Origin of the sequence: Nostoc sp. ChiVER01 (genome assembly GCF_034531155.1) — a bacterium.
Classification (GTDB): Bacteria; Cyanobacteriota; Cyanobacteriia; order Cyanobacteriales; family Nostocaceae; genus Nostoc.
In genome coordinates this window covers 57,672-115,342 of sequence record NZ_JAVRBS010000010.1, presented here as the reverse complement: position 1 = coordinate 115,342, position 57,671 = coordinate 57,672, and the positions used below count along the sequence as shown (strand labels likewise).

Below are 57,671 nucleotides of genomic sequence, written 5' to 3'. Positions count from 1 at the left end.
GGGGAAATAAGAGGCTTCAGTTTCCCGTCGGGAGGCTGTTAACCCAAGGGCGAATTCTTGTGTGGGAGTTTGGACTATGGGCTGACGGAATGTCAATTCGTAGTAGCGAGATGCCGATTCGATATTTAAATCTTTGAAAGCAGGTTCAATGACATCACTTGATGTAGTGCCATAGTTGAAGCTAAGTGTCCCGTTGCGGGGATTAAGAGGCAATGTGTAACTACCGTCAAAGGAGTTGCTACCATCAGTATTGGTGTATCCTAAACTCAGACTATCTCCAAATCCGAGTAAGTTGGCTTCATTCAATCGTAATCCACGGCGGAAACTGCCAACACTAGGCGATCGCCCATTATCAAGAATTATTGGACTACTAAAGGTTTGTGCCTCGCTGATTTTGACCTCTAAAAGACTTGTACCAGTCCGCGATCCTGCGGTAAGTTCAGCAGAAACGTTTTTAATCAAAGGATTAAGTTGCAAAAGTTGCAGTGCCTCTAGTAGACGTTGCCGATTCAGAGGCGCTGATGTAGCTATTGCTAATCGGCTACGGACATAATTCGGATTCAACCGCCGAGTTCCAGTTACCTGGATATCTTCTAATTTGCCTTCGACTACCTGAATTTTTACAACACCAGATTGGATTGTTTGGGGCGGGATATAAGCACCAGAAGTAATATAACCATTTTTAACGTATAAATCAGTAATTTTAGAACGTGCTTGATATACTTCAGTTAGCGAGATCGGTCGTTTAGTAAATTCAGCAGTAGCGAGGGCTAACTCTTCGGGACTGAATACTGTGCTACCAACAACTTCAAAACGTTCAACAACAATAGTTTGAGGAAGGTTGTCAGGGAGTGGATTATCAGGTGTGGGAGTTGGAGTAGAAGGTGGAAATAGTTCTGCTGGCGGGGGGAGTGGCTGTGGTGGTTCAGGTGATGGAACTGGCGAAGGTAACGGTGGTTGGACATCCTGTGGCGGTGGAAGTTGTTGTGGGATAGAATTGCTAGGTGGTAATTGTGTAGTATTAACAGCTTGAGCTTTCACTGGACTAGAAATTATGCTGCCAAGTAATAGAAGCATACTCAGTGGTAAGCAGGACACTATAAGATTTTGAGGATATTTATCAATCATCGCACCAGGCTATTTTTTGTTAGAAACTATGGGATTATTCAAAGACTGTTTCAGATGTGAATCTTACTTCATCTCTTGTCACTAAAGTTGATATCTTGCGTAAATTTCAATTTAAAAGCTAAATAAACTACTTATTGCAGACTTAAAAGCATTGATGATGTTCGAGCTGCATAAGCAAGCAGATATATTAGAATTATCTGTTGCTGCGGGAGTACGGCGTAAATCTACCTACTATTTCAATTAACAAGACTTGAGGCAAAATCCCCTTGTTAAAAGTAGGCAAACTAGCGTTTTGTTATGCTTTAGGGTTACTGCATATCCTTTTGCTGAAACATTCCCATCAATTTACGTTTACGAGCGTGGGTTTGCATCAAGTTTTGACGATAGCTTAACCAGTCAGCTTTATTTCCAGATTCTAAGTAGGCGTTACGTGCCTTTTTCAACCATTCAATTGCGTAATAATAGTATTCGGCTTTACCTGCATCCATAATCTTTTCAGCACGGTAACGAGCATTAGCAATTACCCAACTAGGATTATGAGGGATAGCAGCATCCATGACTCGGTGAATCAACTCTGAATTATAAGAACTGAGTTCACTAGCGATCGCAATTGCATCATCAATTAGCCCTTCATGCAAGAATATATCCACCTTGGCTGATTCTGTTCCCCCACCACTAACAGTACGAATAATTCTCAGCAGGTCTATTTTGACACTTTCCCAATTTTCCCCGGCCAATTCTGCCATCTTCTGGTAATCAAAAAAGGAGGGCTTCACTTGAAAAGCCGCCTTAATTGCTAATAAAGCAGCTTCACTATCACCCAATTCAATAGCCAAATCACTTGTCCAAATCCCCAATTCATACTGACACTTACCCGGTAAATTTAATCCACTCTGGGCTATATTTAGTGCTTGCTGTAATGCCCCCTGTCCACTGAGTGTTTTCGCTAGGGCAAAAGCCTCTTCCATTGAGTTCATTTGGGTTTGAGCAGCATCAATTGCTTCTTCTACCCTGCCTAAACGCCCTAGCATTGTCAGATACTGTTGGGTTTGCCCTTCCGCTTCTGCTAAATATAAGTATTCTTGGTAACGTTCCTGACGTTCGAGGATTTTTAGGCGAATTAGTGCCAAATCATCCGCGTAATCTGGCACGTCTTCTTCCCACGCTCCCCTTTCGGTAATATTACCTTGAAGAACTTGCACCAGTGGTGGATAATCCCAACCTTGGCGTAAAGCTTCCATAATCATGCCAAAATCAGCATTCCACTCATCTTGCCAAGCTTCTAAATTTATTTGAATATCAACTTTTTCTTCTGGGGTGAGTTCAGCACTGAGAATTGCTTCACACCAGGCATTATTTAATTCCTCAATAAGTTCATCATTTTCGGCACCGTATTCTGCAACATCATCCCAATTTTCCACACAGGTAGAGGTAATCGCTTCTAAAATAGCGATCGCATTCTCACCCTCTCCCCGTTCGCTAAAATCTACCGCAGTTTGCACCACACTCAGCAATTCTTCACCAATTGGATCTTCTTCGCACCCTTCCTCAAAGTAGCGCACGGTATCCTTGAGAATCTGCCGCACTTGCCGCCTAAAAGGAGCCGGATCAATAGTAATGTAGAGCAAGAGTTTTGTGGTTGTTTGCTTGTCAGTAAGATTCGTCATCCAACTTACATGGCGGTCAATCACTTCAATTAGTGGTGGGTGTTCTGTTACTAACTCTTGCAGCAGCCTTTGAGTTTGGATATAATCTAGGCGATTAAGTAGTTGTTCTAGGGTGGGGCGCTGCTCAATGTTTTCTGGGTTACGCGCACAAACAAGCATCGTCGCTACAATGTGTTTGCACCACCCGTCAAAGTTGTAGGCACAGGTGCAGTTTGCTGAGGTTAACCCACTGCTATCGAAACTCAGGTTGACATGATAAGGTTTGGCTTCATTGCCTACAACATCTGCCTGAAGCAGATCGCCACGTTGGGTAACTGTATTGACAGCACCAGCCTCATAATATGCCTCGCCCCGTTGGAAAGATTTGGCGTTGGCATGACGGCGGATAGTAAATTCACTAATTTGGGGAATAGACATCGAGCGATCGCCTGCGTAAATCTTCTGGATGAATACCTAAATCCAGCTTAGTGTTAGGCTAACGCGCTGTAAAGAAATTCAAAGTTATGGATATAGGGCAAAACAGTGCTGAGTGCTGAGTTAGGAGTATCGATAACGCTTGTAGAGACGTTGCAATGTAATGTCTCTACACACCATAACCGTCTCGGTTTTCCCCCTTGCTCCCAGCAAGAACTGCCCCTTTTCCTCTTGTTGACTTCCCCGAACGCGAACAGCGTCTCCAAGAGTTGGGGCTAACAAAGCTATCCTCAATCCTTTTGTAGTATCAAAAAAATAAGTATATAGATTTGATTATAATTACTGAAAACATCCATATTTTCGTCAGAAGCGAGTGAATCATAATTTGAAGCAACACCCGAACCTGAAATTAGTAAACAGTCAGCAGTGAACAGTTCTGATGGTCTATGGTGAGGGATTTAGAGTCAAGCAATAAAACTGATAACTGTTAAAGGGGTTGCGCTGATTGTCGGTCAAGTTGAGAATAAATAGGCGAAGCACACGGGGAAACTAACGTGAGTCAAGGATTTGATTACGATTTAGTAATTATCGGCGCTGGTGTAGGCGGGCATGGCGCAGCCTTACACGCCGTAAGTTGCGGTCTGAAAACAGCGATTATTGAAGCTGCTGATATGGGAGGAACCTGTGTTAATCGGGGCTGTATTCCTTCTAAGGCGTTGCTGGCAGCATCTGGACGTGTGCGGGAGTTACGTAATGCCCACCACCTGAAGTCATTGGGAATTCAAATTGGTAGCGTGGAATTTGATCGCCAAGCGATCGCTAACCATGCTAATAGTCTCGTCTCGAAAATTCAAGGCGACTTAACCAACAGCCTCAAACGTCTAAAAGTCGATATCATTAACGGTTGGGGAAAAATCGCTGGGGCGCAAAAAGTCTCTATTATCGGAGACGGCGGTGAAAAAACCATCACAGCCAAAGACATCATCCTTTCCCCTGGTTCAATTCCTTTTGTGCCTCCAGGGATTGAAGTAGATGGCAAAACTGTCTTTACCAGCGATCAAGGCGTCAAGTTAGAGTCTCTACCAGACTGGGTGGCAATTATTGGCAGTGGTTACATCGGCTTAGAATTTTCTGATATTTACTCAGCTTTGGGTTGCGAAATCACCTTGATTGAAGCCCTAGATCAGTTAATGCCAGGATTTGACCGAGACATTGCCAAACTTGCCGAACGGATACTGATTACTCCCCGCGATATTGAAACCAAAGTAGGGATATACGCTAAAAAAGTCATCCCTGGTTCACCAGTGGTGATTGAGTTAGCAGATTTCAAAACCAAAGAAGATGTAGATGTCATCGAAGTAGATGCTTGCTTGGTAGCTACAGGACGCATCCCAGCGACCAAAAATCTTGGTTTAGAGTCTGTGGGTGTAGAACTAGATCGGCGGAATTTTATCCCAGTTGACGATCGCATGGCAGTACTATCAGCAGGTGAAGTAGTACCGCATCTGTGGGCAATTGGCGATGCTAATGGGAAGATGATGTTGGCACATGCGGCTTCTGCTCAAGGCATCATCGCCGTAGAAAATATAGTTGGGAGGGAAAGAATAGTAGACTATCGCAGCATCCCGGCGGCGGCGTTTACCCACCCAGAAGTTAGCTATGTAGGCTTAACAGAAACCGCAGCAAAGGAGTTAGGACAAACCGAAGGTTTTGAAATCGCCACAAGTCGGAGTTACTACAAAGGAAATTCCAAAGCGTTGGCAGAAAATGAAGCCGATGGGATTGCCAAGGTGATATATCGCAAAGACACCGGAGAAGTCTTAGGTGTCCACATTTTTGGACTACACGCCTCAGACTTAATTCATGAAGCCTCAGCTGCGATCGCAAACCGTCAATCTGTCCAAAGTCTTGCACATCTAGTTCACGCGCACCCGACACTTTCGGAAGTGCTGGACGAAGCTTATAAACGAGCCATTTAGTCATTTGTTCTCTGTCATTTGTCCTTTGTCAATAAACAAGGACAAATGACCAATGACCAATGACCAATGACCACTGACAAATGACAAATGACAAATTATGCAAATCCGTCGCCGTTCACCTAACCCAGCTATTGATGTATCGATATTGCGTTATCAGGCTGTCGTACCTGATGCTGCGCCAAACAACATCTTGGAGGAAATTGTCTGGCAGAAAGAAATAGAATATGACCAAATGCGGGAAAAAGTTCCTTTGCAAAAATTACGGAAGCAGGTACTGACTGCGCCGCCAACCCGTGATTTTGTTGCCGCCTTGCGTCAAGGTAAGACTAAGCCAGCATTGATTGCCGAAGTTAAAAAAGCTTCACCTAGCAAAGGTATTTTACGAGAAGATTTTGACCCAGTAGCGATCGCCCTGTCTTATAAGCAAGGTGGCGCTAGTTGTCTTTCTGTGTTAACGGATGTCAAGTTCTTTCAAGGCAGTTTTGAAAACTTAGCCAAGGTTCGGGCTGCCGTAGATTTGCCCGTACTGTGCAAAGAGTTTGTCGTTTATGCTTACCAGATATACTTGGCGCGGGTTCAGGGTGCAGATGCTATTTTGTTGATTGCGGCTATTTTAAGCGATCAAGATTTGAAATACTTCCTTAAAATTGCTAACAACCTAAAAATGGCAACTTTGGTTGAAGTCCATAGTTTGGCAGAACTTGACCGTGTATTAGCTTTAGATGGAGTTTCCTTAGTAGGAATCAATAATCGTAATTTGGAAGATTTCTCTGTTGACTTGCAAACTACTTGCCAACTTTTAGCTGCAAGGGGTAGCCAATTGCAGGAGAAAAACATCCTTGTTGTCAGCGAGTCAGGACTACACAACCCAGATGATCTGAGTCTGGTACTGACAGCAGGTGCATCGGCTGTACTCATTGGAGAATCTTTAGTAAAACAACCAGATCCCGGCGCTGCGATCGCTCATATATTGCCGAAAAATTTTTGAAATAAACACCTTCCCCACGCTCCTTAGCATAAAGCAACTAACTGCATACAATAGTTGGTCAATTGGGTACACTATACGTGGACACGCAGCACATTGCCATCAAATATCATCATATCTTTGCTAAATCTTCATTGCTAATCAAATCAAAGCCATAAGCAACTAGTTATTTCTTATGTAACAATTTATTGATAAAAGCTAAATGACTAATACAAAATCTCAAATATGAAATCAAAAATTAACTTCATGGAGCAAATTCCTTTACCTTCTCCTATTCACTACGAACTTATACTTCAACTTTTAGAAAGACAAACCATGTTAGCTGTAAATGATAATCCAGATTTACGGCATCAGGTAAATCAACTAATTATTACTTTGCGTAAAGCTGCCGTACAGCAAAAACGCCTAGAAGAAATTTGTGAGTTTTCCTCTATGACTGTTGATCACCGTTGGTCAATCAACCATCATCAGGATAACAAAGTTGTTGCCCCCGATTGAAGCTGATAATTTAATATCTCAACCTCAGATTTGGCATCTTTGTTAAGTTAGCTTACCACCTTCAGAAAGTGTCTCTGTGTATTGAAGGAGCCAGTATTCAAAACTTCCGCCGCACTTGCTTAACTCAAATGCACAGTTTGGGGTGTGATTTAAAATCATTCTGTAAGCAGAATCTCTGCTTTGTAAAAATATCTAGAAATACTATAGGAATCTTATTTAATTTTTGAAATTATTTACGTGAGCGGGGAGTATGGAGTAGGGAATAAGGAATAATAAATTAGGCTTTTCGCTCTGTACCGAGCTTTTTCAGAAATCAAACATTAGTCTTATAGATGAGAATTTTAAATAGGTAGTCAGTCTGAACGCTTAGATTATATTTGATAAAAAGATTACTTGACTTTAGCTAATTTTTTAAATTTATACATATTTTTTTCTAATTTTTAAATTGATTGCTTACAATTTATACAATAATTTTATTAATGCTATAGAAAAAATCTCATCTTTATAAAAATTTTAGATGGATAAAAGCTCATATTGATTTATAGAAAACTGTAGATCAGCTAAAATATTTATGAGATTATCTCTCGAATTTGGCGAAAGATGAAATATAACAGTATTGATGAACTCTTCAGAAATAATCAGGCTTGGGTTGCTGAGAAACTAGCAATAGATCCAACTTACTTTCAAGACTTATCTCAGGGACAAACACCACCTTTTCTATACATTGGATGTTCTGATAGTCGTCTGGCATTAACAAGTTTTACTCGTACAGAACCAGGAGAGTTATTTGTACACCGTAATATTGCCAATCAGATTTCTTTGACAGATATAAACTTTTTAGCGGTCTTAGAATACGCAATTTTACATCTTAAAGTAGAACACATTATCGTTTGTGGTCACTACGATTGCGGAGGAATTAAAGCAGCTTTAGAGGGGAGAACTATCGGAATTCTTGATAACTGGGTAAATCCGATTCGGGAACTGTATCTACAGAAACAAGAAGAAATTGATGCCTTGCCAACAAGAGAAGAACGTTTGAATCGTTTGGCAGAAATAAACGTTGTAGCGCAAGTAAAAAATCTTTACCAAACTTCTATCATGCGTCAGGTACTATATGAGCGAAAAGCGCCTATGGTTCATGGCTGGGTGCTAGATATAAGCACTGGGTTAATCAAAGATTTGAACGTCTCAACTGTGCAATGGCAATTGCACATTTGCCCCTTGCTTCTAGAGTTTAGGCTGTATGCTATGTTAAAAAATGAGAGCTAATTCGGTATTAATCGACACACAAAAACCCATATCTTTAGATTCCAAAGCTTTAGCCAAGGTAGTCATCTTGCAGGTAATTTATTTTTCTCGTTTTCATACTCTGCATAAAAATGTATTCATTGAGGCTCTAACTCAACTTATCACTGTATTCAGAGCCTCAAACCTACCCCTACAAAGAATTATTTCTTAGCAATTATCCATACTGCGTGAATAATCCCAGGAATGTAACCAAAAAGTGTCAAAACTATATTAATCCAAAAATCTATACCAAAGCCTACTTGCAAAAAAACTCCCAGAGGCGGCACGAAAATGGCACACAAAATCCGAACTAAATCCATTTAAACCTCCTATTCATCTCTCAAAAAACAGCTTGTTGGCAAAGTTATTCACCAATGCTCAAGCATATTTGTACCTTTCAAAGATAACATTTCCTCTCTTAATCTAGGTCACGGTTAAGATGCGGTAAACCGCACTCAAGATTAGCCACCGCTAATTTTAGCTTTGTAACCTAGTTTGCTCAAAATCTCGACAATTTTTTGCTTGTGTTCGCCCTGGATTTCAATTTCGTTGTCTTTAACTGTCCCACCTGTGCCGCATTGGGTTTTCAACTGCTTCACCAAATCAGCCAAGGTTTCTGGTTTGGCTTGAAAACCACTAATCACTGTAACGGTTTTGCCTTTGCGTCCTTTGCGAGAAGCTTGGACTTTGAGATTTTGTTGTTGTGCGGGGAGTTCTGGAATTGGTCTTTCTATGGCGGCGGAGTTATCGTTGCCAAATTCACGGTAGACAAAGCTTTTGTCAGAAGATTTGGGATTTGAAGAAGACATAAATCTTTATTAAGAAAAATTTCAAAGGCAGTGGAAACTTCTATGCAACCATTCTGCTAGGAGATCAATTTCTAGGCTAACATCACAAATCCATTGCTAAAGATTCAAAGTAATTGGGCATTTAGCATTGGGTATCGAGGAAAAATTTAGCTTCCAGTCTCCAGATATAACCTAGATATGTCCCAGACTTTCTATAATAATTAAGTCATTCCCGTTATCGAAAACAGCCCGTGACTACCACTCCCCTATCTCCAAATTCAACTGCTCAGGTTCCCGATACGCTAGGTCGCTTTGGACGCTTCGGCGGTAAGTATGTACCTGAAACGCTGATGCCTGCTCTCACTGAACTAGAAACAGCTTATCAGCAATACCGCAATGACCCTGGTTTTCAAGCAGAACTACAGCAGTTGTTACGGGACTATGTAGGACGTGCCACACCATTATATTTCGCTGAACGCCTGACTGCTCATTATGCGCGACCCGATCGCACGGGGCCACAAATTTACTTAAAACGTGAGGATTTAAATCATACTGGCGCTCATAAAATTAACAATGCCCTTGGTCAGGTATTGTTGGCAAAGCGCATGGGTAAGCAACGGATTATTGCCGAAACAGGTGCTGGACAACACGGAGTTGCCACAGCTACCGTTTGCGCTCGTTTTGGGCTGGAATGCATAATTTACATGGGCGTTCATGATATGGAACGTCAAGCTTTAAATGTGTTCAGAATGCGATTGATGGGAGCAGAAGTGCGTCCGGTGGAAGCGGGAACGGGAACCCTCAAAGATGCCACTTCTGAAGCAATCCGCGATTGGGTGACAAATGTAGAAACAACTCACTACATTCTCGGTTCGGTAGCAGGCCCCCATCCTTACCCGATGATGGTACGTGATTTCCATGCAGTAATCGGCCAAGAAACTCGCGCCCAAGCAATCCAAAAGTGGGGTGTATTGCCTGATATTCTCTTGGCTTGCGTAGGTGGTGGTTCCAATGCGATGGGACTATTTTATGAGTTTATCAATGAGCCTTCTATACGGTTCATTGGGATTGAGGCAGCAGGAGAAGGTGTCAATACTGAAAAACACGCAGCAACCTTGACGAAAGGACGAGTTGGTGTGTTGCACGGAGCAATGAGCTATCTTCTGCAAGATGAGGATGGGCAAATCATTGAGGCACACTCAATTAGTGCAGGTTTAGATTATCCCGGTGTGGGGCCAGAACATAGCTATTTGAAAGATACTGGTCGCGCTGAATACTATAGTGTGACTGATGCAGAGGCTTTAGAGGCATTCCAACGATTGTCAAAATTGGAAGGAATTATCCCAGCATTAGAAACAGCCCATGCGATCGCCTACCTCGAAACCCTGTGTCCCCAACTAACTGACAGTCCCCGGATTGTAATTAACTGCTCTGGACGTGGTGATAAGGATGTACATACAGTAGCCAAGTTCTTAAATGATGCGTAAGTATACGTAAAATCATTGAGAAAAAGCAATAAATAGGATCAACAATTCCAACACCTTATGCTACCGCAACCAACTCACGACGAGTTGGTAGCCCAAAGTTTTGTGCAAAGTTTGAGAATGCACATTTTTAGGAATATATCTCCCAATACGCTTAGTTTAGCGCCAAAAACCTTAACTGCGTAGGTTGGGCTGAGGAACGAAACCCACCAGTTTCGGTGGTTTGTTGCGTAACACTAAAGTTCAACCAACCTACGAGCATTCTTAATTAAGCCGTACTTATTAATACTTATAGTATTTATACTTAACAGTGTTAATACTTAATTATGTAATATGTTGATATTCAATCATAATTCATGATTGTGATATTTTCTTAAGTATTAATATTGAGTAGCATTATAAATATATAACTTTTTTTAACTACTATTAACTAAGTAAAAAAATATTTGTGTATTACAAAATGAAGTTTGAAAATCATACTAATGGTAGAGGAAAATTTCTTTAGAAACAGTACTTTTTTTCGTAATTTTATGCATTTTAAAGTTTACTGGTAGTTTTTGGACAAAAAACGCCATAAATAGAGGTATATAGACCTATAATCAAGTTGTCAGATTGATACTAGCTTGGTTAAGCTTTCTGGAGCTAGAGTTTCAGTTAGTTTCGGCAAATGATTAAAACAACAATCTACAGCGTTGCTTTAGGCACTATTCTTTTCAGTAGTGGGGCGATCGCTACTCCTGTAACAAATTCAACTTTTAAGCCAACATATGCAAATGTATCAAATAGCACTTTTATAATTGCAGCGTCTAGCGTTAACACTGCTGCTTTAGAAGAGGCGGTTTTCAAACAAATTAATGACTATAGAGTTTCCCAAGGATTAAAAAAGCTGACTCGTAATTCTGCTATTGATAATCAAGCCAGGATTCACAGTCAAGATATGGCTCAAGGTAAAGTTCCCTTTGGACATACGGGATTTTCAGAACGTGTTAAAGCAGTCGGTATTCCCTACAGTTCAGCTGGTGAAAATGTCGCTTCCAACTATGGATATAGTGACCCTGTGACGACAGCTGTTCAAGGCTGGCTCAAAAGTCCAGGACATCTAGCGAATATCAGAGGTAATTTTGAAAATACTGGGATTGGTGTTGTCGTTAGCAACAATGGTACAAACGAAATCTTCTTCACACAAATTTTCTTTACTCCTAAAACAACTTCTGCAACAACTCCTAAAACAACTCCTGTAACAACTCCTGTAACACCGATATCTTCAAACGTATCAAATAATACAACTCAAGTTGCAGGATCTAAGGTTGATATTGCTGCTTTAGAACAGGCGATTTTTAAACAAATTAATGACTACAGAGTTTCCCAAGGATTCAAAAAGCTGACTCGTAATTCTGCCATTGATAATCGAGCCAGGATTCACAGTCAGGATATGGCTCAAGGTAAAGTTCCCTTTGGACATACGGGATTTTCAGAACGTATTAAAGCAGTTGGTATTCCCTACAGTTCAGCTGGTGAAAATGTCGCTTACAACTATGGGTATAATGACCCTGTGACGACAGCTGTTCAAGGCTGGCTTAAAAGTCCAGGGCATCTTGCTAATATTAGAGGTAATTTTGAAAAGACTGGGATTGGTGTTGCTAGCAACAGTAGAGGCGAAATCTACTTCACACAAATCTTCTTTCGCTGATATATTTGGTAAAATTTAGGTTTTTTCTTAAATTTCCTAGACTTCAGCCTGCTAGCAAAGCTTTTGCTAGATATAGAATAATGTAGTTTCAATAACATTTGTCTATTGAATACTACATTATTTTTTTAGTAATTTATGAAAATCTTAAATTATCAGCAAAAATAACCGTAATTTTACGATGCTGATTTATTCAAGTATTGACAATTTAAAATAATTCTTTGTACTTCCTATACAAGGATGTAGCCAGATTGCCAAAATTCATCAATCCTTAATAGTATCGTGGTATATATCGTCGGAACAATAGGGTAGAGTATAAGTCTTATATCTCTACATATTACGCAATTTTCCATGTTCCGACAAACTGCTTTTGGCATCGCTTTAAGTGCGCTTGTCCTTGCTAGTGGGTTAACGACTGTTCCAATACCAAATAATCCTTCTACGAATACATCCACCCGTAATAAGCTGTTGTCGCTTTTTTCGAGTCAGGTTGCAATATCGACTCCTACTTTTAAAACTACGGAGCTAGAAAAATCCGTTTTTAACGAAATTAATCGGTATCGGGCTTCTAAAGGACTGCCAAAGTTGACCCTAAATGCAAATATCACTCGACAGGCAAGAATTCATAGTCAGAATATGGCTAAAGGTAAAATACCATTTAGCCATCAGGGATTTGAACGGCGAGTTAATGCTATCCCTATTCGCTACAGTAGTGCGGCGGAAAATGTTGCTTTCAATCAGGGATATAGTAACCCTGTGGATGAAGCTGTTACTGGTTGGATAAAGAGTCCCGGACATCTAAAGAACCTTAAAGGAAATTACAACCTGACTGGAATTGGCGTTGCTACTAATAATAAAGGCGAAGTCTATCTTACACAGCTTTTTTTTCGCACTAGATAGATTTAATTTCTGATTGTTTTGCACAATAATAATCTAGTGTCTGACAAAACTTATATTTGCTGGACACTGCTATTCTTTTTGAATAATTCATGACATTACAAGATTTTCAGGTGAGCGATCGCGATCTAGGCGACGCAGCTCTAGTAGAGTATTTAGAATCTACAGCGATCGCAGTTGATACAGAAACGATGGGATTACTGCCACAGCGCGATCGGTTGTGTCTTGTCCAGTTGTGCAACGAATCCGGGAAAGTGACTGCAATCCGCATAGCCAAGGGACAAGCTGATGCGCCAAACTTAAAAAAACTTTTGGAAACGGCGAATGTCGTAAAAGTGTTCCACTTTGCTCGCTTTGACCTTGCCACTTTGCGAGCTAATCTAAGGATTCAGGTTAGACCTGTTTTTTGTACCAAAATTGCTAGTAAATTAGCCCGTACTTACACAAATCGCCACGGACTTAAAGATGTGGTGCAAGAGTTAGAACAAGTAGAACTAGATAAAAGCTCTCAAAGTTCTGATTGGGGTAACGCCGCTAGTTTGTCTGAAGCTCAACTGAGTTATGCTGCCAATGATGTGCGCTACTTACTTAGTGTGCAGCACAAGCTAACAGAAATGCTCAAACGAGAAGAGCGTTGGGAAATTGCTCAAGAATGTTTTGAATTTCTGCCAACAATAGTTTCTTTAGATTTGTTGCAGTTTAAAGATTTGTTTGAACATTGAGCCAACAATAAACCTCTTGCAAAAGTTTTTGCTGTGGACTACAAGCATTACAAGAGGAAATGTTCTATCTTTTTATTTCTAGATTATGATTTCTCTAACCATGAGAAATCAAGATTAGACCTCTTGTAAAAATTCTTTAACACCCTACCCCTAACCTTTCACCACAAGCAAGGAGGGGATATTTTAATATAAGCCCAAGGTTGAGTGGGGTTTTCATTATTGATTTATGCAAGAGGTCTATTGCTAATTTTCTAAGTTATTTTTTGTCTAAGATCCAATATTGGAATCATTAGTGTTCTTTAGGACTATCAGATTCACTAATGGCTTCTTTGACGTTACTGGCTCCCTCTTGAATGCCTTCCTTAAGATTACTGGCTCCCTCTTGAATGCCTTCCTTAAGATTACTGGCTCCCTCTTGAATATTATCCTTGAGGTCACTAGCTCCTTTTTTAATGGCTTCTGTCGCGGTAGGGCCTCCCTTTGGCAGATTTTCTTGGTGATTTTTTAGGCGATCTACAACATTGTAGTCATCTGCACCTGGGGGAGTTTTTGATTCAACAATGCCTTCTGTTGGGCCACCGATAGCCTTCCATGCAGCAAGACCACCTTTGAGTTGGGAGACATGCTCAAATCCATTAGAACGCAGTTGTTGAGCGGCTTGGGCAGATTCTTCTTCGCTAGCACCATAAACGTAAATATCACGGCTTTTATCTAAAGAAGGTACTGCACGCTGTACCAATTCATCTATTGGCATTGGCATCGCTCCCATAATGTGACCTTCGTTGAAGGTGTTGCGATCGCGCACATCCAGTATCGTAAAAGCTGGTTCGCCCCATTCTAGACGAGACTTCAATGTGTGAACATCAGACTGTGATTCTATTGGTGGCTGTGGGGGAATAATGCCGCCGACTAAATTGTTAACCATAATTATCCCTGACTTGACGATATTGATAGAAATTTAACGGACTAAACATATTGAATTACTCTTTCTATGGGCTGAATTTCCTTAAAATCACTCTTGAGGTAGAGTACCTAATTCAAATATTTTATACCATTTAATACATTGCAAAATTAGTCATATTATACTATCAAAAATTGTTTTTATATTAATAGGACTTACGCAATAACTATCTGAAACTCTCATTTCTTTGTGTCCTTTGCGCCTTTGCGGTTCGTTTTTCCATTATTTTGCGTAAGTTCTGATTAAATATACTTAATATATTTAATATTATCTTTATGGTATTGAATTATTAAAATAGATTGTGAATAAGATTAAACTATTCAGCTATTAGTATAAGAATTACGTGCATTTTCAATATCTGCGATCGCTAACAATAAAGCTTTATAGCTTTTCCTAATTAAATAAGTTACATCAAAGCAAGCTCCTCGTTTGCTCTTAGGGATATTTTAAAAGTCCTCAAGCCATTCTTCTCTCTGTGTTGCACCAGTTGCTACCCTGCGGGAACGCTAAGAGCGTAGCTTGCTTCCCCGTAGGGGTACAAGTCGGGGAACCGCAAGGGCGCACTGGCTTCTCTGTGCCTCTGCGGTTAAATACAAGACTTTTTAACCGCAGAGGCACAGAGGACACAGGAGTAAAAAGAGATTTTACAAGCCACCTTGAAAGGGCTTTAAGTATTAAAGCTCATAACTATACAACAAAATTCAAAAATTATATAAACTTTATACAATCAATACTGATAAAATTTATTAGCATTACAATGGCTAAAGTTTTGATAAACTTCATGGAAGATTAATTGTAAATAGATACTACAGTAGCGATCGTACTCAGCAAAGACGCGCGTGAATACACTATTAACAAAAACACGTAAAGCAAAACTGGTGCAACGAATCGCCCAATCCACAATAGGCAGCATTATGGTTATGGTTCCCGCTACTACTCCCAAAATTCTGGTTGTCGATGACGACTTTGGTGTGCGAAATCTGGTCTATCGTTTTTTAAGTCGGAAATATCAGATAGAGTCCGCAGCAGATGGTAAGACTGCCTTATCGTTGTTTGAGCAATTCAACCCGGCCTTAGTGATTCTGGATTGGAATTTGCCGGATCTTAATGGTTATAACCTCTGCCAAGAAATGCAGAGCCGTACTAATGTTTTAGTGCTAATACTGACTAGTAGGACTGACGAAGCTGATAAAATTAAAATCTTAAGCGCAGGTGCTGATGATTTTATGACTAAACCATTTAGCCTTGCAGAAGTTGAAGTTAGAGTGGAAGCTCTTTTAAGACGGATACGCTACATCAACCCCTCCCCAACACAACGGATCATTTTTAAGCAGTTAGCAATTAACCCAGAGGGACGGGAGGTAACACTTAACGAGAAACCTCTTGCTTTAACAGCACTGGAATTTAATATCTTACATTTTTTGGCAAGTCATCCTAATCAGGCTTGGAGTCGCCCACAACTTATCCAAAAAATTTGGGGTTGCGACTACGTGGGAGATGGCCGAGTGGTTGATGTACATATTGGTCAGCTTCGCAAGAAGATGGAAGTCGATGCCAGCATACCGGAGTTTATTAAAACCGTGCGGGGCTATGGTTACAAGTTTGAAGTGCCCGACGAAAATACTCATTCCTGAGCTTGCTGATTTAAGCAGTTTTACTGAGAATTAACCGTATAGCTTGCACTAATTTAAAACTTGCTCCCAACTGATTTGGAGAAAGACTTTATCTAGTGCTAAAACCAAAAGTGCAACTACCGCCGATTCAAAATAGATGATTTTGTCTTGTCACCTGATACCAATTCACAATGGGCTAACCCCCCGCTCCGCTAACGCAATTAAAAAACTTAAATACAACAATGCTTTCAAGGTTTACATCTGTACCAAATTTTTCGTGAAATGGTATGAGTAGGTGAAGATTTTCCTTACTTTGAAATTTATAAATCCACCAAAAATTACTAAAGTGAATCTAACGGATTTAATCGATAGCCCACCCAATGTAAGGCAAACCATTGCGCCGTTTCTTCATCAACGATGGGTGTGCAGACAAGCTAATTGGGCCTTAGCTCAACCTTTTAGATTAACTTTACCCTCAAGCTTTGATCCATCTTGATGAGATAAAAATTTTTCACTACTATGATAGCTTCTTCGCCATTTTTCCAGATGCTCTATAGATATTGATTTAGATATGACGTTCACGCCATTTCCTCGCCAAGCAACTTCTGCATCTGTTGTGAAAACCCCGCATTCTAATTGATCTAGCCTTATATTCCAATATTCACTAAAGCGACCTTTCAAAGTAATGACTTGCTCAAATACTTTGTTTCTGTGTTTATTTCTTCTTTTTCTTTCAGTAGCTCCTGTTGCTTCTGTATCAATAAACTTTGTTTCAATTAAAAACAGGCTTCCTTTAAAGGTCTGATAGACAAAATCACACTTTCCTAAATCTGTGTAATCTGAAATTGGAGATTTTTCAAATAACAGTAATTCAGCGCACGAGGGAAATAAGTCTTTAATATTCAGAAATAAATAAGCTTGCAATAGAAGTTCCTTATCATAAGGAAATAAGATAACTCCTTCAAAAAATTTTTTAATGTCCTCCTGAGTTTGGGGTTGAATAATTTTACAGTATGAAACAAATTTATGTAGCTCGTTCACGATCATCAAGTTATAACTCCTTCCCCCAGTCGCAGCCTTAAGGGTCTTAGCATCAAAATATACCATCGCCTCAAGGAATTCATCATCCGCATAAGTAACTAAAAAAACTACTGCAAGCCTGGATGCTTAGGGCAATTTACAGTTGACAGTTTAGTAAAACTATTATTAAGCTGCTTTTTAGTTTTGGTGGACTCTTCGCTTCTGGCTTCAGATACCAGTCAGCGATTTGATATGAGCAGGAAAACTGGCATTTTGCAAAGCTTGAACGGTTATTCTAGAATCTTGTACGCAAAATTGCCAACCTAAGCGAACAAGTTTCCGAGAATTTTCAGTTTGTATAATTCCGATCACTGGCATTTTTGCCTTTTCTTTGTCTACTGCCTGTTCTTGCAGAATTATTTTCAAACGATGTAGTTCATCGATATTACCTGCTTGCTGGGGATTTAATTCCACCATTACCATTTGTACTGTTTCCACTGGCTCTGCATCTTCAAGAATAAATTGAGTTTGCTCGTCACGTCGATCTACTTTTCCCCAAATAATCAATCTAGTATCAACTTGGAGTAAGGAACTAATCCGTTCATAGGTTTTGGGAAAGACTACAGCTTCTGATTGTGTAGTGAGGTCTTCTATTTGCAAAATTGCCATTTGATCGCCTTTTTTAGTAACCACTTTTTTGACGTTATTCAACATGACAACTGCACAAAGTCTTGTTTCTTCTCTTTGCTCTCCTAGTTGCGAAAGGTTAATTGGAGTCAAAAGTGGTGTTATTTGCCGTAAGGATTTCAATGGATGATCTGATACATAAAAGCCTAATAATTCTTTCTCCATTTGCAACTTTTTCTGTGGTGGCAAGTCCATCACAGGTTTCGATTTTGGAGCAGTTTCAAAGGCATTATTTGCTCTATTGGTGGGAGTAGAAGAAAATCCGTCACCTAATAAATCTAAAAGATTTCCTTGACCACTAGCTCTGTCTTTAGCGCGAGATTGTGCCCAATCATACACTAATTCTAAGTCGTTAATTAGCTGTTGACGGTTGGGTTCAATTTTGTCAAAGGCTCCACAGTAAATCAACGATTCCATAGTGCGGCGGTTAACAGCTCGTAAATCCACGCGATCGCAAAAATCAGCCAGGGATTTAAATCCTGTCTCATTTCTTGCTTCCAAAATACAAGCGATCGCACTCTGTCCCACGTTACGCACCGCCGAAAATCCAAACAAAATCTTTCCTGCTGTTGGCGTAAAATCAACACCAGAACGATTAATATCTGGCGGATCTATGGAAATGCCCATATTTGTACAGTTAGTAATATATCTCTGTACCTTATCGGTATCACCACTGTTAGCTGTTAACAGCGCCGCCATATATTCTAATGGGTAATTAGCTTTTAAATATGCTGTTTGATAAGTTACATAACCATAAGCAGTCGAATGGGATTTATTGAAACAATTGGAAGCTATTAACCCATTTTTGATTGCAAAATTATGGTCATGCTCAACTCCTATATCATAGACACTTTGTTTTCCTAAATATTTGCGCGTGATTATTTTAATCATCCTACCCTACCCCCCCCAAAAAAATTTTGCCAAATTGATAAAATGATGACAATTGTAATTTATGTAATACTATAATCAAAAATTATATCACTATAAAACACTGCTATGCTATTACACAAAAATAGCCTAAATATATTAAACTTTTGGCAAACCATTAGATAGACAGTTAACAGCTATACAATTGCTGTTTTAAAGCTTATTAAACCGTTCCAATACATATTAATCCGCTTAATCAGATGCCTGGAGAGTGCTAAAAAGCAGGGGATCTGTTCGCTGGAAAGAAAAGAATTACTGAATAATAACTTTCTTTCTTCAAGTGCTTCCCCTGCTTATCCGAACGCTATTGCTTAGTACATCCCGTTTCTATACCTCTATCCAATGCCCAATGCGTCAGTTACTATCGTTGAAAAGCAACTGAGTATAAGAGGGTGTAAGTAGGTGAAAGTCGCGTTAATTGTATTTTTGGTGGTGGTTGTGGGATTGTTTGTAGTAGTCGAGATCGGACTGCGATCGCTTTTTGGCTTTGGTAATCCTCTGATTTACATTGGCGATGAGCAGATTGGTTATTTATTGGCTCCTAACCAGCGTACCCGTCGTTTTGGTAATCGCATTGAAATTAATGAGTATTCTATGCGGGGTAATCCGCTCAAGAAGACACCTACACCTTCTAGTTTGCGAATTTTATTGTTAGGGGATTCTATTGCTAATGGTGGCTGGTGGACAGATCAGACTAATACAATATCCACGATGATGATGCGTTCTCTGGCATCATCCACTAATAGTAGTTATCAGGAAGTAGAAGTGCTGAATGCTTCAGCTAACTCTTGGGGGCCAAGGAACGAGTTAGCTTATTTGCAGAAGTTTAGCAACTTTAACGCTCAAGCAGTAGTGTTGTTAATTAATACCGATGATCTCTTTGCTACTGCTCCTACATCTTTACCGATAGGACGCGATCGCAACTATCCCGATAGTAAACCGCCCCTAGCATTGATGGAAGTGTGGCAACGTTATATCGTTAAGCAACAGCCAATTCCTGAAATGGAAGCAGTGCAAAATGAAGCAGGCGATCGCGTGGGGATTAATTTGGAGGCGATCGGCAAAATTCAAGCCCTGACTCGCCAAAGTAACAGCCAATTTCTTCTAGCTATGACTCCCTTAGTGCGAGAAATTGGTGAACCAGGCCCCCGCGATTATGAAATTATTGCACGCCAGCGCTTGAACGATTTTGCTAAAGTACAACAAATTAACTATATAGACTTTTTACCGATATTCAATTCAATTACCAACCCGCAAGCTTTGTATCACGACCACATTCACCTCAACTTAGAAGGTAATAAAGTTGTCAGTGAAGCTATGGAGCGATCGCTTTTGGCAATTCTAAGGGAGATACCACTTCCTCAAAGTTACTAAAGTCATTAATGCTATCCAAAAAAAGATTTGTAGTGAGAGATTTATCGCTTCACTTAGACAATATTCTTTAACTAAAATAGTATAGCAATTCAGGTAATACTCAACCTTAAATATCCACAAAATATCTTGAATTTTGTAGAGTTATTTTTTAGACTATAAAATTAAACAATATGTTGAAATATTATTTTTAGTAAATCCCCTTGTGTAAAAGGCTTAGTTAAATAACCTGATGCTCTTACTATCTTAGCTTTAGCTCTATCTAGAAATCCTAATTTTTCTGACACCATAATCACAGGTGTATTTTTAAAATTTGAGTGTTTACGCAGCAAAGAGCAAAGTTCATACCCATCCAAATTAGGCATTGAAATATCCAACAAAATGATATCGGGTTTGGTGTGAACAATCTGCATTAAAGCCTTTAAAGAATCGGTAACTCCCACAACAGAAAATATTTGCTCATCTAAATAACTTTTAATAGTATTCAATATTGTAGGGCTGTCATCAATACAAAAGATTGTGTAGATTTTTTTATCCGCAGGTGGTTTGGTGATTTGCTGATTCCTATGTTCATTGGTATTAATAGAATAGATTGGCGGCTTATAGCCGTTTGTTGTAGACCAGTTTGGTGTCCTTTTGCTTTTAGGTTTTAGCTCATTTATTTTGAACAATTCTGAAGGGTTTGATTGAGAAGTCGGCGATGTCTGACGATAAGCCGCTTCTCTTTGGGGTGTTTGACATCGTTCAACTAGTAAACGGAGATTCAGATGACAAAATTTTGGCATGTCATCCAGAAAGCTTTCAGGAATGAATTCATAACTCCCCTGGTCTAAGTTCAGAAATGACTCCAGAACTTCTAACGCCAATTGCTCTATTAGTATCGCCGCTTGAGAGGGACTGATATATTTCTGATTGACTAACCAACAAATAGCCAAATAATCTGGATTCGGTATTGCCTGATTTTCAATACCAGTTTCAAATATCGCCCGCAACTGTTCGTGAATTTCACGAGGGAGAGTAGAAATTTGTTGACTCAAACGTTGCAAATTTCTGTAGAGTGGCTCAAACATTTTCTCTGAATAGCAGGCATAAATTAGTTTACCCTCGTCTACATATATTGACCAAGAGCCTGATGTGCTAAATACCTGCAAACAACCAGTAACCGACTTACCAGTGATTTTTTTCAACAAAGATAAAGGCTGGAGCTTTTGGAAAAATCTGTATCTACTAATCGGAAGTGTCTTCATTAGGATGGTTTGGGAATAAAATTAAGATTTGTTTGCACGTAAAATTAGTGAATTACCTTTTCAGAATTCACTGCGACTTTGTTGGAAGCACTATCAGATAAATATAGCGGTCACATTTGAGTTAGTACAGAGATTCCACACCCCCCAACTCTTAATTCACCAATCTCTGTTAAGCTATAAAGCACGAGTCACAAATAAACCAATCCATGTTATTGCCCAATGGCAAAATGGCCTGACTGGTTGCCAGGATATAGTATTTCAAAAATTAGATTGGTTTTCTGTATCTTTCGCTAATCTAGCCAATCTAACAGTAACTTAAGTGCAACGCATACACCATTGGCTCTCGCCCATCAGTCACAAAAGCATCATTGGTATCCGTATTTAGCAGCCTAAAATTGTAGATACACTTTAGTTTTCGTGCCAAAGTTGTTTTGCTTCTAATGCTAAATAGAAAACAATCAAAATCTACTGTAATCTAGATGAAAATGGCTTTAAATCAAGGCTTTTGAGCATTAAATCCGCGCTTACGAACTATGTTTTTGCAGTCGTGACGAAAGTCATCAGATACTTTTGCTAGAAGTTTATTCTTGAGTGTAACTTTTTCAAGAAAAAATGTATTATTAGAAACTAAGCATTAAAAAAGTTAAATGTCTTACTTAGGTTTGTGATTGTAGAGCAACCCTTAGTCTTAGGATTGGGTCAGGGCAAACGCATCTAAAGTATAATAATCCTTTAATAGCAAAGGTTTCGGCGTTTTTTAATTTAGCCTATTTTGTCGTCAAGATCCTTATCTAGCAAGGGTTTCATAAATACCGTGCGTTAGCTCTGGGGATTGGGTAAGATTCTCACTTGCACAACAAGAATGGTAAACCTCCTACTAAGGATAAGTTAGCTGGTAATTGCCGCTCTGATGGTGTGTGGTGAGATGCAACGGGCAACCAAATCAGCAGAAGGGAATTTCTTCATAATTACTGGAGACGGTTTCTAATGTTGTGTGGCGCTAAATAGTCACCCTGCACAATTTGAAGTAATAAATTCAAGAACTTGCAGCGAAATTCTTGATTGCTAGTACATACCTGCAAAATAGCTCTTTTTTGCTAGATGGTAGATAACAAGTAAGTAACCACTAAAATTCAGGTTACTATAATTTTCAAAAAAAGTTTGCATAAATATCTAAACTTCATAATAAATCAGTAAAGGAAACATGAAAACTAATTAATATTATTTTTCAGTATTTATTTTCTCGGATGTCCGGGAAGGCTGAGAATGTACAGTTAAAGATAATTTTGTATATTTATAGAAAATTGTCCCCAATCGCATTTATTCATAAGGTATTTTTAGCAAAAAGACGCAAAGAATTACTTTGCGTCTTTGGTGTGAGATTTAGAAGTGGGAAGTCTCACTGTTAAAATTCTCCATCTACTTAAAATTGCTCCCGCCAGCACCAGCTTAAAAGTGTACCACCTGCTACCAGCTTAACTATTTCTAGTACCCAATAACTGCCGTGCAGTATATTCATTGTCGATGGAATAGCAGCAGCAGCTTCAAATAGGTTAAGTTGAACTCCTATGGCGCACATCTGCGGAGTTAAGAAATAGGTGTCAAGCACAGCTATAGTTAACAGCAGTACAGATAAAACAATACTGCCAATACTCCAGTGATATCGGGTTTTACTCAAAGCTAGCGCCCCAGTCAGGACTATCGCAGCAGATAATAATTCCATTCGATTGAAGTTCCAAAAAATCGTATAGCCTGCTGTTGTAAAACCAGCTTGGCTCATCATGCCAGAAAGATAAAGGCTAGGCATAATTACCCAGTCTAAAAGTAGACTAGCACTGAGCCAAAAGCCCAAAGTCAATATGATGGCAGTTTGCCAAATTGGTCTCTTGAATTGAAAGTTTGAAATAGCAGTCATAAAATAATTGCGTGTGTTGTATTTCTTTAGTTTGTAACTTTACTAGCAGTTTGACAAGAAATATCAACTAACCTTTACAAAGCGATCGCTCTGAAATTATGAACTCAATCCCAAGATTTTTTAAACTAAATTAAAAAATATTAAGTTTTTTTAAAAAGTAATCTAAATAAACTTTGCCTGTTAGAAATACTCAATTTTTTATGTCGAAAGTAACTAAGCGATCGCGGCAACTGGAATGATAAATAATAGGTTCAAGTTTAAATTGATACACAGACAGATTGCCAAAATCCTTAATTTGCTACAGCCTACTGCTTTCTGGAGCATCTACTCTGGCTTCCATAAGTCAGCAAAAAAATTTCATTTCAATATATATATTCAAGCGTTGCAGAACGGTGAGATGAATTGGGGCAAGCTGGCGTTACACGAGAAGCAGGAGGAGAATTTTGGAAGTTGCTAAATTATTCTGCAACTATGCAACTCCAGCCAGTTTAGTAAAAATTTTAATTCTATACAAAACTAATTTTGGCGGTTTTTCATAATATCACGTTCAAATGAATTAATTTCATCTTCTTTAGTAAATATCTATCTTTAGACATACTTTATTAAAAAAAGATTGTTATGAAGTACACTTCGCATGGCGGATTGACTTAAAGATATTTACATATGTTATGATTTCTATGGTCTAATGTTATGATTTATGTTGTGATTTTAATTTACCCATTGGTAAGTTATTTGCTAAATTAAGCTAAATAGTCTAATTTAGAACTTTAAAGAGCAATTCAAGCAAACTTAGAATTTTTAAGAGACAACCGTTCCTTAAATAAAGTTAAAGTTTTGTTACTAATGACTCAGATATTTTTAACTTCTGAATTTTTAGGAGTTACCGAAGTAGGTATGTTGAATACTAAGCATTAACTTGATTGAATGAAAAAAGAATTCTACTGCGATTCTGAAGAGAGTGTAATGAGTCATATTCGTTTTTAACCATTTTATGGTTTAAGACTAAAACTAAACAAACAGCTATCTGAGAATTAATCATGCCTGTAATTTTAAATGTCAGCCTGGAGATAGATAATATGATTAGTTTACTAAAATAGGACTTTTGCAAAGTTTAATGGTTGGAAAGTTGCTAAAGACAAACATAGTGGAGTTTAAAAAAATTCAGATAAACTTCCTAAAAGTCCACTGTTATTCTGAAGCAAATAGAATATAGCGAGTTTAGTGATGTAGGGTTTGATACCAATGGTGAAAAACAGCGAACTTACGATTAATCAAGGTTCTAATCTCAAATTTAAGCTTGGAGATAAACGATACAATAAGTTTTCTAGGCTAGAATTTTTGCGGAATCGTACAGTTGGAAAGCCACTAAAGTTAAACTATAGTGGAATAAATCTCAATTAAGATAAATTTTCCTCTTACTATAGTCAATAATCTTAAAAGAAAGAATGCAAGTATTATGGCGAAATCTTGCTAGAGGGGCATTTGACTAGTTTAGAGGCTATCTTAAATTACAGACTAGCCCACTTACAGAATTTACTCTAATGAATGGTGTTATTTAATAACATTGCCAGTCATAAATATAAATAAGCTTTTTTATTGAAAGCTTATTTAATCATGTCTCTAATCTCAAACAATAAAGAGCATAATCTCCTGCTGGCATAGATTAGGGTAAATCGGAATTATTACCGAAATCTCACAACTTTTTAATTGGAACAAGGTCAACACACATGAATAAAGTTCAAGCATCATTTGAAGCTACAGAATCTGCGTTTCACGTCCAAGGTTACGAAAAAATCGATTTTAGTCTCGTGTATGTGAACGGTGCATTTGATATTAATAACAGAGAAATAGCAGATAGCTATGCAAAATTTGGTCGCTGTCTAACTGTAATTGATGCCAATGTCCATGAACTTTATGGCGATCAGATCAAGTCATATTTTAGACACTATGACATTGAACTGACAGTATTTCCGATCATTATTACGGAGACAGCTAAAACCCTGGCAACTTTTGAAAAAATTATTGACGCTTTTTCCGACTTTGGCTTAGTTCGTAAAGAACCAGTCTTAGTTGTCGGTGGTGGTCTAATTACTGATGTGGCTGGGTATGCTTGTGCTTCTTACCGTCGCAAGAGCAACTATATCCGCATTCCTACCACGTTGATTGGTTTAATCGATGCAGGTGTAGCGATTAAGGTGGCAGTTAATCATCGTAAGGAAAAAAATCGCTTGGGAGCATATCATGCACCTTTGAAAGTGATCCTCGATTTCTCATTTTTGAAAACCTTGCCAACGGCTCAAGTTCGTAATGGGATGGCAGAGTTGGTGAAAATTGCTGTAGTGTCTAACTCTGAAGTCTTTGAACTGCTATACGAATATGGCGAAGAACTTCTTTCCACTCACTTTGGACATGTAAATGCAACACCGGAAATTAAAGAGATTGCTCATAAAGTCAACTACGAGGCAATCAAAACCATGTTGGAGTTAGAGACTCCTAACTTGCATGAAATAGACCTTGATCGCGTCATCGCCTACGGTCACACTTGGAGTCCTACCCTAGAATTAGCACCTCAGATACCCCTATATCATGGTCATGCGGTCAATATAGATATGGCTTTGTCTGCAACCATTGCAGCACAACGGGGCTATATTCCAACACAAGAGCGCGATCGCATCCTAGACTTGATGAGTCGTATCGGTTTATCACTCGACCATCCTCTACTAGATGGAGATTTGCTCTGGGATGCTACCCAGTCTATAAGCTTGACACGAGATGGCAAACAACGCGCAGCTATGCCTCGTCCGATTGGTGAGTGCTTCTTTGCCAACGATCTAACTCGTGAAGAACTCGATGCTGCTTTAGCTGAACACAAACGTCTTTGTGCTAAATACCCTCGTGGCGGTAAAGGTGTTGACGCATATATTGAAAATCAAGAAGCCAAGCTAGTAGGGGTTTGAAAATATGACGAGTGTTTTAGGACGAGAAACAGCTAGACCGATAACGCCACATAGCATCTTAGTAGCGCAGCTACAGCAAACCCTCAAATTAGCAGAAGAAAACAATATTCCCGTAGAGATATTAAATTCTTTGCGGCAGGGAGTTCAATTAGCGGCGGGTTTAGATCCCTACTTGGATGATTACACCACCCCCGAATCGAGCGCATTGACAGCATTAGCGCAAAAAACAAGCATTGAAGACTGGAGCAAACGCTTCAGCGATGGTGAAACAGTGCGTCAACTAGAGCAAGAAATGCTCTCAGGACATCTAGAAGGACAGACATTGAAAATGTTTGTTCATATCACCAAAGCAAAGCGCGTTCTAGAAGTAGGAATGTTCACAGGGTATTCAGCTTTAGCAATGGCAGAAGCATTACCAAGTGATGGGCAACTTATCGGTTGCGAAGTAGATCCCTACGTTGCCGAATTTGCTCAAGCTTGCTTTAATGAGTCTGCCCACGGCGACAAAATCGTTGTGGAAGTAGCACCTGCGCTAGAGACACTCCACAAGCTGGCTACCAGAAATGAAGTATTCGATCTAATCTTCATTGATGCGGATAAAAAAGAGTATGTAGATTACTTCCAGATCATTTTAGATAGTAACTTACTGACTCCCGACGGTTTAATCTGTGTGGATAACACTTTGTTGCAGGGACAAGTTTATTTACCACCCGAACAACGCAGCGCCAACGGTGAAGCGATCGCTCAGTTTAACCGTGTTGTCGCCACCGATCCTCGTGTAGAGCAAGTTCTCTTACCTATCCGAGATGGTATAACCCTGATTAGACGCGTTGTGTAATCAAAAGATCAGCAGAGAAGTCTAAGCCTTGGCTTAGACTTCAAAAGAATAATTTTTCGCTTGCTTCCTCATCTCTCCTGAAGCTATTTTTTGCGATCACAGTTGTTATACAAAGTACAGCAGTACTTAAGAAGATGAATCATGCCAGTACTTCGTATTCTTCATTTAGTTGGATCTGCATATAATGATTTTTACTGTCAGTTGTCACGCAATTACGCCCAAAGCTGTCTGGTAGCTACAGCAAATCCATCGCTCTATGAGTTTCTGATTGCATACATCACACTTGATGGGCAGTGGCGATTTCCTTCCTCTCTCAGCCCAGAAGATATTGCTGTCGCTAAACCGATGTCTCTATCAGATGCTATACAGTTTATAACAGCGCAAAACATTGACCTAATGTTGCCACAAATGTTTTGTGTCCCTGGAATGACTGACTATCGGGCATTATTCGACTTGCTAAAGATCCCTTATATCGGCAATACTCCCGATGTGATGGCAATCACGGCCCACAAAGCCAGAACCAAAGCAATTGTCGCAGCAGCAGGGGTGAAAGTGCCTTCTGGAGAATTGCTCCGCCAAGGAGACGTTCCGACAATTACACCTCCAGTAGTCATCAAACCCGCCAATGCCGACAACTCTCTAGGAGTGTCCTTAGTCAAAGAAAAGAGTGAGTATGACGCTGCCTTGAAGAAAGCATTTGAATTTGCGGATGAAGTAATTGTAGAAACATTCATTGAAGCCGGTCGAGAAGTCAGATGCGGCGCCATTGTCAAAGATGGGGAGTTAATCGGTTTACCCCTTGAAGAGTATCAGATAGACTCCCAAACCAGACCCATCCGCAGCTATACTGACAAATTCAAAATACCAATCGAGGGCGACTTGGCTTCAACTGCTAAAAATTATGTCCCAGGTTGGATTGTAGATATTAATGACCCAATCACCCAAAAAGTTCAGCAAGAAGTTAAGAAGTGTCATTTGGCTTTAGGCTGTCGCCATTATAGTTTATTTGACTTCCGGATCGACCCACAAGGACAACCTTGGTTCTTAGAAGCCGGGTTATTTTGTATTTTTGACCATAACGCGGTGATTGCCAGTACGGCGAACGCAGCCGGAATTCCTTTAAATAAGTTATTTATGACGGCAATCAATGAAGCGTTGAGCGCGAACTGATATCCGGCAAATCACCTTTTTAGCTTTTTTCTAATTTGGAATAGCACAAGGTCTTCGCTAGCGACAAGTAATAGAACTCGAATCTAGATTATTTGAGTCAAATAAGCATATATCATGTCACAATTACAACTATGAAGGAGAAGGTTTTTGCCATATTCCAAAACTTGGGTACTCTTGCATTATTGGCGATCGCGTTTCCCTTTAACTGCACCGTAGTCCTTGCATTGCTGCTGTGGAATTTTTTCAGCCGATCAAATGCTAATCTTGTGGTTTTGAACAAAAATCCTAAAAATATCTTGATCGGTGGTGGTAGAATGACCAAAACCCTTCTACTGGCACGGTCATTTCATGCTGCCGGGCATAGAGTCATTTTATTTGATCTTGACAAATACTGGTTCAGTGGTTATCGATTTTCTAACTCTGTGGCTGCCTTTTACACAGTTCCTGACTCGCAAGAAGACTTAGAAGGCTATACTCAAGCCGTGCGGGCGATCGCTAAAAAAGAAAATATAGATTTTTTTGTCCCGGTAGGCATTTTTGCTGCCAGCTACTTTGACTCTGAGCGCAAGCCAGTGTTATCAGGCTATTGTGAGAATTTCCACTTCGATGCTGATACAATGAGTATGCTGGATAACAAGTTTACCTTTGCAGAAATTGCCCGCTCACTGTCGCTATCTGTCCCAAAAACCTTTTTAATTACAGATTCCGAACAAGTTCTTAAATTCGACTTTGCCAACGAAAAGCGCAAGTACATTCTTAAAAGTATTGTCTATGACTCTGTTTTACGCCTGGATTTGACCAAGCTACCAATGGAGTCTCTCGAAAAAATGGCGCTTCATATTAAAAGTAAGCCAATTAGTAAAGATAAGCCTTGGATATTGCAAGAGTTTATTCCCGGAACAGAATATTGTACTCACAGTACGGTGAGAAATGGCGAATTAACGGTACACTGCTGCTGCAAATCATCTGCTTTTCAAGTCAATTATGAAAATGTTGATTGCCCAGAAATTAAAGAGTGGGTGAGTCATTTTGTCAAAGAACTACAACTGACTGGACAAATTTCTTTTGACTTCATTCAGGCGGAAGATGGAACGATTTATGCGATCGAGTGCAACGCTCGCGCTCACTCGGCAATTACAATGTATTACAATCATCCAGGTTTAGCAGATGCCTATCTTAGCAAAGAGCCTCCATCTGAACCTCTGCAACCTCTGAGTAATAGTAAGCCTACTTATTGGATTTATCACGAACTTTGGCGACTTAATGAAATTAGATCGTTAAAGCAGTTGCAAAAGTGGTTTAAAAATATTTGGCGAGGAAAGGATGCAATCTTTGAAGTAAACGACCCATTACCGTTCTTAATGGTACATCACTGGTACATTCCTTTACTATTACTCGATAGTTTGCGCTCCTTTAAAACTTGGGTAAGGATCGATTTTTGCATTGGGAAACTCATACAGTTTGGAGAAGACATAAAATATAAAACCTCTATCTCTGCAACCCCTGAGTGATAATAAGCCTATTTATTGGCTAGCTCACGAACTTAGAGACTTAATGAATTAAATCATTAAAAAGGAAGTAAGGGCAGGATCGCATCTCCTTGTCTCTTTAATCTCTTCCTATATACCAGCCACTGATTCCACTATCATGTCAAAATTCTAACTATGAGAAAGCATATTTTTGTAGTGTTCCAAAATTTGGGCACTCTTGTATTACTAGCACTGGCATTTCCTTTAAACTGTATTGTCGTTTTAACTTCGTTATTGTGGAACTTTGTTAAGCAACCATTCGGTAAGTCAATTGTTGTTAACCCCAATTCCAAAAATATCTTGATTGCTGGCGCGAGAATGACCAAAACTCTTCAGCTAGCGCGTTCATTTCATGCTGCTGGGCATCGAGTTATTATAATTGACATTGAAAAATTCTGGCCAAGTGGTAATAAATATTCCAACTCTGTTGCAGGTTTTTACACTGTTCCCGATCCAAGCAAAGACTTAGAAGGCTATGTTGAAACCTTACACGCGATCGCCAAAACAGAAAAGATCGACTTTTTTATCCCGGTAGCGATTTTTTCCGTCATCCACTTTGATCGAGGCAAGTCACCCTTACCAGACAGTGTAGAGTTTTTCCACTTCGATGGTGATGTCACGAAGATTTTAGATGATAAGTTTGCCTTTGCTGAAACAGCGCGATCGTTCGGTTTATCTGTCCCCAAATCCTTTAAAATTACCGATCCCGAACAAGTCATCAATTTTGACTTTTCTCAGGAGAAGCGCAAATACATTCTTAAAAGCATCCCCTACGATCAAATACGTCGCTTGAATCTCACCAAGCTACCTTGCGATACCTCATCAGAAACAGCAGCATTTGTCAATAGTCTACCCATCAGTGAGGAGAACCCCTGGATTATGCAGGAATTTATTCCTGGAAAGGAATACTGCACTCACACTACCGCGCGAGATGGAGAGTCAAGAATGTACTGTTGCTGTGAGTCATCCGCCTTTCAAGTCAATTACGAAAACGTTGATAGCCCAGAAATTATGCAATGGGCGAGTCATTTTACCAAAGAACTGGGAAAAACCGGGCAACTTTCCTTTGACTTCATCCAAGCAGAAGACGGAACTGTTTACGCGATTGAGTGTAACCCCCGTACTCACTCCGCCATTACTATGTTTTACAATCATCCAGGAGTAGCGGATGCCTATCTTGGTAAAGAGCCTCTAGCTGAATCTTTGCAGCCTCTTGCTGATAGTAAGCCAACCTATTGGCTGTACCACGAAGTTTGGCGGCTGAATGAAATTAGATCGTTTAAGCAACTGCAAACCTGGTTAAGAAACATCAGGCGGGGGAAAGAAGCAATTTTTGAGGTGAGCGATCCCTTACCCTTCCTGATGGTACATCACTGGCAGATTCCCTTACTCATTCTCGACAACTTACGAAGACTCAAAGGTTGGGTAAGAATAGATTTTAATATGGGCGAGCTTATAGAATGATACCAATCCGCATTCTAAAGCCTAATCTAGTATGCTCCACATGACCGAAAAATTCGCAATGGGCAACTCTTGGAGACGCTAAAAGCGAACGCCCCGCTATGCTAATGCAGTGACGCTCCTTCTCTGCGAGACGCTGCGCTAACGCTATTCGCAATTGTGGACGTAATTGATAATTGATTCATTTAGGGTATAGAGCAAATAATTTTAATTGATTTCTACTTAGTATAGAAGGATGCTTTTAAAAATAATAATTAAAGGTTTGTGGTGAGGGCTGAAACCCTCTGGTGCATCCGCTACATTTAAGTTATTTTTGGCAATAGCACTCACTATTGTTAAATGTAATTCTTTCACAGGAATGGAGCGGCAGAAATGGCACTTATTTTTCCTGAAACGTCCAAACTCCTTCATCCCAATCTGATTCTGTTGGAGGTGACTGTAACCAGTGCTGACAACGTAACAGATGCAACATAGCAGCTTTATCATGGTTATCTGCTGCCAAAACTAGGGCAAATTCAGCTCTAGCACGGTTAAAATCGCGTTTGAGGTAATACTCGCGCCCTTTGTGATAATGTTCAATCACTTGCAATTTTTCGCTTTCAATAGGGTTGGAACGCAAACCCAGTAATTCATATATGGCTAATGGCTCATTTCTACCCTTGACACGAATGTAATCTAGTTCCCTAGCCCAAATCTGATCTTTGCATGGCTTAAAAGTGTTATCGCTAATAATAATATCGCAACCATACTGTTTACTAACACTTTCTAATCGAGAGCCAAGATTAACGCCATCGCCAATGGCGGTAAATTCCATCCGCTTACTAGAGCCGATATTCCCACTAATCACGGTATCAGAATTGATGCCAATGCCGATCTTGATTCTAGGCTTATCATCTCTATAGCGACGTTGATTAAATTCGTGCAGACGATGGCGCATTTCTAAAGATGTTTGCACTGCCATCCAAGCGTGTTCTTCTAATGGTAAGGGAGAACCAAACACAGCCATGATCGCATCGCCGATATATTTATCAAGAGTGCCTTTATGTTTAAAGACTGCCTCCACCATTGATTCAAAATATTCATTGAGCATACTCACCACTTCTTCTGCTTCTAAGTTTTCCGTTAAAGTGGTATAGCCGCGAATATCGGAAAATAAAATCGAAACTTCTTTACGATCGCCTCCTAATTTAGCGTCATCTAATTTCAGCAATTCTTCGGCTAATTCCTGGGTCATGTAGCGGTACATCGTACTCTTGAGCCGCTTTTCATCACTGATATCTTCCATCACTACCAGCGCCCCCCGGACTTGCTCTTGATCGCTAGCGTCAGCGATTGTATTAATCGATAAATTGATACTGTGCTGTTCTGTACCAGTAGTTAAGAGTGTGCGATCGGGGTAATATTGCTGGCGGCCTTTTAAATCGGCTGCATGTAAAGCATCCTGGTACCACTTGCTAAAGTCACCTTCTTTGATGCCGATCGCATCAGTAACTAATTTACCTTCTAAACGTTCTTCTGCCTCCAGTCCTAGCATACGCTTGGCACTTTCATTGGCAGCAATAATTAACCCAGCTTTATCAGTAGAAACTACTCCATTGGAAAGACTACGCAAAATATCCCGTTGCATTTGTTCTTGTTGCTTGACTGTGGCAAACAACTGGGCATTTTGCAGCGCTACTCCCGCTTGAATATTAAAAGCTTCCATAAATTCTTCATCGTTGCGATCAAAGCTAGCTTGGAAGCAGTCGGGAGCTTTGGGCCACTCAGCTGGATTATAAGGTGGAAAATCTCCAGTTTTCTTTTTATTTACAAGTTGGGTAACGCCAATCAGTTCTTGATCGGCGTTAAATACTGGCATACAAAGCAAGCTACAGGTGCGATAGCCATTTTGCTGGTCGAGTTGTTTGGCAGTATCAGAATCAGGATGGTGGTACAAATCAAAGGCAATATTCAGTTTCTTACCAGAAGCCGCTACTATACCAGCAAAGCCTTTACCTACGGGGACTCGTAACTCCTTAGTTGAACCATCATCTTGGGTGATTTTCGTCCATAATTCATGGCGATCGCGGTCTATTAACCATAGTGTACTGCGATCGGCATTCATCAGTTCTTTGGCTTCATCCATCACCCGCTTTAGAGTGTCTTCTAAGTCGAGGCTGCTTTGAGATAGAGACTTGATCGCCTTCATTAGCGCCGCCACTGCTCTTTGTTTTTGAGTGGCGACATAAAAAGAGCGCGAGGATTCTAAAATCAAGCGAATCGATGGAGCAAATTCTTGAAATAATTGTTCGTCAGCACGGATAAAGCCTTTGGTATCAATGCGCTCTGCAAGTGGAACATCGGGATTATTCCCATATTTTAATTTATTCAGTAATTGTACTACCGCAACTAACTGTCCATGTTCATTTAATAATGGCAAAGCCAGCATAGTGTAGGTGCGGTAGCCAGTTCTTTTTTCTTGTTCTTGGGCAAAATGCGATCGCGGATCGTTATAAAAATCAAAGGGAATATTAATAACTCGCTTGAAGGTGGCGACTTCCCCAGCAATGCCTTTATCGGCGGGGATGCGAATTTCTAAAGAGCGATCGCCCTCCCCCTCAGCTAGAATTGACCAAAGTTCTTGTTTTTCTTCATCCAATAAAAATATCGTCGTCCGGTCTGCCCCCAGCAATTCTCCGGTTTTCAAGGTAATCGAATGCAACATTTCTTGCAGAAGAGTTTCAAATCCCTGAGAATCCAGCATTGATAGGGTTTGATGGACAATCTGTAATTTTTGCTCGACATCCTGAACGACCTGTTTAAAAGTATCTTGAGTCAGAGGAGCAAGAAACGTAGAAAAAGTTCCTTGTCTTGTGGCAAGAGCACCCACAGGAGCAGAATTTGCTTGTAATTCGAGGTTTTCTTGGTTGTGAACACCAATAATTAAATCGGTGGTCTCCCCACAACTTCCTTGATACACTGACATAATAGGTTTTTTATATAGCAGGATGAGACTTTAGATGTAACAATGCAATTAAATTTATGTAAGTAGTGCTAAAAGCAACAGTTCCTTAATGTTATCCATAGTTTAATCGCTTGTTTAGCTAGCGTCATCCTGGAAAGCAAGGTGGAAGTCAATTACTTATAACTACAGTACAGATACAGTAATACTCCGAACCCTTGCTACGATTACACATAAGTCTTCAGGCGATCATTAACTTTGTATTGAAAAGAAGTCATAAATCAATGAAGAGGATAAAGGGCAGGGGGCAGAGGGAAGAACCCCATACATAAATGTAGGGCTGCTGGAACAAGAACGTATTATTTTTCGCGTTTGCGCTTCTCTGCAAGACGTTTCTCTTTGCAGAAAGGCTTGTCTGCGACACGCTCCGCGTAGCTTGCTTCCACGAAGTGGTACGCCAACGCGAACGCGCACCACGAAAATAATTTCAAAAATCCAAACGGACTTATATAAAATTTATGTAAAGCTTAAGTGTTATGAAGCTCAAAAACGCTTTTGATAATATATAAATTTAACTTATGTATTTTAAAATTCATTTCTGTAATAGAAAAATGTTAATTTTACAAAATAAAAACGATATTGAAACCTAACTTAACGAGAATATTGCATTTATCTAAAAAATCTCGTCACTTTTTCTCAAAAAACAGTAGGTTTCAAAAAAAACTTAATTAAAATTTATAAATATTGTTAACAGTATTAGAAATTCAAAAGATTAAATTTTTAAGATTTTATAATGAAGTTGACGTAAATTTTAGTTCATGATAGTTAAGTAATTACAGCGATTACAGCAATTACATCTAAGTTAGATATGGGAAAATAATTAAAATAAATTTTGACACAATTACTTACCATTTACATAATCAATAATTAACCTAATTAACACCAATATTTTTTCATCAACACTGATATTAATTAGGTTAATAATAACACTAGTATTTAGACTTAGAGTTTTAAGTAATCTAAATTGAACTTATAAAGAGTTCTGTCACTGAGGCCAAAGTTAGGCATTATTTAGAAATTCAGGAAAAATAATATGGCAGTTATTTTCGGCACTACAGATCCTGACACCAGAAATGGGACATCGGGAGATGACACGATATATGGCTGGGCTAATGGTGGTAATGCCAATAGTTTGTCTGGTAATGATACCTTAAATGGTGCAGATGGTAATGATAATCTATTTGGCGGGACGGGAAACGACAGTTTAATCGGTGGAATTGGCAATGACACACTTGATGGTGGCTTGGGTAATGACAGCTTGAATGGGGGAGTAGGCGACGATACTTACATCATTGACAGTGCTACTGACACCATTACCGAGGCTAATAATTCAGGCATAGATACCGTCCGGTCTTCTGTCCCCTATAAACTGGGTGCCAATCTGGAAAACCTGAGACTGAGGGAAGGTAGCCCTATCAACGGGACAGGTAACAGTCTTAATAACATAGTATTTGGTAATACTTCTAACAACACTCTGAATGGAAGAGCAGGCGATGACACGCTAGATGGTAATAATGGCAATGATACCCTCAATGGTAACGAGGGCAATGATAGTCTCCAGGGCGGGCCCGGTAATGATGTACTCAATGGGGGGCCTGGAAACGACATCCTCATCGGTGTTTTCCCTGGCAGTCCTCTTCCACCTGGATTAGGGGAGGCTGATACTTTAATCGGCGACGTTGGACTAGATACATTTGTCCTTGGGGATGCGGCAAATGTTTTCTACGATGATAAAAACACTACGAATGCTGGTTTCGGGGACTTGGCTACTATTACTGACTTCAATACTAGTGAAGATAGAATAGAACTAAAAGGCTTGCCAAAAAACTACCGCTTGCAATCTGTTGGAGCCAATACACAAATATTTTTAGACAAACCTGGAGCAGAGCCAGATGAGATCATAGGTATTGTGCAAGGAGTAGTAAACCTTAGACTTGAGAGTGACAATTTTCTTTTCTATGAACCGGAAAATCCTGGACAAGCTACAAACAATACACTAGCCAGTGCTGAAAAATTAGGTTCTCTATCATCAGGCTCAGACCTTAATCTCTCAGGTGAGTTAGTAACAGTTCAACCGGGAGACAATCCCGATTTCGATTTTTTTACATTTTCTCTAGCAAATCCAGGGACTGTGACTATCACTGCGGCGACAACAGATGATACAGTGATCGGACTGTTTAACAATGCTGGTATTTTACTACAAAGTGATGACGATAGTGGCCCCGACTTTGGATCATTAATCACTGCTTCATTAGGTGCTGGAACCTACTCTGTTTCAGTGAGTAAATATGCTTTCTTTCCCCAAGATGGCGGAACTTTCTCTGGTTCTAGTGATAGCAACCCTGCTCCTTATACGCTAGAAGTCAGTTTAGCATAAGAATGTTGTTAAGTTAAGGAAGTACTGCATTATAAGGCTGATTGAGGGACACGACCATGTGTCCTCCCTTCAGGAATAAAAGACTATTTCTAAGCTAAGTAGACAACCATAATAAACAGAAAATAAAATCCTAGTTCATAGTGAGCTATTCATAGCTCAAAACTACAAGCTTTAATTTATTGAAACCGAGCTACTTAGTATCCATTGCTCATTTCAATCGAGAAGCTCTAAAATTGTTTCCTTTCTCAAGAAGATATAGCAACAAAATCATCTGACTATTTTATGAACAAAATAATGAATAGCATTAAGTCATCTAACCAGCAACACAGATTTATTGGCAAGTTTGCTCTCAAAAGCTACTTTGTTGCCGCGAAAACGCTGTTATTTACAACAGTTCTATTAAATTATGGCGCTACTGGAGTAAATGCTGCACCTAAAGCCCTGCGTCCTGATATTCAAATTCGCAATATTACAAATACCTTATCAGTCTCTCCTTCTGTTCGGATTGTAAAAGATCCACGAAACAATACCCTTTATTACCTCAAACAAAATGGTGATATTTATCAAGTCAATTTAGGCTTGTCTAATAGTAAACTTGTGTATACCTCTAGCGATCATAATGCAGGTGAAACTCAAGGTATGGCCATTGGCCCGAATGGCACAATTTATTTGGTGGGCAATGCAGACCTTGCGAATAACCAGACTAAAGCAATTATTGTTAAAGGCGAAATTAAGCCGGGTACACAACAGCGCGTCTGGTCTATCTTAGCTAAGAGTGCAGGCTATCCCAAAAGCAAAACAGCCTATGACCATCGCTTCAATGGCGTGGTTGTTAGCCCAGATGGTAACTTTATCTATATAAATAGTGGTTCTCGTACCGATCACGGTGAGGTTCAGTCTGTTAATGGGCTATATCCGAATACTCGTGAAGTCGGATTAACCGCCTGTATACTCCGTCTTCCTACTAATGGCAAAAATCTTTTTCTTCCAAACAATCGAGCAGCTTTAAAGACAGCTGGCTATATTTTTGCAGAAGGAACACGTAATACTTTTGATATGGCCTTTGCTCCCAATGGGGATTTATTTGGCACAGAAAATGGCCCCGATCGCGACATGTCAGAAGAACTAAATTGGCTCCGTCCAGGTGGTAATTACGGCTTTCCCTGGCGGATTGGTGGGACAGATAACCCACAACAATTTCCTAATTATGATCCTGCCAAAGACCTTTTATTAAGCCCCCAATTTAACGCTGTTCAAAGGGGCTACTTTCGTAACGATCCAACGTTTCCCGCTCGACCTGTAAACTTAATTGAACCAATTCCTAATTTTGGGCCAGACGCAGACAATTTCCGCGATCCTCAAGATGGAAAAGTCAAAGATGCCAGTCTTCTTGGACAAAGTATAAGCACTTTTTCAGCACACCGTTCTCCTTTAGGCTTGGTTTTTGATACACAAGGAGTAATGAGTCCAGAATTCAAGAGAGATGGATTCATGCTGAGTTTTACAACAGGCGACCCCACTGGCGAAACACTACCAGGCCCTTTTAAAGATGCTGGCCAAGACCTACTGCATTTAAAGTTAACTAAAGTAGGAACTAACTATAAATTGAATGCTACCCGCATTGTTGAAGGTTTTAGTAATCCCATTGACGCTGCGATTATCGGCAATAAAATTTATGTTATAGAATATGGTGGAAATCAAGGAATTTGGGAAATCACTATGCCGACTAAATAAAGCAGACTGAGTGTTACAGTCTTGCTTTTATCAAACAGAATTCATGCGTCAGTCGCCAGAATTCAGAATTGAATTCTGTGCGACTAGTGGATGAATAAATGGGTTTAAGACCCCCACAAAATCGTAGATTTGGTGGTGCAACAATTGAGTGGTGGGTCTGGAATCCCCCACTCATTGATTCTGACTCCTGAATTCTGACTTCTGAATTCTTCTTCAAAGTGCCACCCGAACGTGGTTGAGGCAGAAAGTCCTTAGCAATGGGAGATAACAAGCAAATGCCTTGGTTTGTCAAGATTGAAGAAGGGAAAGTCGATAAACCTACCTTTGACCAATATGTACCTGCCCACAAAGCCTATATTCAGGATTTGATTGCAAAAGGACACAAAGCGCGAACAGGCTATTGGGCAGAGCAAAGAGGCGGGATGTTACTGTTTGAGGCGGCCTCAAAGGATGAAGCAGAAGCAATTGTAGCTGATGACCCGTTGGTGAAACACGGCTGCGTCAACTATCAGCTTTATGAATGGCGGATTGTTATGGAATAGCACACACATTACTGACTTTTAATGTTATGCTTTAAAAAGACCTGGATCTATGCGATCGCAACACCCAAATCTTGTCAGAACCGGAAGGTAGCAGCAACACGGGAGGCTTGTGATAGGCGTAGTCTCCGGGTCGCCCTATTTGTAGGAGCGGTCAGGGAGAATGGCTGGTTTTGGAGATATTGTTCAAAAAGCTTTTTACCTCGGTGTTGGATTAGCTTCTTACGCAGGTGAGAAAGCAGGGGGAAAATTAGCCGAAGTGCGATCGCAAGTCCAAAAACTGGCTGATGAAATGGTGGCGAAGGGCGAAATGAACACGGAAGAAGCCCGTCGATTCGTTGAAGAAATGATGAAGCAAGCCCAACAGCCCCAAACATCTGGTGAAACCTCTGAAAAAACACCTCCTTCTGAACCTCGCCGCATTGAAATTTTAGAGGAAGATGAAGAACTAACGGTGAAAGAGGGAGCAAATGATGAAAATGTGGATCAATTACGCGACGAAGTGCTAAAGCTGCAAGACGAGTTAAAAAGATTGCAACGCGATCAATAAAAAGCATTATTGAAGCGAAATATTAATAATAGGTGGCATTTTGACATGGCACTTTAGATAGAAACTTGATAAGATACATTGCTTAGTGTGTACTCTAGTTCTTTAAGCCAGAAAACACAAAGCGTCCTGTTTATAGCCTGCAAAGGTGTCAAGTTTATGGAACAGTGGCAAAAAGATTTAGTAGAGATAGTTGAAACAGTGGCAGATGAAGTAGAGCGTTTCTTCCTGGGAATGAGTGAAATGGTAGACGCTTTTTTTGAGCTAACGGAAGAAATCACCGGGCAAGTCCCTAACATTGCCATTGAAGTCGATCAGTATTTTCAGGATTTGACTGAACCAATGTTTGAAGCTTACTGGGAACTGGAAGATATTGTAACAGATATAGATCCAGGTTTTCCTTACTCAGTTGAACCCACAGCCGAAAAAAATCCTGCCTGTATTGGGTGTACTCACTACCACGGTCAAGTTTATAGTGGTAATTTGTTAGTTTGTGCTATGCATCCCCACGGTTGTGAAGATGAAAATTGTCCAGACTGGGAGAAGGAAGAGTATTAAGTGGGGGGTAGAGACGCGATTAATCGCGTCTGTGCAGGAGTTAAGAATAAAATTAACAAAAGGATGTAAAGATAAGTAAAATAACCAATGACAACTGACAAATTATCTGAAAGTGTAACCCAGGCAAGCCAAGAAATGAAGTATGGCGAACGCGATATTGCCGAAGGTAAACTAATTACCTTTCCGAATCCGCGTGTGGGGAGGCGATATGACATTAACATTACTTTGCCGGAATTTACTTGTAAATGTCCCTTTTCTGGTTATCCCGACTTTGCGACAATTTACATTACATATATACCTGATGAACGGGTAGTGGAATTGAAGGCGCTTAAGCTTTACATTAACAGTTACCGCGATCGCTACATTTCCCACGAAGAATCTGCCAATCAAATTTTGGATGATTTTGTAGCTGCTTGCGATCCGTTGGAAGCTACTGTGAAAGCAGATTTCACGCCTCGTGGTAATGTACATACCGTAGTTGAAGTGCGTCATCATAAGTAATCATAATAAAAACTTTAGCTTGTAGTGAGGACTTTAGTCCTCTCTACGAAACGCTAGGCGAATAAAATTAAGACTTTTTACTCAGGTTGATTAAATAATGCGATCGCCTATCCTAAACTAAAAACTATTTATTCTCCAATCTTCTTTGCAGCAGATTGCACTTGAATCACAACTTTTGGAGACAAAGGGATATATCCGAGTTCCAAACTGGATTTTTGCCCCTCAATCACAGCCCAATCAATAAAGTTTTTCAGCGCTTGAGCTTTGACTCGGTTTGGATATTGGTGATAAGTTAAAAGCCAGGTGTAAGTAACGATGGGATAAGACTCGGCACCTATAGGATCGGTGATAAAAGCAATCAAGTTATCGGCGGGTAATTTAACCGCTTCTAAGGTTTGAGCTACAGATTTTGGTGTCGGTATAATATAATTACCAAATTTATTTTCCAAAGCAGCCATAGGGAGTTTATTTTGTTTGGCGTAGACGTATTCTACATAGCCAATAGCTCCTGGTATCTGTTGAATTAAGGCGGTGACACCTTCGTTACCCTTTCCACCAATTCCTACTGGCCATGCTACAGATTTACCGGCTGCAACTTTGCTTTTCCATTCTGGACTTATTGCACTTAGATGTTGCGTCAATACACTTGTAGTCCCACTACCATCAGTTCGGTGTACTACCTGAATCGGTAGATTGGGCAAATTTACCCCTGGATTAGCTGCGGCTATTCTCGGATGATTCCAATTCGTAATTTTTCCGAGGAAGATATCTCCGTAGACTTGGCGTGATAGTTTTATACTAGTTGGCGGATTGGCTTGAGGGGACTGAAATGAAAGTGTAAGGTTATAAGCCAGCACAATAGAACCAGCAGTTATCGGTAAAGCGATCGCTCCCCGTTTTATCTTGGCTGCTTGTTCATTTGTAATTCCTACGTCACTAGCTGCAAAGTCCACAGTACCTTCAATGAGTTGTTGCACTCCAGCACTACTTCCTATTGCTTGATAGTTAATTTCTACATTGGGATTTTGCTGGTTGTAATCTGAAAGCCAGCGTTCGTACAAAGGTGCAGGAAAACTTGCCCCAGCACCTACAAGAGAAACACGGTTGATGTTGCGATTATTGGCAGTGCAAGAAGCAATATTTAACAAGATAGCAATTAACGGTATAAGGTAAACGCGTCCCTTGAATTGAAGTTGAGCAGACATAGAAATCTTTTGTTCCAATGTTTAATAAATACCTCTAGTAATTTTCCAATTTGTAGAAATTTTGAAACGCAAAGGGGCGCAGGGGCTAACGCAAAGGAACGCAAAGTAATCCTCTGCGTTCCTCTGCGATTTCCTTTGCGCCTTTCTGCGTTTAAACTTCAATCGCCGCCTCTTTATCTTCACCTTTTGGCTGTGAACTTAGCCTATCTAAAATCTCCAAAACCTCTTGTTCAAAAGCAACTTGGGCGCGATTAGTTTTCCCACCCACATACAAGCGATCGCCTTTTTGCAATGCCCATATTTGTGAATGAGAAAAGTAACTCATCACCACACCCAGCATTAGTAAACCAAACCCTGAGTAAACAATTGGTATACCTGGATCGGCTTTAATTTGTAAGCCAGTGCTGCCAATAATATCCAGAATTTTCAGCTTCACGCCATTAACTTGAGTGGACATCCCAGCGCGGACAGTATCAACGAGTTTGCCTGCGGGATCATAAATTAGTACCATCCCTTGCAAGTCTTTGGCTAGCAAAGAGACACCCTCGCTCAAATCTGGTTTTGTAGGCACCCACGTTCCCCAAATGCGTCCTTGGCCATTGGTATTCAATAGCGCCATTGGTAGCTGAAAAACTGGGCTATTGTTAAATTGGACGCGAACACCTGCAATTCCCCAATCAGTTTGGTAGAAAGTTATGCCATGATAGCGCAGAGGCTCGTTGACAAAAATCTTTTTGTGGTCAATTTCCTCTCCCTGCTTATTCAAGACAGACATATCCGAATAAAATTGATCGATGCCGCCAGATGGTGTATAGTCAATCCAAAAACGATTAACTCGCACAGACCAATCTTTTGGGATTGGGGCGGCTAAAGGGCCGGCATCGACAATATTTGTCACTTGAAATGTATCGCCACTAGCAACCATTTCCTGAGCCAAAAACCCAGTCATCGCCCCCCAAATTCCCCCGATCAGAATAGCGACGATACCAATATGAACGATAATTGGGCCGATGCGTCCGACTATTCCTTTGCGGGCGTAAAGGAGATTTTCTTTTTCTTGATCTGGAAAAGTTTTATAGCGGCGTTTCTGTAAAATTTGGCTGAGAGAATCTAGGGAACCAGTATCTAGTTCTGCACTTAAAGCTAACTTTTGAAATTGCCGTGGCTCGTCGTAATATTTCCAGCGTTGGGCTGCTTTTAAGGCTGGTAACTGTCGAGTAAATGAACAAGCAGTTAAGCTAGTACCAAATAAAATCAGTAATGCCAAAAACCACCAAGTACGATATACATGGTCTAACCCAACTACCTGAATTACCTTCCAAGTTAAGAAACCAAATAAAGCTGGATGTTCTGGGTAGTTAGCCTGGTAAAATGCGGGTGATTGACCTTGCTCAATTACAGTACCAGTGGAGCTAAAGATGGCAATCAATAGCAATAGTGCGATCGCTAGTCGTAAATTTGTCAGTACAGGTAAAAGCTCTTGCCGTAAGAACTGCCCAGGTACTGCCCACCATTTTAATTCTTTCGACGCTGAATCTTCTAAAGTCATTATGTGTAAAATCTAACAAAGGTATTGATATTAAAAACTGCCAAGGGGAATCCGAGAAATTAAGGAAAATACGCCGAATCCTACCAACAACGCCCCGCTAACTGGATTAATCCAACCAGACCAGCGACGCAATTCTAGTAACTTTTTAATTGAAGCTGTAAAAGTACCCGCCAAAATCAACGGTGCTACATAACCAGCTGTGTAAGAAAGGAGCAAAACAGCCCCTAAAATTAAGTCTTGTGTATTGGCAATCCAACCCAATAAACTAGCTAAAACAGGCGTGCTACAAGGTGATGCGACTAAGCCGAAAGTCAGCCCTAGTAAATAAGAACGCAATCCGGCTGGTAAATCTTGCGAAATCCAATTCGTTTCGCCCAAGGATGGAAATTGCAGAGGTAGTGCTTCTAATAAGTTCAGCCCCATGAGAATGGCGATAATGCTGACGATAATCGGCAAACCAATTCCCACTTGACCGTAGACTTTTCCGACAAAAGCTGCTATTATACCTAGCCCTGCCAAGGTAGTTGCTAATCCTAAAGCAAACCAAGTTGATTGGGCCGCTGCTTGCAAGCGGCTTTTAGCTTCGTAACCGCCGATATAACCAATAGTAATTGGCAGCATAGAAAGCATACAGGGTGTAAGACTGGTAAGCAAGCCAGCCGCAAATATGATACCAATGCTCACCACGCTAAGGTGTGTCAGTTGGTTAGAAACAAGGCTGTTGGCGAATTGTTCTAGTTGGTAAACTTGGGTTTGCAGGTTATCAAGCATGGGGAGTTTCTGAGCGGGAAATGCTTACTCTGCTTGAATTTTAGCTTATTTTTTGTTCGGGAGTTAGCATAACATAAATTATACAAATTTAATATCATCTAAATTTCATCTGCCTAAGGAAATGTATCTAAAATACAATTAAGCTCGAAATATATTTAAAGCACCACGGCTGGAGTATTTGGCATGATGATTGCATTACCCGGATTTCACATTGTCACTTTGTTAAAAGCAGGGGTAAAAGCAGTCATATACCGTGGAATTAGGGTTAAAGATCAGTGTCCAGTAATTATCAAAGGGCTACGTCCAGAACAGTGTACACCCAATAACATTGAACAGATCAAACATGAGTATGCGATCGCACAAAGGTTAAACACCGCAGCCGTAGTTAAAGTTTACGCCTTAGAGATGCATCAAGGAATCCCTTATTTAATTATGGAGGATTTTCAGGCGCGATCGCTTGATCAGTTACTAGGCCAATTTCAACAGCCTGTTTCGTTTTTGAAGATTGCTATTGAAATCACTAATAAACTTGCACAAATTCACAGTCATCATATTGTCCACAAGGATATTAAGCCACAAAATATCTTAATTAATCTGGAAACTAATCAGGTTAAAATTGCCGATTTTGGAATTGCTACCTTCATTCCATATCAGCAGCAAATGGTTAGCAGTTCCAGTCAAATTGAGGGCAGTTTACCATATTTGTCACCTGAGCAAACCGGGCGGATGAATCGAGGAATTGACCATCGCAGCGATTTGTATTCTCTAGGAATCACCTTTTATGAAATGCTGACAAATCAGCTACCATTTCAAGGCAAAGATCCCTTAGAGTGGGTACATTGTCATATTGCCAAATCTCCGCCATCCCCGAAAAAGTTAAATTCTAATATTCCCCAAATCCTCTGTGATATTATCAACAAATTGCTGTCGAAGGTTGCAGAACATAGGTATCAGAGCGCTTTAGGTTTGCAATTTGATCTGGAACGGTGCTTAAAGCAATTAGAGACGACGGGAGAAATTCAATCCTTTGTTTTGGGTGAGCAAGATATCTCAGAGCGTTTTCAAATTCCTCAAAAATTGTATGGGCGAGAACCAGAGATTATCAAACTTTTACAAGCATTTGAGCGAGTTGTTAGTCAAAGTAAACCAGAACTCGTTTTAGTTTCTGGCTATGCTGGGGTTGGTAAATCTTCTTTAGTAAAAGAGATTCACAAGCCTATTGTGCGAGAACGCGGAGTTTTTATCTCTGGTAAGTTTGATCAGTACAAACGAGATATTCCCTACTCTACTATTGTTCAAGCTTTTCAAACACTTGTTAGACAAATTTTAACGCAGTCCGAAGCTCAACTTATCACTTGGAAAAAGCGAATACAAGCAGCATTAGGGAACAATGGTAGACTAATCACAGATGTAATTCCAGAAGTTGAATTAATCGTTGGAGAACAGCCTCCTATACCAGAGTTGGGGCCTGCCGAATCTCAAAACCGATTTAATTTGGTATTTCAGAATTTTATCAGCATCTTTGCTCAAAAAGAGCATCCGCTCACTGTTTTTTTAGATGATATGCAGTGGGCAGACAGCGCTACTTTAAATTTAATTCAAACCGTCATTACTGGGTCTAGTATTCAATATCTCTGCTTCATTTTGGCTTTTCGAGATAACGAAGTAGATGTTATGCATCCCTTTAGTTTGATGATGGAGAAAATCTACCAGTATGAAGCAAGAATAACTGAAATTGTGCTTACCCCTTTGAATCTTGTTTATGTAAATCAGTTGATTGCTGATACCTTGCATAGTTCAGTAGAACAAGTAGAACCTCTTGCTCAATTGATTTTCCAAAAAACTGACGGTAATCCTTTTTTTCTCAACGAGTTTCTGAAAACACTGCATCAAGAAAATCTCTTGAGTTTTAACCCCCCTCAATCCCACGCCAGATGCTACCCTGCGGGAACGCTAAGAGCGAACAAGTCGGCAGAGCCGACGGCAGTTGCTCCACTTGGGGAGACCCCAAGACCGCACTGCGTCCCCAACGCACTGGCTCCCCTTGGTAAGGGGGGAAATAAAGGGGGATGGCAATGGAATTTAACTCAGATTGAAGCCCAAGGGATTACAAATAATATTGTTAGCTTGATGATTGAGCGGATGCAAAAACTGCCATCCGCAACTCAACAGGTACTTAAGTTAGCCTCTTGTATTGGTAATCGCTTTGATTTAGAAGTTTTAGCGATCGTTGGTGAACAATCTATTGAAGAAACAGCGAATGCGCTTGTTGATACAATTTTAAGAGGATTAATTATCCCCATAGAGTCAGATGAAACTGCCCAGAAAAATTATCGTTTCTATCATGACCGAGTTCAACAAGCTGCATACTCTTTAATTGCTGATGAATTAAAGCCGGAAGTTCACTTGAAAATTGGACGGCTTTTGCTAAAAAATGCTAGTCCTGAACAAGTAAACGAGCAAATATTTGATTTGGTCAATCAACTTAACTTCGCTGTGGATCTAATTATTGAGCAAACAGAAAAAGATGAATTGCTACGGTTGAATTTAATAGCTGCTAAGAAGGCAAAAGCTTCCACAGCCTACACACCTGCTAAAAAGTTTTTTAGCGTTGCCATGAATCTTTTAGCTGAAAATGCCTGGATTGAACAATATGAACAAACATTTACGATATTCAGAGAGCTAGCTGAGTGTGAATTTTTAACAGGAAATTTAATACGAGCAGAAGAATTATTTGAATTATTATTCATGAAAGCAGCGTCTTATGTAGATAAATCTAATATTTATATGCTGCAAATTAGACTCTATCAAGTTGCAGGGAGGTATGAAGAGGCGCTGACATTGGGGCTAGAAGCTTTAAAACTTTTTGGGGTGACATTTCCTGATACAAATGAAGAAGCGAAGGCTGCGATCGCAATTGAAAAAAGCCAGGTATTAACCAATTTAGGTAATAGGCAAGTTTCTGATTTAATTAATTCTATATTAATTCAAGATCCAAATATTAAAACAGTCATTAGTCTATTGACAACTTTGGGCGCACCTACTTATCTCAGTAGACCCGATCTCTTTCCCTTAGTCGTACTTAAAGCAGTTAACTACTCACTCAAGTTTGGGAATACAGAAGATTCCTGTTTTGCCTACAGTATGTATGCCATGTTGTTGGTTTCTATCTTCCATGATATTCCTACAGGGTATGCATTCTCTGAGATGACAATTCAATTAAATGAAAAGTTGCATGACTTGAAACTTAGAGGAGTTGTTCTGCACATTCATGGAAGTCATATTAACGTTTGGCGCAACCATATTTTTAACGATATTCCATTTTTAGAGCAAGGATTTATCGGCTGTGTGGAAGCTGGTGATGTGACGGTGGCTAACTACAATGGTTATCAAAGCTCATGGCAAATTATCCAGTTAGGTTTTCCACTTGCAGAAACATACAAATCTTTAGAAAAATATACTGCATTCGCTCGCCAGTCTAAACATGAGACTGTCTATCAGACAATCAAACTACAGCAGATGCTACTGATGAATCTGCGCGGACTAACTCACCATAATCTGACTCTAAGTAATGATGAATTTGATGAAGTATCTGCTTTGTCTATTATTACAGATGCAGGTTTTGTGAGTGGGATTATTTTTTATCATATTATTAAATTAATTATATTTTTTACCTATGGAGAATATACAGAGGCATTTAATTCTGCCTTAAAATTGTCTAAATTGCCAGTTAAAACACTAGCATCACTCATTGAAACAGATTACATTTTATATTACTCACTGACTCTGACGGCTCTTTATCCAACAGTATCTTCTCAAGAGCAGAAACAGTTTTTACAATCCCTAGAATTATATCAGCAGCAATTGCAATACTGGGCTAATCATTGTCCTGCAAACTTCTTACACAAATATCAATTAGTAGCTGCTGAAATAGCTCGAATTGAAAATCGAGACTTGGAAGCAATGCGCTTGTATGAGCAATCAATTGCTTCAGCCCGTGAGCAAGGATTTGTGCAATATGAAGCTTTAGCTAATGAGTTAAGTGCTAAATTTTATGTAGAACGGAAGTTTCAATTAATTGCCAAAACCTACTTACAAGAAGCTAAAAATGCTTATTTACGCTGGGAAGCATCTGCTAAAGCTAAACACCTCGAAGAATCCTATCCTCAGCTATTGCCACCACAACAGTTTATCTCTAACGGAACGTTTTTCAGCACAGTTGAACAGCTAGACTTTTTATCGGTCGTTAAAGCGTCTCAAACCATATCTAGTGAAATTGTGTTTTCGCGGTTGTTGAAGACTTTAATGCAGATTGTTCTTGAGCAAGCAGGAGCAGAAATTGGTTATTTATTACTTGAATACGAGCAAAATTTGGTAATTGAAGTAGAAGCTAACTTTAATCTCCAGGCAGAAAAGCTTAATGTTTTTCAACCTGTATTAGATGGCGAAATTTCCCAGGTTATTCCGCAATCAATGTTGAATTATGTTCAGCGAACTCAAGAAATAGTGATTTTGCAAAATGCCATAGAGGAAAATCTGTTTTCCAAAGACGAGTATATAATCCGAAAGCAACCTAAATCTGTACTTTGTTTACCGATTGCGCTTCAGTCAAAATTAATTGGTATTTTATATTTAGAAAATAATCTTATTTCCAGCGCCTTTACACAAGACAAGCTTTCTGTACTGGAAATATTGACAGTTCAAATTGCTATTTCTCTAGAAAATGCCCGTCTTTATCAAGGTCTAGAAAATAGTCAAGAAAAACTCAATCTAGCGTTGGAATCTTCCCAAATCGGTGTTTGGAGTTGGGATATTGCCAACGATCGCTTTGATTGGGATGAGCAGATTTATCAACTATTTGGCTTAACACCTGAAACCTTTGTTGCCACTTCTGAAGCAATTTTAGCTCGTCTCCATCCAGATGATCGGGGATTGCTGGCTCAATCGTTGAGCCGAGCGATTAACCAAGGTGTAGAGCATGATTTAGAATATCGAATTATTCGAGATGACAGCAGTATTCGCTACCTAACCTCCCGAGGAAAAGCTTTTTTCAACGAAGCAGGTAAAGCAACACACATGAGTGGGGTTGTGCTTGATATTACAGATCACAAACAATCTGAAGCTGAACGTATCCAACTGATTCAAGAGCAAACCGCGCGACAAGAAGCACAAGCCGATCAGCAACGGGCAACATTCTTAGCTCAAATCAGTGCAACCCTAGCCTCTTCCCTCGATTATGAAAGCACACTAGCAAGTGTGGCAAATCTGGCTGTGCCTTACTTCGCTGATTGGTGCAGTGTCGATCTGCTGCAAGACAATCAATCAATTAATCGGGTAGCAGTTGCTCACCGAGATCCAGAGAAAGTGAAACTTGGTTGGGAAGTTTATCAGCGTTATCCTAGAAAGTTGGATGCACCTGGAGGTGTGCCTAAAGTGCTGCGTACTGGACTTGTAGAAATGGTAGCTGAAATTTCAGATGCAGCGCTAGCAGAAGCTATCCAAGATCCAGAACATCTGCGGATTCTGCGTGAACTTGGCTTAAAATCATGTATTATCTTGCCCTTGATGGCACGCGAAAGAATTTTTGGGGCAATTTCCTTTGTGACTGCTGAATCAGAACGTCGTTACAGCACAGCTGACTTGTCGTTAGCTGAAGATGTTGCCCATCGAGCTGCGATCGCCATTGATAATGCTCGCCTTTACCAAGAAGCGCAGCAAGCACAAACAAGAGCAGAACGAGCATTAGAGCGCATTGCCCGTCTTCAATCTATCACAGCTGCTCTTTCAGAATCGCTAACACCAGCCCAAGTATCTGAAGTCATTGTAGACCAGAGTATGGCTGCCTTGGGAGCCAGTTCTGCTCTTGTCGCCTTGGTGAATGAAAGTAAAACTGAATTAGAAATTGTACGTGCGGTTGGCTATAACCAGGATTTGGTAAACACTTGGCGGCATTTTTCCATTGATTTACCCTTTCCCTTAGCAGAAGCTGTGCGGACTGGGGAACCTATTTGGGCTGAATCAACAAAAAATCGGATCGCTCGTTACCCTCATTTAACTGAAGCTTACTCCAAATATGACTTTGAAGCCTGGATTTCTATTCCATTGATGGTAGAAGGTTGGGCAATTGGCGGTATAACTTTAGGATTTGCCCAGCCCCAACAACTGAGTGGAGAAGATCAAGCATTTCTCTTGGCCATTGCTCAACAATGCGCCCAAGCGATCGCTCGTGCCCATCTTTACGAAGCCGAACTAACCGCACGAAGCGCTGCTGAATCAGCAAACCGCATCAAAGATGAATTTCTCGCTGTGCTGTCCCATGAATTGAGAACCCCGCTTAACCCAATTCTGGGTTGGACAAAACTGATGCGAACCCGCAAACTTGATCAAGCAACAAGCGATCGCGCCCTCGAAACCATTGAGCGCAACACCAAGTTACAAACCCAATTGATTGAAGATTTGCTTGATGTCTCCCGCATCCTTCAGGGTAAACTTAACCTCAACTTCTACCGTATTAATTTGGTATCAGTTATTGAAGCTGCGATCGAGACAGTACGTTTATCAGCACAGGCCAAGTCCATCGAGATTCAGACAATTATTGAGTCTAATCTAGGGCCAGTTTTAGGCGATGCCAATCGATTGCAACAAGTTTTTTGGAATATCCTTTCTAATGCCATTAAGTTTACTCCTACTGGGGGACAAGTAAAAATTAAATTAGAGCAAATTGGCTCACAGGTACAAATCTGCGTCACTGACACAGGGAAGGGAATTGCGCCTGAGTTCTTACCTTATGTCTTTGATTATTTCCGTCAAGCAGATAGTGCCACAACTAGAAAATTTGGCGGTTTAGGTTTAGGATTAGCGATCGTCCGCCATCTTGTAGAACTTCACGGGGGAACTGTTCAAGCCCAAAGCTTAGGCGAAGAACAAGGAGCAACTTTCACTGTCAAAATTCCATGCTTACAGGATGAAAGTAAAGGAATCAAGGATGCAAAAGATAACTCCTCTCTTGTGAAAGATCAGTCTTTACCCTTGTCTGGTTTAAAGATTCTCGTGGTAGATGATGACGCAGATATGCGAGAGTTTTTGCCTTTCATGCTGGAGCAATATGGTGCAACTGTGACTGCTGTAGCCTCAGCCATTGAAGCTTTAACTGCACTGAGTCAATCCCAGCCAAATTTGCTCATAAGCGATATCGGAATGCCAGAAATGGATGGTTACATGTTGATGCGACAAATAAGGAGTTTGCAACCAGAGCAAGGCGGGACAATTCCAGCGATCGCTTTAACTGCCTACGCTAGTGAGATAGACCATCAGCAAGCGATCGCTGCTGGATTTCAACAGCATATTTCCAAGCCTATAGATCCAGAAGAATTGGTGAAGGCGATCGTAGATTTATTGAAACAGAATAAAGGCGTAAGTTATTAGAATTCACCGGATCTGAATCCCCACGCTCTTGAGGACTTCAAAATTACTTTTTTTTGTTAAGGCAACTCCAAAAAATAATACCAATTCAATTGATGATTGCAACACATCTTTGGGTAAAGTAAAGACGCGATGAATCCCGTCTTTACAAATGGTCTATTTGTCGCATTCTTTTTTCAAATTGGTATAAATTATCCAATTTTTGGACTCACTACGACTTTTCTCTCCTTGCTACCTGCTCCCTGCCTCCTGAAGTCCCTAATTAATCGTGCCTTGAAGCATCAGGCATAATTGCCTCGTGAAGATTTGCACCGTTGAGGTTAGCTCCCCTAATGTCGGCTCCTCTAAGGTTAGCACCTCTGAGATTCGCGCCTGCTAAATTCGCGCCTCTGAGGTTAGTCCAACTCAAGTCAGCTTCACTTAAGTTAGCTTCACTTAAGTTAGCTTGCAACAGGTAAGCACCACTGAGGTGAGCCTTGTTTAGATTAGCTTTGTACAGTTCAGTTTTATAAAGATAAGCCCCTAACACTTCCGCCTCATACAAACTCGCCTCGCACAGATCAGCCGCAATCAAGTTAGCTTCAATGAGGTTGGCAAAAGAGAGATTAGTCCGCATTAACTTCGCTGCGCCTAAATCAGCATCTCTCAAGTTAGCGCCTCTTAAGTCGGTTCCAATTAGATTAGCATGAGCGATCGCAGCCTCTCTAAGATTCGCCTCACTCAAGTCTGCTCCAATGAAATTAGCATGACTCAAATCTGCCTGTTTAAGTACAGCACCACTCAAGTTAGCAACACTGAAGTTAGCATTACTTAAGTTAGCTTCAATAAGCAAGGCTTTGTGGAGGTTGGCACTACTCAAATCAGCACCACTGAGGTTTGCTCGCACAAGTAGAGCATTACCCAAATCCACCTTGCTCAAATTTACCCCCTGGAGATTTGCGCCTCTAAAGTTATCCCCTTGCAGGTTTGCGGCGCTGAGGTCTGGTTCAATCTGAGGATTTTTTTCTCTCCATTCAATCCATGTAACTGCACCTGCTTTGAGTAAAGCTAGATGCTCTCGATTTGCCATTTTCTCTCCTTTACTCCTGACGACCACCTAGAGGATTTGCCCGACCAGCTACACTTTCAATAGCCGTTAACGCTCCCGCCGCACCTGCTAGAATATCCTGTTCTTGTCCACCTAAGTAAAGCCGTCCAAAGCTACCTACAGCTTGAACTTCAAGAATGTTAATCCTCGCTGCTTTCTCCGCTTCATTGGCAGCCAGGGCAGCATAAGCAGCAGGTTCTACTTCTAATACATACAGCGTTTGCCCTGCCAGTAATAGCTGGCCCCTTCGCGTGCGATTAATGAGTTGTGTTTGATAAGCATCGATGTTGCGGATAATCTGGCTAGAAATAACACGCGGTTTGAGACATTCCTCTCTTCGGACTCCCAGTGCCGCCAAAATTGCTTGACCAGCAGCTCGCGTTTCGCCTTGGGAGCTAGAATGAACTTCCAACAATCCGTACAGTCGTTCAACTACCTGTACTCCCGGACGGACAGAGGCAGATTTCAGAGCTATATCTGTAATTTTATTAATTTCGATACCAGGAGAGATTTCAATCCACAGTGATGTATCCCCTGGTAATGGTAAGAAGCCTTGAGCTACTGTTCCCATATATGCTGCATGTTGAGGTTGCAGGCTGTCGAGAAATACGAAACTGCGTAGTTCTATTCCCAAGATTTTGCTCTCCAGTCATAAGGGTAAAAGTTATCTATTGCAAGATAGAAGCGCCTAATTTGGGGCATTTTTGCCACAAGTGCAGGATGGAAAAATACAAAGTAGAAAAATTTTGCTGTCGATAAATTTTACGCCTGAGAAGTATTGTGGCAGGAAACCGCCTTGACAATTGTACAAGCTTTATTACCCACAAATCGCTGTCTGCAATGCCCAACTGGTCTTGATTTACTGATAAAGTTGATGTTACAAAAAAGTATTTACCTAAACTAATGCAAAAAAAATCCACTGGACTTCTGCGGATATCTTCAAAATACTGCTAAAACCGCAGCCGATCAAACTCACAGTACTAAGATTTGCACATTGACAAAGTGGGCAATTAGTGGTTTTTATGAAAACAAGGAAATATCCGAAAATCAGCAACTTTAGTTTGGAGATTAAGTATACACCTACCAAAATGAGATGCACTCATTGTTAAATCATGGTAAATACAAATTTAAAACTAAGATTTAAACCCGTTTCTCACAGTTGGGTTGCTCTGCATCCACAACCTAAAGGAGTAATTCAATTTATTGCAGGGGCTTTCTTTGGTACATTTGGCCCCATGATTTTTTATCGCTATCTGCTTCAATGCTTATATGAGCAGGGATATACAATTATTCTTTTGCCGTTTAATTTCACTTTCAATCATTATGTGGAAGCTGGTTTCCTCATGAGAGAGCAGTATGAAATTCTGCCAGAGCTTGTGAGAATGGCAAGCGTTGAGGGATATGATTATGAAGCCTATTTAGATGATAAAAACTTTTCTTGGATTGGACATAGCCTTGGCTGTAAATATATCTCCCTGTTAGAAGGATTTACTGCTTTACCTACAGAGCCTCAAGATAGAGAAAAGTTTATTCGGAATCTGCTATCTTATACTTCGAATGAGTCACAGATAGAAAGTGTTATTGCAGATATTAACATTTTGTTTGAGGAACTTAAACAAAAAATAGTAGAAGATCGGAAACTAATTTACAGTTATGTAAATCGGGAAATTAAAATTAACAGTGTCTTTATTAAAGGGCAGACTTCTGTTTTATTAGCACCTGCTATTGCTGACACAGGGAGCGCAATTCGTCCTCAGTTTTTAGCGAACCTCATCGATAATCTGGGTTGGGGTGTGAAACCAACTGTTGAAGAGACCCATAACTTAATTAAGGATAGTGGTTTATTTAATATAATGGGTTTAGTTTGTTTTCAATCTGATAATATTGCTAAAGTAACCTGTGAGTGGTTTACTAATATTCTGAAAAAACCACCCAAAGAATTTATACAATCTGTAAAGGGTGGACATTTAAAACCTTTAGGTATTCAACTAGGCAAGGTTGTAATTAATATTTTTAATCGACCTTTGATTGAATCAGTGCAAGAGCGAAATAGAGGCTTTGAATCTCGTGTAATTCAATTAATTGAGGAATTAAAAAAGAACAAATAAAAAAGTACTGAAAGTTACAAAACTCTTAAGTTAATAATATAGTAATTATTAAGCAAAAAGACAGATTGCTTTCTCAATTTGCCTTTTTGCTTTTTAAAATGAGCAATTTACACTATTACCTAACCTATTTCATAGCAATCCTAACTCTTCTGGAAAGCCTAGCATAATGTTTAAGTTTTGGATTGCGGCTCCCGATGCGCCTTTGCCCAAATTGTCGAGACGAGCAACTAGCAATGCTTCTTTGGTAGTGTCATTGGCGAATACAAATACTTGAACAATATTAGTGCCATTCATTGCGATCGCATCCAAAAATATTCCGTCTCGCAGCAGTGTAGAATCTTGGTATGGAGCAACCTGGACAAATTTTTCACTTTGGTAGTAGTTAACAATTGTTTGATGAATAACCTCACCTGATGGTGGATTGTCCAAAGTTCCCAATGGCAAAGGTATCTGAACCAGCATCCCTTGCTCAAAATCTCCTACTGCTGGTACGAATAGCGGTGGCGATGCTAACTCTGAGTAATGATGCATTTCCTTGACATGTTTATGTCCAAACTGCAAACCGTAGATACCATAAGGATAGAGCGACTCTCCTCCAGCCTCCTGTTCGTGGAAGGTATGGTATTGTTTGATCAGATTCTTTCCGCCACCAGAGTAACCTGACACTGCATTAACGGTGATGGGAAAATTACTCTTTAAAATTCCTTTAGCAATCAACGGACGGATACAGGCTAAAAATCCTGTGGGATAACAGCCTGGATTGCTGACAAACTGAGCGCTGGCGATTTTCTCTCGCTGTCCTGGATTGAGTTCAGGAAAACCATATACCCAATTCTTAGCTGTGCGATGGGCACTACTAGCATCAAGGATCTTAACCTTAGTACTACTTACTAAGCTAACAGCTTCGCGGGCTGCATCATCAGGTAGGCAGAGAATCACAACATCGACGGCGTTAATTAATTTAGCTCGCTCAGTTGCATCCCTGCGTTTAGATGCCTCAATGCTAACTAACTCGATATCATCGCGTTGATTGAGGCGTGAGTAAATATGTAAGCCTGTGGTTCCCGATTCCCCATCAATAAAAATCTTAGGTTTAGTAATCATGCGTCCAGCATCCTGATTTGTGAGTAGTATTATGCAGTAAATCAATTCATGCTGGTCAAATTACTTGCTTTTTGCTCAGTCAGGAGTTGATTTAGGGAGAAAGCCAGGGCAAACACATCTATCTAAAGTATAAGAATCCTTTGACAAGTTTAAGGCGTTTAATTCCCCTGTCTAAAAAGGGTAGCACGTTTAGGGTAAGCACGTTTCAAATGGTAGCGATCGCTTCATTAAACCGAGTTTTAACCTATCCATGAAATATAGGATAATTGGCTTTAAGTACTAGTACGTAATCTGCGGAAGCATTATATATTTGAAAAGATCAGATTTATTAGCTTCTGGAATTTATTAATTATGAAGCCTAACTTAAAAGACATTGTTGGTAGTTCTTCCCGTCGTCAAATTCTCAAAACTGCTTTTACCTTTGTGACTGGTTTAACTGCCACATCACTAGTTTCTTTTTTTATGACCAAATCCACAAAGCCAGCACAAGCAATTGTTGTGCAACGGCCAAATGAGTTTAAACTTGAGGGCGAAGATACAACAATTCAGTATTCAATTCTTAAGGGAATTCCACAGCTTGATTACAAAACTAAAAACATTTCTACTCATTTTAGTGGTAACGAAATTCAGACATTAGCTACTGATATCGGTACATTAGTGACAGTAATTATTAGCAAGCCACCAAACCCTGACTTTGGAGGAAATATAGTCAAACTGAGCTTACTTTTGCCAATTATTAACCTATTTATCAGAAATGGAGAAACCCCTGTCCAAACCGAAGCCATTTTAACTACTCAAAAAACATCAGGATTTATTCGCACTCCCTTGTTAGGACAATTACAGTCATACCAGACTATAGTACTGCGGGGAACTGCCAAAGCAAACGCATCTTAAATTGCATCCAAAAATGAAGTATAGATTAACGCTGCTCTGGATTTACACCAGAGCAGTTTTATCTTGTACAAGCTCTCTAACCCCAGCTAAAAATAATAAAATCGGTGAATCAACTAAAAGTTCTGGGGTGGAAGTGGTTTTCCTTGGCTCTTAGGAATATTAACTACATTTAAAGCATTGGCAATTGCAATAACGTCATTATCCAATATTTGAGCTTTTGCATTGCCAGGACAGCTAATGTCTGGCGACTCTTCACCAGCTAATCTAATGGTAGTAGTTGTACCAAAAGAAACAGATTTGACGCAACCTCGTTTTGGTAAATTAGATAAAGGTTCAGCAACTTTCAAGTCATTGAAAAACTTTTTCGTTAATTTTTCGGGCAATTTACCTTGATTAGACCCTTTGCCATCAACATATTTAATTTGTCCAGATGGTGATACGTAAATGCGATACCCAATCGTATTTGTAGAGCCACTATTAACAATAATGGCAACATTATTGGGTACAAGCGCCATTGCTAATTGAGACGAACAAAGTAAGAATGATACACCTGCTAGTCCCAGTAAACTCTTAGAAAAAACCCGATTCATATAACAAATCTCCTGATTTATAAGTTTTGATTGCCAAAATTTTATGACTGATATTCGTCTAAATAAGTTTCTTTCATTTCCTGATTTTAACAGGCTGTTTAATAAAAACTTTCGTCATATTTTTGTTATAACTTTGTCATAAGTGCGTCAAATTAATATGAAATGATTAGAGATTGTGTTTTACTGCTTATGTGAATTAGAGTAGTAAGAAAAAAGCGTTTTTACAGCAGGTTAAGCGCACTTTGTCAAGTATAAAATCTCTATATTAATAAATCTCAAAATAATCGCATTCATTAATACTTATTCATTGCAAAGATTTCAAGCGTAGGCGTAGCCCGCACTCAACAAGCTTAGTTAGTGAGCATCAAAGACATAGGCTTAACCCCTAAAAACTAAATCAAGCGATAAATCTGATTTCGTTAATACATTCTTAATCAAGGTTTTTGCCAAAA

At 40.0% G+C, this 57,671-nt stretch carries 42 protein-coding genes, 1 other RNA gene and 1 pseudogene (1 of these 44 only partly in view); 25 read left to right on the top strand and 19 right to left on the bottom strand.

Annotated elements, in window-relative coordinates:
- From RMY00_RS15415 to RMY00_RS15405, 3 genes are all read right to left on the bottom strand, one after another.
- Window positions 1-1,128, bottom strand: the 5' portion of a protein-coding gene (locus RMY00_RS15415; protein WP_322648367.1) for a ShlB/FhaC/HecB family hemolysin secretion/activation protein. It extends 666 nt beyond the left edge of the window; 1,128 of the gene's 1,794 nt are visible here — the first part of the coding sequence; the start codon lies at window positions 1,126-1,128; its stop codon lies off the left edge, out of view.
- A 308-nt stretch (window positions 1,129-1,436) separates the two neighbouring features.
- Window positions 1,437-3,212, bottom strand: a complete 1,776-nt coding sequence (locus RMY00_RS15410) for an SWIM zinc finger family protein (RefSeq protein WP_322648366.1) — start codon at window positions 3,210-3,212, stop codon at window positions 1,437-1,439.
- A 120-nt stretch (window positions 3,213-3,332) separates the two neighbouring features.
- Window positions 3,333-3,491 carry a hypothetical protein gene (locus tag RMY00_RS15405; RefSeq protein ID WP_322648365.1) on the bottom strand — a complete coding sequence of 53 codons (159 nt, stop codon included), beginning with the start codon at window positions 3,489-3,491 and terminating at the stop codon, window positions 3,333-3,335.
- Window positions 3,492-3,763: 272 nt separating this feature from the next.
- Between RMY00_RS15405 and lpdA the strand changes: the two genes are divergently transcribed.
- From lpdA to RMY00_RS15385, 4 genes are all read left to right on the top strand, one after another.
- The gene (lpdA, locus tag RMY00_RS15400) at window positions 3,764-5,188 is read left to right on the top strand and encodes a dihydrolipoyl dehydrogenase (protein ID WP_322648364.1); all 1,425 of its coding nucleotides are present in this window, start codon (window positions 3,764-3,766) and stop codon (window positions 5,186-5,188) included.
- A gap of 97 nt (window positions 5,189-5,285) precedes the next feature.
- Window positions 5,286-6,176 (top strand): indole-3-glycerol phosphate synthase TrpC, encoded by an 891-nt coding sequence (trpC, locus tag RMY00_RS15395; RefSeq protein WP_322648363.1) that lies wholly within the window; start codon window positions 5,286-5,288, stop codon window positions 6,174-6,176.
- A 243-nt stretch (window positions 6,177-6,419) separates the two neighbouring features.
- Entirely contained in the window at window positions 6,420-6,671 is a 252-nt protein-coding gene (locus RMY00_RS15390) for a DUF5340 domain-containing protein (protein WP_190914598.1), read from the top strand.
- 600 nt (window positions 6,672-7,271) lie between these two features.
- Window positions 7,272-7,940 carry a carbonic anhydrase gene (locus RMY00_RS15385; protein ID WP_322648362.1) on the top strand — a complete coding sequence of 223 codons (669 nt, stop codon included), beginning with the start codon at window positions 7,272-7,274 and terminating at the stop codon, window positions 7,938-7,940.
- A 179-nt stretch (window positions 7,941-8,119) separates the two neighbouring features.
- Here the strand turns inward: RMY00_RS15385 and RMY00_RS15380 are convergent, their stop codons facing one another.
- Together RMY00_RS15380 and RMY00_RS15375 are read right to left on the bottom strand one after the other, a co-directional pair.
- Entirely contained in the window at window positions 8,120-8,278 is a 159-nt protein-coding gene (locus tag RMY00_RS15380; protein WP_012410519.1) for a YqaE/Pmp3 family membrane protein, read from the bottom strand.
- A 141-nt stretch (window positions 8,279-8,419) separates the two neighbouring features.
- Window positions 8,420-8,767: a translation initiation factor gene (locus RMY00_RS15375; RefSeq protein WP_322648361.1), complete on the bottom strand. Its 348-nt coding sequence runs from the start codon at window positions 8,765-8,767 to the stop codon at window positions 8,420-8,422.
- A 230-nt stretch (window positions 8,768-8,997) separates the two neighbouring features.
- Between RMY00_RS15375 and trpB the strand changes: the two genes are divergently transcribed.
- The 4 genes from trpB (at window position 8,998) to RMY00_RS15355 (ending at window position 13,536) form a co-directional block, all read left to right on the top strand.
- Window positions 8,998-10,233, top strand: a complete 1,236-nt coding sequence (gene trpB, locus RMY00_RS15370; protein ID WP_322648360.1) for a tryptophan synthase subunit beta — start codon at window positions 8,998-9,000, stop codon at window positions 10,231-10,233.
- A 664-nt stretch (window positions 10,234-10,897) separates the two neighbouring features.
- On the top strand, window positions 10,898-11,920 hold the full coding sequence (locus RMY00_RS15365; RefSeq protein ID WP_322648359.1) for a CAP domain-containing protein: 1,023 nt from the start codon (window positions 10,898-10,900) through the stop codon (window positions 11,918-11,920).
- Window positions 11,921-12,268: 348 nt separating this feature from the next.
- Window positions 12,269-12,817, top strand: coding sequence for a CAP domain-containing protein (locus RMY00_RS15360; protein ID WP_322648358.1), 549 nt, complete (start codon window positions 12,269-12,271; stop codon window positions 12,815-12,817).
- A gap of 89 nt (window positions 12,818-12,906) precedes the next feature.
- On the top strand, window positions 12,907-13,536 hold the full coding sequence (locus tag RMY00_RS15355) for a ribonuclease H-like domain-containing protein (RefSeq protein WP_322648357.1): 630 nt from the start codon (window positions 12,907-12,909) through the stop codon (window positions 13,534-13,536).
- A gap of 478 nt (window positions 13,537-14,014) precedes the next feature.
- On the opposite strand, the pseudogene RMY00_RS15350 reads toward RMY00_RS15355, so the two are convergent.
- Together RMY00_RS15350 and RMY00_RS15345 are read right to left on the bottom strand one after the other, a co-directional pair.
- A pseudogene (locus RMY00_RS15350) lies at window positions 14,015-14,461 on the bottom strand (rhodanese-like domain-containing protein); the annotation flags it as partial.
- Window positions 14,462-15,224: 763 nt separating this feature from the next.
- Window positions 15,225-15,410 (bottom strand): hypothetical protein, encoded by a 186-nt coding sequence (locus tag RMY00_RS15345; RefSeq protein ID WP_322648356.1) that lies wholly within the window; start codon window positions 15,408-15,410, stop codon window positions 15,225-15,227.
- Window position 15,411: 1 nt separating this feature from the next.
- Between RMY00_RS15345 and RMY00_RS15340 the strand changes: the two genes are divergently transcribed.
- Window positions 15,412-16,131 carry a response regulator transcription factor gene (locus RMY00_RS15340; protein ID WP_322648355.1) on the top strand — a complete coding sequence of 240 codons (720 nt, stop codon included), beginning with the start codon at window positions 15,412-15,414 and terminating at the stop codon, window positions 16,129-16,131.
- A 429-nt stretch (window positions 16,132-16,560) separates the two neighbouring features.
- Here the strand turns inward: RMY00_RS15340 and RMY00_RS15335 are convergent, their stop codons facing one another.
- Window positions 16,561-17,157 carry a hypothetical protein gene (locus RMY00_RS15335; RefSeq protein ID WP_109009055.1) on the bottom strand — a complete coding sequence of 199 codons (597 nt, stop codon included), beginning with the start codon at window positions 17,155-17,157 and terminating at the stop codon, window positions 16,561-16,563.
- 201 nt (window positions 17,158-17,358) lie between these two features.
- Window positions 17,359-18,708 (bottom strand): OB-fold nucleic acid binding domain-containing protein, encoded by a 1,350-nt coding sequence (locus tag RMY00_RS15330; RefSeq protein WP_322648354.1) that lies wholly within the window; start codon window positions 18,706-18,708, stop codon window positions 17,359-17,361.
- Between the two features lie 438 nt (window positions 18,709-19,146).
- Between RMY00_RS15330 and RMY00_RS15325 the strand changes: the two genes are divergently transcribed.
- Entirely contained in the window at window positions 19,147-20,118 is a 972-nt protein-coding gene (locus tag RMY00_RS15325) for an SGNH/GDSL hydrolase family protein (protein WP_322648353.1), read from the top strand.
- A 161-nt stretch (window positions 20,119-20,279) separates the two neighbouring features.
- On the opposite strand, the gene RMY00_RS15320 is transcribed toward RMY00_RS15325, so the two are convergent.
- Together RMY00_RS15320 and RMY00_RS15315 are read right to left on the bottom strand one after the other, a co-directional pair.
- Window positions 20,280-21,362: a response regulator gene (locus tag RMY00_RS15320; protein ID WP_322648352.1), complete on the bottom strand. Its 1,083-nt coding sequence runs from the start codon at window positions 21,360-21,362 to the stop codon at window positions 20,280-20,282.
- Window positions 21,363-22,785: 1,423 nt separating this feature from the next.
- Complete coding sequence (locus RMY00_RS15315) at window positions 22,786-23,277, bottom strand: hypothetical protein (protein ID WP_322648351.1); 492 nt, start codon at window positions 23,275-23,277, stop codon at window positions 22,786-22,788.
- A 1,727-nt stretch (window positions 23,278-25,004) separates the two neighbouring features.
- Here RMY00_RS15315 and RMY00_RS15310 point away from each other — a divergent pair.
- The 5 genes from RMY00_RS15310 to RMY00_RS15290 all read left to right on the top strand — a co-directional run bounded on the left by RMY00_RS15310 (window position 25,005) and on the right by RMY00_RS15290 (window position 31,235).
- Window positions 25,005-26,234, top strand: coding sequence for a sedoheptulose 7-phosphate cyclase (locus RMY00_RS15310; RefSeq protein WP_322648350.1), 1,230 nt, complete (start codon window positions 25,005-25,007; stop codon window positions 26,232-26,234).
- Between the two features lie 4 nt (window positions 26,235-26,238).
- Window positions 26,239-27,072: an O-methyltransferase gene (locus RMY00_RS15305; RefSeq protein WP_322648349.1), complete on the top strand. Its 834-nt coding sequence runs from the start codon at window positions 26,239-26,241 to the stop codon at window positions 27,070-27,072.
- A 141-nt stretch (window positions 27,073-27,213) separates the two neighbouring features.
- Entirely contained in the window at window positions 27,214-28,242 is a 1,029-nt protein-coding gene (locus tag RMY00_RS15300; RefSeq protein WP_322648348.1) for a D-alanine--D-alanine ligase, read from the top strand.
- A gap of 131 nt (window positions 28,243-28,373) precedes the next feature.
- Window positions 28,374-29,753, top strand: coding sequence for an ATP-grasp enzyme (locus RMY00_RS15295; protein ID WP_322648347.1), 1,380 nt, complete (start codon window positions 28,374-28,376; stop codon window positions 29,751-29,753).
- Between the two features lie 153 nt (window positions 29,754-29,906).
- Entirely contained in the window at window positions 29,907-31,235 is a 1,329-nt protein-coding gene (locus RMY00_RS15290; RefSeq protein WP_322648346.1) for an ATP-grasp domain-containing protein, read from the top strand.
- Between the two features lie 376 nt (window positions 31,236-31,611).
- Here the strand turns inward: RMY00_RS15290 and RMY00_RS15285 are convergent, their stop codons facing one another.
- Window positions 31,612-34,197, bottom strand: a complete 2,586-nt coding sequence (locus tag RMY00_RS15285; protein WP_322648345.1) for a GAF domain-containing protein — start codon at window positions 34,195-34,197, stop codon at window positions 31,612-31,614.
- Between the two features lie 1,069 nt (window positions 34,198-35,266).
- Between RMY00_RS15285 and RMY00_RS15280 the strand changes: the two genes are divergently transcribed.
- The 7 genes from RMY00_RS15280 (at window position 35,267) to queF (ending at window position 40,489) form a co-directional block, all read left to right on the top strand.
- Window positions 35,267-36,610, top strand: a complete 1,344-nt coding sequence (locus tag RMY00_RS15280) for a DVUA0089 family protein (RefSeq protein ID WP_322648344.1) — start codon at window positions 35,267-35,269, stop codon at window positions 36,608-36,610.
- A 294-nt stretch (window positions 36,611-36,904) separates the two neighbouring features.
- Complete coding sequence (locus RMY00_RS15275; protein ID WP_322648343.1) at window positions 36,905-38,344, top strand: PQQ-dependent sugar dehydrogenase; 1,440 nt, start codon at window positions 36,905-36,907, stop codon at window positions 38,342-38,344.
- Window positions 38,345-38,619: 275 nt separating this feature from the next.
- Entirely contained in the window at window positions 38,620-38,886 is a 267-nt protein-coding gene (locus RMY00_RS15270) for a YciI family protein (RefSeq protein ID WP_322648458.1), read from the top strand.
- 38 nt (window positions 38,887-38,924) lie between these two features.
- An RNA gene (ffs, locus tag RMY00_RS15265) (signal recognition particle sRNA small type) lies at window positions 38,925-39,021 on the top strand.
- A gap of 25 nt (window positions 39,022-39,046) precedes the next feature.
- Window positions 39,047-39,433, top strand: coding sequence for a hypothetical protein (locus RMY00_RS15260; protein WP_322648342.1), 387 nt, complete (start codon window positions 39,047-39,049; stop codon window positions 39,431-39,433).
- A 156-nt stretch (window positions 39,434-39,589) separates the two neighbouring features.
- Complete coding sequence (locus tag RMY00_RS15255; protein WP_322648341.1) at window positions 39,590-39,988, top strand: hypothetical protein; 399 nt, start codon at window positions 39,590-39,592, stop codon at window positions 39,986-39,988.
- A gap of 87 nt (window positions 39,989-40,075) precedes the next feature.
- A complete protein-coding gene (gene queF / locus RMY00_RS15250) occupies window positions 40,076-40,489 on the top strand; it encodes a preQ(1) synthase (RefSeq protein ID WP_322648340.1) in 414 nt (137 codons plus the stop codon).
- A 128-nt stretch (window positions 40,490-40,617) separates the two neighbouring features.
- Here queF and pstS read toward each other — a convergent pair whose 3' ends face one another.
- The 3 genes from pstS to RMY00_RS15235 all read right to left on the bottom strand — a co-directional run bounded on the left by pstS (window position 40,618) and on the right by RMY00_RS15235 (window position 44,014).
- Complete coding sequence (gene pstS, locus RMY00_RS15245; RefSeq protein ID WP_322648339.1) at window positions 40,618-41,694, bottom strand: phosphate ABC transporter substrate-binding protein PstS; 1,077 nt, start codon at window positions 41,692-41,694, stop codon at window positions 40,618-40,620.
- A gap of 151 nt (window positions 41,695-41,845) precedes the next feature.
- A complete protein-coding gene (locus RMY00_RS15240; RefSeq protein ID WP_322648338.1) occupies window positions 41,846-43,243 on the bottom strand; it encodes a cytochrome c biogenesis protein in 1,398 nt (465 codons plus the stop codon).
- A 30-nt stretch (window positions 43,244-43,273) separates the two neighbouring features.
- Window positions 43,274-44,014, bottom strand: coding sequence for a cytochrome c biogenesis protein CcdA (locus tag RMY00_RS15235; RefSeq protein WP_322648337.1), 741 nt, complete (start codon window positions 44,012-44,014; stop codon window positions 43,274-43,276).
- A 183-nt stretch (window positions 44,015-44,197) separates the two neighbouring features.
- On the opposite strand from RMY00_RS15235, the gene RMY00_RS15230 reads away from it, so the two are divergent.
- A complete protein-coding gene (locus RMY00_RS15230; protein ID WP_322648336.1) occupies window positions 44,198-51,439 on the top strand; it encodes an AAA family ATPase in 7,242 nt (2,413 codons plus the stop codon).
- A gap of 259 nt (window positions 51,440-51,698) precedes the next feature.
- On the opposite strand, the gene RMY00_RS15225 is transcribed toward RMY00_RS15230, so the two are convergent.
- Entirely contained in the window at window positions 51,699-52,505 is an 807-nt protein-coding gene (locus RMY00_RS15225) for a pentapeptide repeat-containing protein (RefSeq protein ID WP_322648335.1), read from the bottom strand.
- A 10-nt stretch (window positions 52,506-52,515) separates the two neighbouring features.
- Window positions 52,516-53,157, bottom strand: coding sequence for a hypothetical protein (locus RMY00_RS15220; protein ID WP_109009033.1), 642 nt, complete (start codon window positions 53,155-53,157; stop codon window positions 52,516-52,518).
- A 478-nt stretch (window positions 53,158-53,635) separates the two neighbouring features.
- On the opposite strand from RMY00_RS15220, the gene RMY00_RS15215 reads away from it, so the two are divergent.
- Entirely contained in the window at window positions 53,636-54,631 is a 996-nt protein-coding gene (locus RMY00_RS15215; protein ID WP_322648334.1) for a DUF1350 family protein, read from the top strand.
- Window positions 54,632-54,760: 129 nt separating this feature from the next.
- Here RMY00_RS15215 and argC read toward each other — a convergent pair whose 3' ends face one another.
- Window positions 54,761-55,732, bottom strand: coding sequence for an N-acetyl-gamma-glutamyl-phosphate reductase (gene argC, locus RMY00_RS15210; RefSeq protein ID WP_322648457.1), 972 nt, complete (start codon window positions 55,730-55,732; stop codon window positions 54,761-54,763).
- 354 nt (window positions 55,733-56,086) lie between these two features.
- Between argC and RMY00_RS15205 the strand changes: the two genes are divergently transcribed.
- The gene (locus tag RMY00_RS15205) at window positions 56,087-56,629 is read left to right on the top strand and encodes a hypothetical protein (RefSeq protein WP_322648333.1); all 543 of its coding nucleotides are present in this window, start codon (window positions 56,087-56,089) and stop codon (window positions 56,627-56,629) included.
- A gap of 113 nt (window positions 56,630-56,742) precedes the next feature.
- On the opposite strand, the gene RMY00_RS15200 is transcribed toward RMY00_RS15205, so the two are convergent.
- Complete coding sequence (locus tag RMY00_RS15200) at window positions 56,743-57,219, bottom strand: hypothetical protein (RefSeq protein ID WP_322648332.1); 477 nt, start codon at window positions 57,217-57,219, stop codon at window positions 56,743-56,745.
- Between the last annotated feature and the right edge of the window lie 452 nt (window positions 57,220-57,671).

Coding starts and splice junctions, on each gene's coding strand:
- RMY00_RS15410 (WP_322648366.1), bottom strand. CDS start 3,212: ATGTCTATTCCCCAAATTAGTGAATTTACTATCCGCCGTCATGCCAAC.
- trpC (WP_322648363.1), top strand. CDS start 5,286: ATGCAAATCCGTCGCCGTTCACCTAACCCAGCTATTGATGTATCGATA.
- RMY00_RS15390 (WP_190914598.1), top strand. CDS start 6,420: ATGGAGCAAATTCCTTTACCTTCTCCTATTCACTACGAACTTATACTT.
- RMY00_RS15385 (WP_322648362.1), top strand. CDS start 7,272: ATGAAATATAACAGTATTGATGAACTCTTCAGAAATAATCAGGCTTGG.
- RMY00_RS15380 (WP_012410519.1), bottom strand. CDS start 8,278: ATGGATTTAGTTCGGATTTTGTGTGCCATTTTCGTGCCGCCTCTGGGA.
- RMY00_RS15375 (WP_322648361.1), bottom strand. CDS start 8,767: ATGTCTTCTTCAAATCCCAAATCTTCTGACAAAAGCTTTGTCTACCGT.
- RMY00_RS15365 (WP_322648359.1), top strand. CDS start 10,898: ATGATTAAAACAACAATCTACAGCGTTGCTTTAGGCACTATTCTTTTC.
- RMY00_RS15360 (WP_322648358.1), top strand. CDS start 12,269: ATGTTCCGACAAACTGCTTTTGGCATCGCTTTAAGTGCGCTTGTCCTT.
- RMY00_RS15355 (WP_322648357.1), top strand. CDS start 12,907: ATGACATTACAAGATTTTCAGGTGAGCGATCGCGATCTAGGCGACGCA.
- RMY00_RS15345 (WP_322648356.1), bottom strand. CDS start 15,410: ATGCTGCCTATTGTGGATTGGGCGATTCGTTGCACCAGTTTTGCTTTA.
- RMY00_RS15340 (WP_322648355.1), top strand. CDS start 15,412: ATGGTTATGGTTCCCGCTACTACTCCCAAAATTCTGGTTGTCGATGAC.
- RMY00_RS15335 (WP_109009055.1), bottom strand. CDS start 17,157: ATGATCGTGAACGAGCTACATAAATTTGTTTCATACTGTAAAATTATT.
- RMY00_RS15330 (WP_322648354.1), bottom strand. CDS start 18,708: ATGATTAAAATAATCACGCGCAAATATTTAGGAAAACAAAGTGTCTAT.
- RMY00_RS15320 (WP_322648352.1), bottom strand. CDS start 21,362: ATGAAGACACTTCCGATTAGTAGATACAGATTTTTCCAAAAGCTCCAG.
- RMY00_RS15315 (WP_322648351.1), bottom strand. CDS start 23,277: ATGACTGCTATTTCAAACTTTCAATTCAAGAGACCAATTTGGCAAACT.
- RMY00_RS15310 (WP_322648350.1), top strand. CDS start 25,005: ATGAATAAAGTTCAAGCATCATTTGAAGCTACAGAATCTGCGTTTCAC.
- RMY00_RS15305 (WP_322648349.1), top strand. CDS start 26,239: ATGACGAGTGTTTTAGGACGAGAAACAGCTAGACCGATAACGCCACAT.
- RMY00_RS15300 (WP_322648348.1), top strand. CDS start 27,214: ATGCCAGTACTTCGTATTCTTCATTTAGTTGGATCTGCATATAATGAT.
- RMY00_RS15295 (WP_322648347.1), top strand. CDS start 28,374: ATGAAGGAGAAGGTTTTTGCCATATTCCAAAACTTGGGTACTCTTGCA.
- RMY00_RS15290 (WP_322648346.1), top strand. CDS start 29,907: ATGAGAAAGCATATTTTTGTAGTGTTCCAAAATTTGGGCACTCTTGTA.
- RMY00_RS15285 (WP_322648345.1), bottom strand. CDS start 34,197: ATGTCAGTGTATCAAGGAAGTTGTGGGGAGACCACCGATTTAATTATT.
- RMY00_RS15280 (WP_322648344.1), top strand. CDS start 35,267: ATGGCAGTTATTTTCGGCACTACAGATCCTGACACCAGAAATGGGACA.
- RMY00_RS15275 (WP_322648343.1), top strand. CDS start 36,905: ATGAATAGCATTAAGTCATCTAACCAGCAACACAGATTTATTGGCAAG.
- RMY00_RS15270 (WP_322648458.1), top strand. CDS start 38,620: ATGCCTTGGTTTGTCAAGATTGAAGAAGGGAAAGTCGATAAACCTACC.
- RMY00_RS15260 (WP_322648342.1), top strand. CDS start 39,047: ATGGCTGGTTTTGGAGATATTGTTCAAAAAGCTTTTTACCTCGGTGTT.
- RMY00_RS15255 (WP_322648341.1), top strand. CDS start 39,590: ATGGAACAGTGGCAAAAAGATTTAGTAGAGATAGTTGAAACAGTGGCA.
- queF (WP_322648340.1), top strand. CDS start 40,076: ATGACAACTGACAAATTATCTGAAAGTGTAACCCAGGCAAGCCAAGAA.
- pstS (WP_322648339.1), bottom strand. CDS start 41,694: ATGTCTGCTCAACTTCAATTCAAGGGACGCGTTTACCTTATACCGTTA.
- RMY00_RS15240 (WP_322648338.1), bottom strand. CDS start 43,243: ATGACTTTAGAAGATTCAGCGTCGAAAGAATTAAAATGGTGGGCAGTA.
- RMY00_RS15235 (WP_322648337.1), bottom strand. CDS start 44,014: ATGCTTGATAACCTGCAAACCCAAGTTTACCAACTAGAACAATTCGCC.
- RMY00_RS15230 (WP_322648336.1), top strand. CDS start 44,198: ATGATGATTGCATTACCCGGATTTCACATTGTCACTTTGTTAAAAGCA.
- RMY00_RS15225 (WP_322648335.1), bottom strand. CDS start 52,505: ATGGCAAATCGAGAGCATCTAGCTTTACTCAAAGCAGGTGCAGTTACA.
- RMY00_RS15215 (WP_322648334.1), top strand. CDS start 53,636: ATGGTAAATACAAATTTAAAACTAAGATTTAAACCCGTTTCTCACAGT.
- RMY00_RS15205 (WP_322648333.1), top strand. CDS start 56,087: ATGAAGCCTAACTTAAAAGACATTGTTGGTAGTTCTTCCCGTCGTCAA.
- RMY00_RS15200 (WP_322648332.1), bottom strand. CDS start 57,219: ATGAATCGGGTTTTTTCTAAGAGTTTACTGGGACTAGCAGGTGTATCA.